At 73.2% G+C, this 55,784-nt stretch carries 53 protein-coding genes and 3 riboswitches (1 of these 56 running past the window's edge); of the genes, 20 read left to right on the plus strand and 33 right to left on the minus strand.

The annotated features are described in order from the left end of the window. Nucleotides 1–116: 116 nt before the first annotated feature. From ACFWPT_RS14325 to ACFWPT_RS14335, 3 genes are all read right to left on the minus strand, one after another. Nucleotides 117–506, minus strand: coding sequence for a DUF3040 domain-containing protein (locus tag ACFWPT_RS14325; protein ID WP_063347247.1), 390 nt, complete (start codon nt 504–506; stop codon nt 117–119). A gap of 410 nt (nt 507–916) precedes the next feature. Next, complete coding sequence (locus ACFWPT_RS14330) at nt 917–1,669, minus strand: methyltransferase domain-containing protein (protein ID WP_063347248.1); 753 nt, start codon at nt 1,667–1,669, stop codon at nt 917–919. 45 nt (nt 1,670–1,714) lie between these two features. Beyond that, the gene (locus tag ACFWPT_RS14335) at nt 1,715–2,281 is read right to left on the minus strand and encodes an SAV_6107 family HEPN domain-containing protein (RefSeq protein ID WP_380336650.1); all 567 of its coding nucleotides are present in this window, start codon (nt 2,279–2,281) and stop codon (nt 1,715–1,717) included. 583 nt (nt 2,282–2,864) lie between these two features. Between ACFWPT_RS14335 and ACFWPT_RS14340 the strand changes: the two genes are divergently transcribed. Both ACFWPT_RS14340 and ACFWPT_RS14345 read left to right on the plus strand, forming a co-directional pair. Beyond that, a complete protein-coding gene (locus ACFWPT_RS14340) occupies nt 2,865–3,506 on the plus strand; it encodes a DUF4126 domain-containing protein (protein WP_380481992.1) in 642 nt (213 codons plus the stop codon). Between the two features lie 232 nt (nt 3,507–3,738). Next, entirely contained in the window at nt 3,739–5,235 is a 1,497-nt protein-coding gene (locus tag ACFWPT_RS14345; RefSeq protein ID WP_380481994.1) for a phytoene desaturase family protein, read from the plus strand. A 39-nt stretch (nt 5,236–5,274) separates the two neighbouring features. Here ACFWPT_RS14345 and ACFWPT_RS14350 read toward each other — a convergent pair whose 3' ends face one another. Both ACFWPT_RS14350 and metF read right to left on the minus strand, forming a co-directional pair. Further along, entirely contained in the window at nt 5,275–6,171 is an 897-nt protein-coding gene (locus ACFWPT_RS14350) for a hypothetical protein (RefSeq protein ID WP_380481996.1), read from the minus strand. A 218-nt stretch (nt 6,172–6,389) separates the two neighbouring features. Then, nucleotides 6,390–7,310, minus strand: a complete 921-nt coding sequence (gene metF, locus ACFWPT_RS14355; RefSeq protein ID WP_063347252.1) for a methylenetetrahydrofolate reductase [NAD(P)H] — start codon at nt 7,308–7,310, stop codon at nt 6,390–6,392. Nucleotides 7,311–7,516: 206 nt separating this feature from the next. Between metF and ACFWPT_RS14360 the strand changes: the two genes are divergently transcribed. Continuing rightward, nucleotides 7,517–8,623: a polyprenyl synthetase family protein gene (locus ACFWPT_RS14360; RefSeq protein WP_063347253.1), complete on the plus strand. Its 1,107-nt coding sequence runs from the start codon at nt 7,517–7,519 to the stop codon at nt 8,621–8,623. A 56-nt stretch (nt 8,624–8,679) separates the two neighbouring features. Here the strand turns inward: ACFWPT_RS14360 and thiE are convergent, their stop codons facing one another. From thiE to ACFWPT_RS14375, 3 genes are read right to left on the minus strand one after another with little or no spacing between them, the layout of a single operon-like run. After that, nucleotides 8,680–9,330, minus strand: a complete 651-nt coding sequence (thiE, locus tag ACFWPT_RS14365) for a thiamine phosphate synthase (protein WP_363378583.1) — start codon at nt 9,328–9,330, stop codon at nt 8,680–8,682. After that, a complete protein-coding gene (locus ACFWPT_RS14370) occupies nt 9,330–9,695 on the minus strand; it encodes an Rv2175c family DNA-binding protein (protein WP_063347255.1) in 366 nt (121 codons plus the stop codon). Before ACFWPT_RS14370 ends, thiE begins: the two co-directional genes overlap by 1 nt. Before the next feature lie 42 nt (nt 9,696–9,737). Continuing rightward, nucleotides 9,738–10,946: an NAD(P)/FAD-dependent oxidoreductase gene (locus ACFWPT_RS14375; protein WP_380481998.1), complete on the minus strand. Its 1,209-nt coding sequence runs from the start codon at nt 10,944–10,946 to the stop codon at nt 9,738–9,740. 84 nt (nt 10,947–11,030) lie between these two features. Further along, a riboswitch (TPP riboswitch) is annotated at nt 11,031–11,143 on the plus strand. Between the two features lie 3 nt (nt 11,144–11,146). On the opposite strand from ACFWPT_RS14375, the gene thiO reads away from it, so the two are divergent. The 4 genes from thiO to pknB all read left to right on the plus strand — a co-directional run bounded on the left by thiO (nt 11,147) and on the right by pknB (nt 15,487). Then, nucleotides 11,147–12,322, plus strand: a complete 1,176-nt coding sequence (gene thiO / locus ACFWPT_RS14380) for a glycine oxidase ThiO (protein ID WP_380481999.1) — start codon at nt 11,147–11,149, stop codon at nt 12,320–12,322. Continuing rightward, a complete protein-coding gene (gene thiS / locus ACFWPT_RS14385) occupies nt 12,319–12,588 on the plus strand; it encodes a sulfur carrier protein ThiS (RefSeq protein ID WP_380482000.1) in 270 nt (89 codons plus the stop codon). The genes thiO and thiS overlap by 4 nt, the downstream gene beginning before the upstream one ends. Before the next feature lies 1 nt (nt 12,589). Further along, complete coding sequence (locus tag ACFWPT_RS14390; protein WP_063347257.1) at nt 12,590–13,387, plus strand: thiazole synthase; 798 nt, start codon at nt 12,590–12,592, stop codon at nt 13,385–13,387. Between the two features lie 321 nt (nt 13,388–13,708). After that, a complete protein-coding gene (gene pknB / locus ACFWPT_RS14395; RefSeq protein WP_380482059.1) occupies nt 13,709–15,487 on the plus strand; it encodes a Stk1 family PASTA domain-containing Ser/Thr kinase in 1,779 nt (592 codons plus the stop codon). Nucleotides 15,488–15,534: 47 nt separating this feature from the next. Here the strand turns inward: pknB and ACFWPT_RS14400 are convergent, their stop codons facing one another. After that, nucleotides 15,535–16,164: a molybdopterin-dependent oxidoreductase gene (locus tag ACFWPT_RS14400; RefSeq protein ID WP_380482002.1), complete on the minus strand. Its 630-nt coding sequence runs from the start codon at nt 16,162–16,164 to the stop codon at nt 15,535–15,537. A 221-nt stretch (nt 16,165–16,385) separates the two neighbouring features. On the opposite strand from ACFWPT_RS14400, the gene bfr reads away from it, so the two are divergent. Next, nucleotides 16,386–16,865: a bacterioferritin gene (gene bfr, locus ACFWPT_RS14405; protein WP_063347260.1), complete on the plus strand. Its 480-nt coding sequence runs from the start codon at nt 16,386–16,388 to the stop codon at nt 16,863–16,865. A gap of 31 nt (nt 16,866–16,896) precedes the next feature. On the opposite strand, the gene ACFWPT_RS14410 is transcribed toward bfr, so the two are convergent. Together ACFWPT_RS14410 and ACFWPT_RS14415 are read right to left on the minus strand one after the other, a co-directional pair. Next, a complete protein-coding gene (locus ACFWPT_RS14410) occupies nt 16,897–17,190 on the minus strand; it encodes a bacterioferritin-associated ferredoxin (RefSeq protein WP_063347261.1) in 294 nt (97 codons plus the stop codon). 197 nt (nt 17,191–17,387) lie between these two features. Further along, nucleotides 17,388–18,797 carry a class II 3-deoxy-7-phosphoheptulonate synthase gene (locus ACFWPT_RS14415; protein WP_380336515.1) on the minus strand — a complete coding sequence of 470 codons (1,410 nt, stop codon included), beginning with the start codon at nt 18,795–18,797 and terminating at the stop codon, nt 17,388–17,390. A gap of 241 nt (nt 18,798–19,038) precedes the next feature. On the opposite strand from ACFWPT_RS14415, the gene ACFWPT_RS14420 reads away from it, so the two are divergent. Further along, nucleotides 19,039–20,973 carry an anthranilate synthase family protein gene (locus tag ACFWPT_RS14420; protein ID WP_380375635.1) on the plus strand — a complete coding sequence of 645 codons (1,935 nt, stop codon included), beginning with the start codon at nt 19,039–19,041 and terminating at the stop codon, nt 20,971–20,973. 92 nt (nt 20,974–21,065) lie between these two features. Here the strand turns inward: ACFWPT_RS14420 and ACFWPT_RS14425 are convergent, their stop codons facing one another. From ACFWPT_RS14425 to ACFWPT_RS14435, 3 genes are read right to left on the minus strand one after another with little or no spacing between them, the layout of a single operon-like run. Further along, nucleotides 21,066–21,746, minus strand: a complete 681-nt coding sequence (locus tag ACFWPT_RS14425) for a response regulator (RefSeq protein WP_380482004.1) — start codon at nt 21,744–21,746, stop codon at nt 21,066–21,068. Then, a complete protein-coding gene (gene macS / locus ACFWPT_RS14430; protein WP_244293333.1) occupies nt 21,724–22,983 on the minus strand; it encodes a MacS family sensor histidine kinase in 1,260 nt (419 codons plus the stop codon). Before macS ends, ACFWPT_RS14425 begins: the two co-directional genes overlap by 23 nt. 35 nt (nt 22,984–23,018) lie before the next feature. Continuing rightward, nucleotides 23,019–23,852 (minus strand): lysophospholipid acyltransferase family protein, encoded by an 834-nt coding sequence (locus ACFWPT_RS14435; RefSeq protein WP_380482006.1) that lies wholly within the window; start codon nt 23,850–23,852, stop codon nt 23,019–23,021. Nucleotides 23,853–24,108: 256 nt separating this feature from the next. On the opposite strand from ACFWPT_RS14435, the gene ACFWPT_RS14440 reads away from it, so the two are divergent. Further along, on the plus strand, nt 24,109–24,903 hold the full coding sequence (locus ACFWPT_RS14440) for an alpha/beta hydrolase (RefSeq protein WP_380482008.1): 795 nt from the start codon (nt 24,109–24,111) through the stop codon (nt 24,901–24,903). Beyond that, complete coding sequence (locus ACFWPT_RS14445) at nt 24,896–25,687, plus strand: hypothetical protein (protein WP_380482010.1); 792 nt, start codon at nt 24,896–24,898, stop codon at nt 25,685–25,687. The genes ACFWPT_RS14440 and ACFWPT_RS14445 overlap by 8 nt, the downstream gene beginning before the upstream one ends. Before the next feature lie 9 nt (nt 25,688–25,696). Here ACFWPT_RS14445 and ACFWPT_RS14450 read toward each other — a convergent pair whose 3' ends face one another. The 5 genes from ACFWPT_RS14450 to ACFWPT_RS14470 all read right to left on the minus strand — a co-directional run bounded on the left by ACFWPT_RS14450 (nt 25,697) and on the right by ACFWPT_RS14470 (nt 29,832). Further along, nucleotides 25,697–26,443, minus strand: a complete 747-nt coding sequence (locus ACFWPT_RS14450; protein WP_380375643.1) for an endonuclease/exonuclease/phosphatase family protein — start codon at nt 26,441–26,443, stop codon at nt 25,697–25,699. Nucleotides 26,444–26,572: 129 nt separating this feature from the next. Then, nucleotides 26,573–27,517, minus strand: a complete 945-nt coding sequence (locus ACFWPT_RS14455; RefSeq protein ID WP_063347268.1) for an ROK family glucokinase — start codon at nt 27,515–27,517, stop codon at nt 26,573–26,575. A gap of 193 nt (nt 27,518–27,710) precedes the next feature. Next, nucleotides 27,711–28,088: a DUF5304 family protein gene (locus ACFWPT_RS14460; RefSeq protein WP_350884427.1), complete on the minus strand. Its 378-nt coding sequence runs from the start codon at nt 28,086–28,088 to the stop codon at nt 27,711–27,713. 85 nt (nt 28,089–28,173) lie between these two features. Continuing rightward, nucleotides 28,174–29,346: an ArsA-related P-loop ATPase gene (locus tag ACFWPT_RS14465; RefSeq protein ID WP_363377758.1), complete on the minus strand. Its 1,173-nt coding sequence runs from the start codon at nt 29,344–29,346 to the stop codon at nt 28,174–28,176. Nucleotides 29,347–29,370: 24 nt separating this feature from the next. Beyond that, nucleotides 29,371–29,832, minus strand: coding sequence for an SRPBCC family protein (locus ACFWPT_RS14470; protein WP_063347271.1), 462 nt, complete (start codon nt 29,830–29,832; stop codon nt 29,371–29,373). Nucleotides 29,833–30,157: 325 nt separating this feature from the next. Between ACFWPT_RS14470 and ACFWPT_RS14475 the strand changes: the two genes are divergently transcribed. Then, entirely contained in the window at nt 30,158–31,951 is a 1,794-nt protein-coding gene (locus tag ACFWPT_RS14475; RefSeq protein WP_063347272.1) for a long-chain fatty acid--CoA ligase, read from the plus strand. A 47-nt stretch (nt 31,952–31,998) separates the two neighbouring features. Here ACFWPT_RS14475 and ACFWPT_RS14480 read toward each other — a convergent pair whose 3' ends face one another. Then, nucleotides 31,999–33,135 carry a glycosyltransferase family 4 protein gene (locus tag ACFWPT_RS14480; RefSeq protein ID WP_380482012.1) on the minus strand — a complete coding sequence of 379 codons (1,137 nt, stop codon included), beginning with the start codon at nt 33,133–33,135 and terminating at the stop codon, nt 31,999–32,001. 244 nt (nt 33,136–33,379) lie between these two features. Here ACFWPT_RS14480 and ACFWPT_RS14485 point away from each other — a divergent pair, with 244 nt between their 5' ends. Continuing rightward, on the plus strand, nt 33,380–34,819 hold the full coding sequence (locus ACFWPT_RS14485; RefSeq protein WP_380482014.1) for a glycosyltransferase 87 family protein: 1,440 nt from the start codon (nt 33,380–33,382) through the stop codon (nt 34,817–34,819). Between the two features lie 13 nt (nt 34,820–34,832). Here ACFWPT_RS14485 and ACFWPT_RS14490 read toward each other — a convergent pair whose 3' ends face one another. From ACFWPT_RS14490 to ACFWPT_RS14515, 6 genes are all read right to left on the minus strand, one after another. After that, nucleotides 34,833–35,864 (minus strand): hypothetical protein, encoded by a 1,032-nt coding sequence (locus ACFWPT_RS14490; RefSeq protein ID WP_380482016.1) that lies wholly within the window; start codon nt 35,862–35,864, stop codon nt 34,833–34,835. A gap of 188 nt (nt 35,865–36,052) precedes the next feature. After that, nucleotides 36,053–37,099, minus strand: coding sequence for an NlpC/P60 family protein (locus tag ACFWPT_RS14495; protein ID WP_363377768.1), 1,047 nt, complete (start codon nt 37,097–37,099; stop codon nt 36,053–36,055). Between the two features lie 227 nt (nt 37,100–37,326). Continuing rightward, the gene (locus ACFWPT_RS14500) at nt 37,327–38,472 is read right to left on the minus strand and encodes an NlpC/P60 family protein (RefSeq protein ID WP_063347277.1); all 1,146 of its coding nucleotides are present in this window, start codon (nt 38,470–38,472) and stop codon (nt 37,327–37,329) included. Between the two features lie 10 nt (nt 38,473–38,482). Next, nucleotides 38,483–38,632: riboswitch (cyclic di-AMP (ydaO/yuaA leader) on the minus strand. Between the two features lie 338 nt (nt 38,633–38,970). After that, the gene (locus ACFWPT_RS14505; RefSeq protein ID WP_063347278.1) at nt 38,971–40,005 is read right to left on the minus strand and encodes an NlpC/P60 family protein; all 1,035 of its coding nucleotides are present in this window, start codon (nt 40,003–40,005) and stop codon (nt 38,971–38,973) included. Nucleotides 40,006–40,205: 200 nt separating this feature from the next. Continuing rightward, nucleotides 40,206–41,567 carry an NYN domain-containing protein gene (locus ACFWPT_RS14510; RefSeq protein ID WP_380482061.1) on the minus strand — a complete coding sequence of 454 codons (1,362 nt, stop codon included), beginning with the start codon at nt 41,565–41,567 and terminating at the stop codon, nt 40,206–40,208. A 270-nt stretch (nt 41,568–41,837) separates the two neighbouring features. Next, nucleotides 41,838–42,101, minus strand: coding sequence for a hypothetical protein (locus tag ACFWPT_RS14515; RefSeq protein WP_063347279.1), 264 nt, complete (start codon nt 42,099–42,101; stop codon nt 41,838–41,840). 201 nt (nt 42,102–42,302) lie between these two features. Between ACFWPT_RS14515 and ACFWPT_RS14520 the strand changes: the two genes are divergently transcribed. After that, nucleotides 42,303–43,085: a rhomboid family intramembrane serine protease gene (locus tag ACFWPT_RS14520; protein WP_063347280.1), complete on the plus strand. Its 783-nt coding sequence runs from the start codon at nt 42,303–42,305 to the stop codon at nt 43,083–43,085. A 41-nt stretch (nt 43,086–43,126) separates the two neighbouring features. Beyond that, nucleotides 43,127–43,408: an Lrp/AsnC ligand binding domain-containing protein gene (locus tag ACFWPT_RS14525; protein WP_063347281.1), complete on the plus strand. Its 282-nt coding sequence runs from the start codon at nt 43,127–43,129 to the stop codon at nt 43,406–43,408. Between the two features lie 27 nt (nt 43,409–43,435). Here the strand turns inward: ACFWPT_RS14525 and ACFWPT_RS14530 are convergent, their stop codons facing one another. The 3 genes from ACFWPT_RS14530 to ACFWPT_RS14540 form a co-directional block, all read right to left on the minus strand. Further along, nucleotides 43,436–44,815, minus strand: a complete 1,380-nt coding sequence (locus tag ACFWPT_RS14530) for an aminotransferase class V-fold PLP-dependent enzyme (RefSeq protein ID WP_063347282.1) — start codon at nt 44,813–44,815, stop codon at nt 43,436–43,438. Nucleotides 44,816–44,867: 52 nt separating this feature from the next. Beyond that, nucleotides 44,868–44,985: riboswitch (SAM riboswitch) on the minus strand. A 107-nt stretch (nt 44,986–45,092) separates the two neighbouring features. Then, the gene (trpD, locus tag ACFWPT_RS14535) at nt 45,093–46,169 is read right to left on the minus strand and encodes an anthranilate phosphoribosyltransferase (RefSeq protein WP_380482019.1); all 1,077 of its coding nucleotides are present in this window, start codon (nt 46,167–46,169) and stop codon (nt 45,093–45,095) included. A gap of 120 nt (nt 46,170–46,289) precedes the next feature. Then, nucleotides 46,290–46,715, minus strand: a complete 426-nt coding sequence (locus ACFWPT_RS14540) for a hypothetical protein (protein ID WP_063347283.1) — start codon at nt 46,713–46,715, stop codon at nt 46,290–46,292. A gap of 395 nt (nt 46,716–47,110) precedes the next feature. Between ACFWPT_RS14540 and ACFWPT_RS14545 the strand changes: the two genes are divergently transcribed. From ACFWPT_RS14545 to ACFWPT_RS14565, 5 genes are all read left to right on the plus strand, one after another. Then, nucleotides 47,111–47,731: a heme-copper oxidase subunit III gene (locus tag ACFWPT_RS14545; protein ID WP_063347284.1), complete on the plus strand. Its 621-nt coding sequence runs from the start codon at nt 47,111–47,113 to the stop codon at nt 47,729–47,731. 188 nt (nt 47,732–47,919) lie between these two features. Next, the gene (locus tag ACFWPT_RS14550; RefSeq protein ID WP_063347285.1) at nt 47,920–48,729 is read left to right on the plus strand and encodes a c-type cytochrome; all 810 of its coding nucleotides are present in this window, start codon (nt 47,920–47,922) and stop codon (nt 48,727–48,729) included. A gap of 8 nt (nt 48,730–48,737) precedes the next feature. Next, nucleotides 48,738–49,790: a ubiquinol-cytochrome c reductase iron-sulfur subunit gene (locus ACFWPT_RS14555; protein ID WP_063347286.1), complete on the plus strand. Its 1,053-nt coding sequence runs from the start codon at nt 48,738–48,740 to the stop codon at nt 49,788–49,790. Then, the gene (locus ACFWPT_RS14560) at nt 49,787–51,439 is read left to right on the plus strand and encodes a ubiquinol-cytochrome c reductase cytochrome b subunit (protein ID WP_063347287.1); all 1,653 of its coding nucleotides are present in this window, start codon (nt 49,787–49,789) and stop codon (nt 51,437–51,439) included. Before ACFWPT_RS14555 ends, ACFWPT_RS14560 begins: the two co-directional genes overlap by 4 nt. 106 nt (nt 51,440–51,545) lie before the next feature. After that, on the plus strand, nt 51,546–51,917 hold the full coding sequence (locus tag ACFWPT_RS14565) for a GntR family transcriptional regulator (protein ID WP_063347288.1): 372 nt from the start codon (nt 51,546–51,548) through the stop codon (nt 51,915–51,917). 19 nt (nt 51,918–51,936) lie between these two features. Here the strand turns inward: ACFWPT_RS14565 and ACFWPT_RS14570 are convergent, their stop codons facing one another. The 4 genes from ACFWPT_RS14570 to coxB form a co-directional block, all read right to left on the minus strand. Continuing rightward, nucleotides 51,937–53,199 (minus strand): Ig-like domain-containing protein, encoded by a 1,263-nt coding sequence (locus ACFWPT_RS14570; protein WP_380482021.1) that lies wholly within the window; start codon nt 53,197–53,199, stop codon nt 51,937–51,939. Nucleotides 53,200–53,378: 179 nt separating this feature from the next. Next, nucleotides 53,379–53,795: a cytochrome c oxidase subunit 4 gene (locus tag ACFWPT_RS14575; RefSeq protein ID WP_063347290.1), complete on the minus strand. Its 417-nt coding sequence runs from the start codon at nt 53,793–53,795 to the stop codon at nt 53,379–53,381. Next, on the minus strand, nt 53,795–55,570 hold the full coding sequence (gene ctaD / locus ACFWPT_RS14580) for a cytochrome c oxidase subunit I (protein WP_063347291.1): 1,776 nt from the start codon (nt 55,568–55,570) through the stop codon (nt 53,795–53,797). The genes ACFWPT_RS14575 and ctaD overlap by 1 nt, the downstream gene beginning before the upstream one ends. Continuing rightward, a protein-coding gene (coxB, locus tag ACFWPT_RS14585; protein WP_380482023.1) for a cytochrome c oxidase subunit II crosses the window boundary here: on the minus strand, nt 55,567–55,784 show its final stretch. 637 nt of this gene lie beyond the right edge of the window; only the last 218 of its 855 coding nucleotides appear in the window; the start codon falls outside the window, past its right edge; the stop codon is at nt 55,567–55,569. The genes ctaD and coxB overlap by 4 nt, the downstream gene beginning before the upstream one ends.

The following is a 55,784-nucleotide window of genomic DNA, read 5'->3' on the forward strand; positions in this document are numbered from 1 at the left end:
CCCGCCCGCCGGGGCCGCGGCGGGCATCCCCCCCCGCGGGGGGGGCCCGACCACCCCCGCCCCGCCCCGGCGTTCGTCCAGCGTGTGCGCGCCCCGGCGGGCGTGCGGTGCGCGGCTCAGAAGCCGCCGGTCTGCTCGTCCCGTCGACGCTGCCAGCGCTGTTCCACCCGGTCCATCATCCCGGCCTTGCGGCGGGGCGCGGCGGCCGGCCGGGGGCCGGAGCCCTGGCCGGCGGGGCCGCGGCGCCAGCCGGTCACGGCGAACACCGCGCACCCGAGCATCACCAGGAAGCCCACGACGCTGACCCAGATCTGGTCGGGGACGACCATGCCGCCCATCAGCAGGCCGATGCCCACCACGAAGCCGGCAACGGCCAGGTACACCCGCCGGCGGGTGTAGGTGCGCAGCCCGGTTCCCTCAAGCGCCGTCGCGAATTTGGGATCTTCGGCATACAGCGCTCGCTCCATCTGGTCGAGCAGTCGCTGCTCGTGCTCCGAGAGCGGCACGGAGTCCTCCTACTCGTCGGTCGCGGGTGCGACCGGTCCGCCACCCCGGTCGGGGAGGCAAAGTCCAATCAGCCTTCGGGGCACACGGTCGGACGCCTGTGCGGGGGGACCCGGCCCGTGTCGTCCATATGCCCCACGCATCCGGCTGTCATGCTTTCCGGCTTTACCCAGATCATACGGTCCGTGAGCCCGTTACGGAGTGGTCTGCGCCGCGTGGGACGGGCCACTTCGACCGGGCACGGCCGCACCCGGCTCAACGCCACGAGACGCGGACAAGTGCCCGAACGGGTGGAATCGGTCCGGACCTGGGCAGGTTCGGGACCACCCGGACGAGGCCGGGGGGCGTCCGGAAGGCGAACCGCCGCCGCACGGCGTGCGAACCGTACGGCGGTGGGCGGTCCCGCGGCCGCTCAGGCCAGGGTGGCCAGCAGGTGCAGCTGGGTCGCCACGGCGTGGAACGCGGGCTGCTCGGCGGCGGCCTCCTCCAGCTTCAGCAGCGCCTCCATCGCGCCCGGCTCGGCGTCCACCAGCACCCCGGGCACCAGGTCGGCGAAGACCCGGACGCCGTGCACCGACTCCACCCGCAGGCCCGCGCCCTCGGCCAGCCGGCCCAGCTCCTCGCCGGTGAAGCGGCGCGGCATCGGGTCCTGCTCGCCCCAGCGGCCGTCGGTCGCGGACAGCACCGTCCGGGCCTCGGTGAAGTGGCCGGCCAGCGCCCGGGCCAGCACGGCGCCGTTGCGGTTGGCGGCCAGCAGGCTGACCAGGCCGCCCCGGCGCAGGGTGCCGGCCAGGCTGCCGAGCGCCTCCGCCGGGTCGTCCACGACCTCCAGCACACCGTGGCAGAGCACCGCGTCCACGGAGCCGGGGGCGACCAGCTCGGGCAGCGTCTGGGTGTCGCCCTGGACGGCCCGGACCAGCTCCGTCACCCCGGCCTCGGCGGCCCGGCGCTCCAGCGCGAACAGCGCGTCCGGGCTGGGGTCGACCACGGTGACCCGGTGGCCGAGCTTGGCCACCGGCACGGCGAAGTTGCCGGTGCCGCCGCCGGTGTCGACCACGTCGAGCACCGGCTGGTCCAGCTCGGCCGCCCGCTTCTCCAGGGCGGCCCGCACCACCTCCCACACCACGGCGGTACGCAGGGCACTGCGGGGACGCGTCGGGTACAAGGCGGGGCTCCTCGGCACATGCAGATCGATCAGGATGCCTCCACCTTAGACCGGGCGGGTGGCCGGGCCCGTCACCCCCGGCGGGTCGTCGCCGTCCAGCGGAAGCCGCAGGGCCGGCGGGGCCGGGCGCAGGCCGAGCAGGCGCTCCACCAGGCGCAGGAACAGGGCGGAGTTGCGGACCAGGTCGTCGGCGTCACGGGCCGAGGCGGCGCCCCTGATCCCGGCCTCGGCGGCCGCCCGGCGGCGGGCGCCGGCGGCGTAGTAGAGCGCCCACTCGGCCAGCTCGGGGGCCATCTCGGGCAGCACCTCCCAGGCACTGCGGATGGCCTTGCGCCGGCGCGGGCTCTTCTCCGGCCGCCCGCGCACCGCGAGCACGGCCGCCACCGTGCGCAGCGCGGCCAGGTGCGCGGTGGCGTACCGCTCCAGCGGGTCCTCCAGGAGGCGGGCCCGGGCGAGCGTGCGGTGGGCGTCGGCAAGCAGGTCGAGGGCGGCCGGCGGCGCGGCGGCCCGGCGCAGCACGGGGTGGACGTCCCCGCCACCCGGGCGCCCGCCCGGGGAGGACGGCAGGGCGGTGGAGTGGAGGCGGGCGGTGACGGGCTCAGGACGGCTGATGGTCATGGTCTCCCCCGTTCCGAGGCAGCGCGCGGACCGGGCGGTCCGTGCCCCTCCATCGTGAACGGGACCACTGACAACGCGGCCCGGAACGGGTGAGCGGCGGCGGGCACGGGCCTGTCCCCCCAGGTCCTGTGCCGCCGCCGTACGCCGCCGCTCCGCCGTTCCCCACAGGCGGCGGTGGCCAGCTCCCCCTTCCGGTGGCCGGTCTCCCCCCGGCCCGCTCCGCCGCCCCGTGTCGGCGGTGCAGGGCCCGTGACCGGCTCCAGTGGCGGATCTCCGCCGCCGCCCCGCCGACCCCTCATCTGCCGGCTGGGCGGACGGATCCGCCGTCCGGGGCGGGGCGCCCGACGCGCCGCCGTCCCGGTGCCACCACTCTCCCGTCCCGGCAGGTCGGCGGGCCATCCGCTGACGTACTCAACCCCGGATCTGAGTACGCGTACTCAGATCCGTCGGCCCCGGGCCCTGGCGTGGCCGGAACCGGCGGGCCGACCCGGCACGTCCCGGTACGGTACGGCCGTGGCCCGGGCGGCCCGGCCACGGCCACGAGAAGGAGGGGGAAAGCGATGAGGAGGGGGAAGCCATGACGATCGTGCCGCTGATCTTCACCAGCGGACTCGCCAGCGGCATCAACGCCTACGCGGTGGTGCTGCTGCTCGGACTGCTGGGCCGCTTCGGCGGCGCGGACTCGGTGCCGCCCGCGCTGGAGCGCACCGACGTGCTGGCCGCGGCCGCCGTGCTGTTCCTGCTGGAGGCGGTGGCCGACAAGATCCCGTTCGTCGACAGCCTCTGGGACTCCGTGCACACCGTGATCCGGCCGATCGCGGGCGCCACCGTCGGCGCGCTGATCGCGAGCACCGACCCGGGCTCGCTCGGCGAGGTCGCGGCGGGCGCGATGGGCGGCACCACGGCGCTGGTCAGCCACCTGGTCAAGGCCTCGCTGCGGATGGCGGTCAACACCTCGCCCGAGCCGGCCAGCAACATCGCGGTCAGCATGGCGGAGGACGTGTCGGTGGCCGGGCTGGTCTCCCTGGCGATCTTCCACCCCTGGCTGGCCGCCTCGATCTCCGCCGTCCTGCTCGCCGTCGGCCTGCTGCTGGTCTGGTTCGCGGTCAACCGGATCCGCGCCTTCCGGGCCCGCCGCCGCGAACGCCGCGCCGCCCGCGACGCCCGGTCCGCCGCCCGCGAACAGGAGGCGGACCGGCCGTACGTCCCACGGCGCTGAGGACGGCGCCCGCCGGGCCCGGACCGGCCCAGGTCACGGCCCAGGTCACGGCCCAGGGCGTGTCTGACAATTCGCGTCGGATCAGCGCGCGGCGTTGGGCGCCCGGCTGGGCGTGCCGGCGAAGCGTCCTCGTACTGGGCCGTACTTGGACGTTTCGCCGGTGCGTCCAGGCGGGATGCCCGGCGTCGCGCGCCCGGCGGGAATTGTCAGACACGCCCTAGGATCAGGTGCCATGGCACGGATCGTCATCATCGGCGCAGGAATGAGCGGGCTCGCGGCGGCCTCCAGGCTGGCCACCCTCGGACACCGGGTGACGGTCTGCGAGGCCGGCGGCACGTACGGGGGCATGGTCGGCCGGTACGAGCGCGACGGCTTCGCCTTCGACACCGGCCCCGGCCTGCTGACCCTCCCGGCCGTCTACCGCGACCTCGCGCTGAAGACCGGCAAGGAGCCGCTGGAACAGCTCGTCGACCTCGCCCCGGTGGACCCGGAGAGCCGGCACCTGTTCCCGGACGGCACCGCCGTCAGCCTGCCCAACGCCTCCCGCGGCGGCGTCAGCCAGGCCCTGGACGCCGCCTTCGGCGCCGGCTCGGGCGCCCGCTGGAGCGCGGTCATGAACCACGGCCGGACGGTCTGGGAGGCCACCCGCCGCCCGCTCCTGGAGGAGCCGCTCCCGGCCGACCGGTCGCCGCTGCACAACGACCCCTACCCCGTCCCGCCCCGGCGCGGCCTGCTCGCCCGGCTCGGCCGACCCCGCCCGTGGACCCTCGCCGACGTCGCCGCCCGCGAACTCGGCGGCCACCCCGGCCTCACCGCGCTGCTGGCGGAGCACGCCCTGCGCTTCGGCCTGCCCCCCTGGTCCGCCCCCGCCGGGGCCACCGTGCTGCCGTACATGGAGCAGTCCTTCGGCGTCTGGTACGTCCGGGGCGGCCTGCGGGCCCTGGCGGACGCGGTGCACCGGCGCTGCGAGCTACGCAAGGTGGAGTTCCGCTTCGACACCCCGGTCACCGAGGTGCTGGTCGAGGACGGCCGGGCCTGCGGCGTCGACACCCCGGGCGGCCGGGTCGACGCGGACCTGGTGGTCTCCTCGATGGACACCAGGTCGCTCTTCCGTGACGGTCTCGCCCGGTGGCCGGAGCTCGGACCCGACCACGGGGAGCCGTCCGAGGTGCCCGGCCGGTTCAGCGTGCTGCTCGCGCTGCGCGGCGCCCGGCCGGCCGGCACCCCGCACCGGACGGTGGTGCACGCCGCCGACCCGGCGGCCGAGCGGGACGCCCTGACCCTCTCGGCCCCGCCCTGCGAACGCCCCACCCTCCAGGTGCTGCGCCCGGACGATCCCTCGCTGCGCCCCGACGAGGCGCACGAGAGCGTGGTGCTGACCGCGACCGTCCCCGCCCAGGGCGACGTCGACTGGACGGCGCCCGGGATCGCCGAGCGCTACGCGGACCAGCTGCTGGCGCACGCCGACGCCGCCGGCCTGGGCCTGCGCGAACGGGTGCTGTGGCGGGTCGTGCGCACCCCGGACGACACCCGCCGGGAGACCGGCGCCCTCGGCGGGTCGGTCCCCCGCCCTGCGCTCGCCGGAGACGGCGGCGGATGGCTCCAGCCCGCCAACGAGTCGCCCGTCCCCGGCCTCTACCTGATCGGCGGAGCGGCCCACCCCGGCGGCGGACTGGCCCGGACCGGCATGTCCGCCTGCATCGCCGCCAACCTGATCGGCCCGGCTTAGGTCCGGCCGGACAGGGCCTAGCGGCCCTGGCGCCGGAACTCAGCCCTGGGGCCAGGTGTTCTGCTGCTGGTAGCCGTACGTGTGGTCGTAGGACTGCTGCTGCGGGATGCCCTGGGGGTGCTGGCCCGGCTGCTGGCCGGGGTGCTGCTCCAGGTGTTGCTCAGGGTGCTGCTGCGGGGTCTGCCACTGCTGCTGGGGGTGCTGCTCCCAGCCGGGCTGCTGCTGCGGGTAGGACTGGTACTGGTCCTGCTGCGGGTAGCCGTTGTACGGGTCGGGCTGCTGGGGGTAGGCCCCGTAGCCCTGGTCGTAGGCGAAGGCGGGCTGCTGCTGGCTCTGCCACTGCTGCTGCTCGTAGGCCGGCTGCGGCTGGGCGGCGTTGTCGTAGCCGGACTGGTAGGCCTCGGCGTAGGGGTCGTGCGGCGCCTGCTGCTGCTCGTAGTAGGCGGGCGCGTAGACGCCGTCCTGGGTGAGTTCCTGCATCTCGAAGGCGGCGGTCTGCTCGACCTCGGGGACGTCCTCGGCAACCGGGACGGGGGCGGCGACCGGGGCCTCCTCGACGGCGCTGACCTCGCCGATCCGCTTCTCGGTGGCCTCGACCGCGGCCACGGCGGCCGCGCCGCCGGTGAGGGCGCCGAGCAGGGGCACCTTGGCGAGCGGGCCGGGCAGCGAGCCGTCGGCCTTGCGCAGCGACCAGCCGGCCCGGTAGCCGCGCTTGACGGAGAGGGTGACGAAGGTCTGGCCGGCCGCGAAGAGGGCGGCGCCGGCGCCGATCACCGGGACGGAGCCGAGCACCATGCCGGCGGCCACTCCGAGGAAGCCGACCAGGGCGAGGGCCCGCCAGTGCAGCGGGGCCCGGTTCTGCAGCAGGACCTCGGCGACCAGCCAGAGCGCCACCACCGCCAACGCGACGTACAGCAGCAGGTATCCGATGCCCATCCGCCCGCTACCTCCAGTCGCGTGCCCGCGCTCGCCGCGCGTGTGCGGCGACTGTACCGGTTCAACGGCCGGGGTACCGCATCGCGTTCCCGCCGGTCGCGGCCGGGGCGCACACGACCGAGCCCGTCACCGTCGGGGCGGTGACGGGCCGGTGAACGTCCGGGCTCGCGGGCCCCGGTCTGCCCGGGGCAGGGCCCCGACGGGGCGCCGGACGGGGCCTACGCGTGGCGCTGGTGCAGGCCGAGGTTCTGGTAGATCTCCAGCGTCGCCGTGGAGTGGTTGAGCGTGATGAAGTGCAGGCCCGGCGCGCCCTCGGCGAGGAGACGTTCGGCCATCGCGGTGGCGTGTTCCATGCCGATCGCGCGCAGCGCCGCCGGGTCGTCGACGGCGGCCCGCAGCCGGGCCTCCAGGTCGGCGGGGAAGGCGGAGCCGCTCAGCTGGGGGAAGCGTTCCAGCTGCTTGGCGTTGGTGACCGGCATGATCTCCGGGATGATCGGCGTCTCGCAGCCGGCGGCGGTGACCCGGTCGCGCAGCCGCAGGTAGTCGTCGACCTCGAAGAACATCTGGGTGATCGCGTAGTCGGCGCCCGCCCGGACCTTGCCGACGAAGTGCCGGATGTCCTCGTCCCAGTCGGTGGAGCGCGGGTGCATGTTCGGCGAGGCGGCGACGCCGACGCAGAAGTCGCCGATGCCCTTGATCAGCTCGACCAGCTCGTACGCGTACGTGACGCCGTCGGGGTGCTTGACCCATTCGCCCATCGGGTCGCCGGGCGGGTCCCCCCGGACGGCGAGGACGTTGCGCACGCCCTGGTCGGCGTACTGGCCGATGATGTTGCGCAGCTCGGCGATCGAGTGGTCGACGGCGGTCAGGTGGGCGACCGGGGTCAGCGTGGTCTCGGTGGCGATCCGGCCGACGATGTTGACGGTGCGCTCGCGCGAGGAGCCGCCCGCGCCGTACGTCATGCAGACGAAGTTGGGGTCCAGCGGTTCGAGCCGGCGGATGGCGTCCCAGAGTCTCTGCTCGCCGACCTCGGTGCGCGGGGGCATGAACTCGAAGGAGAAGGACCGCTTTCCGGCTGCCAGGAGTTCGCGGACCGTCAGTGCGCGGTCCGGTCTGGTGGAAGCGATGCCGAGTGCCATGCTGGCAGGTTATCGGGCGTTCGAAGGGGCCGGACAACTCGGTACCACGGATTGAGACAAGCGGTGGACGATACTCCGTCCGTGGTCCGACGAATTCCGACCGGCGCTCGAAGCCCGCGCCCGCCGGCCCGCACGCCGGCTCGCACATCCGTTCCCAGTCGCCCCGCTACGCTTGCTGCACCCCAGCGAACCAGCGGAGCCTCATCGTGACCTCGTCCAGCAACCGGCCGGCCAACCCCATAGACGTGGAGGACGTCCGCGCGCGCGTCAACGCCGCCCTCGCCGCGTTCATGGACGGCCAGTCCGCCCTGTTGGACAAGATCTCCCCGCAGCTCGTGCCCGCCGCAGATGCCCTGCGCGACTTCCTGCTGGACGGCGGCAAGCGGCTGCGCCCGGCCTTCTGCTACTGGGGCTGGCGCGGCGCCGGCGGCCCGGCCGGCGGCGAGGGTATCGCGAACGCGGCGGCCGCGCTGGAACTGCTCCAGGCGAGCGCCCTGGTGCACGACGACCTGATGGACCGCAGCGACACCCGCCGCGGCCTGCCCTCGATCCACCGCCGCTTCGAGGCGCTGCACCGGGCGAACGGCTGGCGCGGCGACCGCGAGCAGTACGGCGCCTCGGCGGCGGTGCTGCTCGGCGACCTGCTGCTGATCTGGTGCGACGAGCTGTTCCTGCGCTCGGGCCTGGAGCCGGCCGCCGTGCTGGCCGCCAAGCCGGTGTTCGACCTGATGCGCACCGAGGTCATGGTCGGCCAGTACCTGGACGTCCTGGAGCCGGTGGCCGGCGACTCCGCCGACGAGGGCGCGCTCGACCGGGCGCAGACGGTGCTGCACTACAAGTCGGCGAAGTACACGATCGAGCGCCCCCTCCAGGTCGGCGCGCTGCTGGCCGGGGCCGGCCCGGAGCTGGTGGCGGCGCTGGGGGCGTTCGGGCTGCCGCTGGGCGAGGCCTTCCAGCTGCGGGACGACCTGCTCGGCGTCTTCGGCGATCCGGCGGTCACCGGCAAGCCGGCCGGGGACGACCTGCGCGAGGGCAAGCGCACCCTGCTGGTGGCGCACGCGATGCGGGGCCTGCCGGCCGCCGACGCCCGGCACCTGGACGAGCGGCTCGGCGCGCCGGACCTGGTGCCCGAGGAGGTCGCCGGGCTGCGCGACCTGGTGGCCCGCAGCGGCGCGCCCGAGCGGGTGGAGCGCCGGATCGACGAGCTGATGCGGCAGTCCCTGGCCGCGCTGGAGGCGGCGCCGCTGGCCGACGAGCAGGCCCGCACGGTGCTGCTGGCCCTGGCCGAGGCCGCCACCGTCCGCAAGTACTGAGATCCGCACGCAAGAGGATCCGCAGGTACGGAGAACGGTGACGGCCCCCGGGGCCGTCAGGCCGAGCGCACCCGCCGGGCGAGCTCGGCGGCGGCGGCCTGCGGGTCGTCCGCGGCCGTGATGGCGCGGACCACGACGACCCGGCGGGCGCCGGCGGCCAGCACCTCGTCGAGGTTGCCGAGGTCGATGCCGCCGATGGCGAACCACGGCCGGTCGGTGCTCTGCTTCGCCGCGTACGAGACCAGGCCGAGGCCCGGCGCCGGGCGGCCCGGCTTGGTCGGGGTCGGCCAGACCGGGCCGGTGCAGAAGTAGTCCACGCCGGGCTCGGCGACCGCCGCGTCCACCTCGGACTCGGCGTGGCAGGACCGGCCGATCAGCACCTCGTCGCCGAGGATCGCCCGGGCGGCCGGCACCGGCAGGTCGTCCTGTCCGAGGTGCAGCACGTCCGGCCGGGCCGCGTGCGCGACGTCGGCGCGGTCGTTGACGGCCAGCAGCTTGCCGTGGCGGCGGCAGGCGTCCGCGAAGACCTCCAGGGCCTCCAGTTCCTGCTTGGCCTCCAGGCCCTTGTCCCGGAGCTGGACGATGTCCACCCCGCCCGCCAGCGCCGCGTCCAGGAACTGGGCGAGGTCGCCCTGCTCCCGGCGGGCGTCGGTGCACAGGTACAGCCGGGCGTCGGCCAGCCGCCGGCGCGGCGTGTCCGCCGCCATCAGATCAGCATCGCCTGGGCGCGCCGCTTGACCTCGGTGCCGCGGTTCTCCTGCAACGCCTGGATCGGGCTGCCGGGCAGCGACGGGTCCTCGGTGAAGAGCCACTCCAGGATCTCCACGTCGTTGTAACCGCAGTCGCGCAGCACGGTCAGGGTGCCGGACAGGTGCTTGACCAGCCCCTGGCCGTCGATGAACGCCGCAGGGACCTGCAGCGACTTGTTGGGGCCCCGCCGGACGGCGATCAGCCCGCCGGTGCGGACCAGGTCGCGCACCTCGGTGACGCGCACCCCCCACTGCTCCGAGATGTCGGGCAGGTACATCCACTCGGAAACCAGGGCTTCAATCTTGCTTTCAATCTCACTCACGCCACCAGACTGCCACCTCCACAGCCCCCCGCGCACCAGCCGCTACCCCGCGACCGCCGACTTCAGCGGCACCGAGGGGTCCGCCGCGCGGGCCCGGTCCAGCGCGGTGCCGCGCTCGATCAGCCTGCGGCCCTGGGTCAGGTCGCGCGGCCGGTCGACGGCCAGCAGCGCGCTCGGCACCCCGTCGCGCAGCCAGAGCACCGTCCAGGAGGCGTCCTGCGAGCCGCCGCGCCACAGCAGTTCGTCGCCCTCGGCGTGCCGCCCGGCGTACTGGACCATCCGGCCGAACTGCTCCGACCAGAAGTACGGCACCGGGTCGTACGGCGGCGCGTCCGCGCCGAGGACGGCGGCCGCCGCGGCCTCGCCGGACTGCAACGCGTGGTCCCAGTGCTGGACGGCCAGCCGGGCGCCGGAGCGGGCGGACGGGTAGCTGACGCAGTCCCCGGCCGCGAAGACGCCGGGCAGGCCGGTGCGCAGCCGCCCGTCCACCAGGACGGCGCCGGTGCCGTCCAGCTCGACGCCGGAACCGGCCAGCCAGCCCGTCGCGGGCCGGGCGCCGACGCCTACCACGACCTCGTCGGCGGGCAGGTGCGAGCCGTCCGCGAGCAGCACCGCGCCCTCCTCGACGGCGGCCACGCCGACCCCGCAGCGCAGGTCGACACCGGCCTCGGCGTACCAGGCGGCCATCGCCGAACCGACCTCGGCCGGCAGCGCGCCGGGGACGGGCGCCGGGCCCGCCTCGACCACCGTCACCTCGCAGCCGGCCGCGCGGGCGGCGGTGGACACCTCGGCGCCGATCCAGCCCGCGCCGACCAGCACCAGCCGCAGGCCGGGCCGCAGCAGGGCGCGCAGCGCCAGCGCGTCGTCCAGGGTGTGCAGCAGGTGCGCGCGCTCGGCGCCGGGCAGGGCGCGCGGGGTGGCGCCGGTGGCGATCACCAGGGCGTCGTACGGGAGGTCGCCGGCGTCGGTGTGCAGCACGCCGGGGGTGAGGCCGGTGGCGCGGCGGCCGGTGAGCAGCTCGATGCCCAGGTGCGGGTAGTCGATGTCCAGGGTGGTGGCGTCGGCCTTGCCGAGCAGCACGTCCTTGGAGAGCGGCGGCCGGTCGTACGGCGCGTGCGGCTCCTCCCCGACCAGCGTGATCCGCCCCCGCCAGCCGCCCTGCCGCAGCTTCAGGGCGCACTGCGCCCCGGCCAGCCCGGCCCCGACGACGACCACCCGATCCGTTGCGTTCAGCTCTGCCACGCCCGTCACTGTACTCAGCGCCCTGCCGGGGCCACCGGCCCGTCCACCCCGCGTACGGGCCTTCGGCCGGGCCCGCCCCCGGCGTTATGGTGGGGGCACCATCACGGGAGCCCGGCGTACCGGGCTGAGAGGCGGGCTGGCACGGCCCGCGACCGTCCGAACCTGATCCGGGTCATTCCGGCGAAGGGAGAAGAGCAGCCTTGTCACGCTTGCCCGAGGAAACCCACGCCGACGTGCTGGTGATCGGCGGGGGCATCATCGGCCTCGCCGTCGCCTGGCGCGCCGCGCAGCGCGGGTTGCGGAACATCGTCGTGGTCGACCCCTCCCCCGGCGGCGGGGCGGCCGGGGTCGCGGCCGGGATGCTCGCCCCGGTCACCGAGCTGCAGTACGGGGAGGAGCCGCTGCTGCGCCTCGGCATGGCCTCCAACCAGCGGTACGGGGACTTCGCCGCCGAGCTCACCGAGGCGAGCGGCGGCCTGGACACCGGGTACCGCCGGTGCGGCACGATCGCCGTCGCGCTGGACTCCGACGACCGCGAGGAACTGCGCGAGCTGCACGCCTTCCACCAGCGGCTCGGCCTGGACTCGGCCTGGCTGACCGGCCGGGAGGCCCGCAGGCTGGAGCCGATGCTCGCCCCCGGCGTGCGCGGCGGCCTGCACGTCGCGGACGACCACCAGGTGGATCCCCGCCGGCTGCTGACCGCCCTGGTGGCCGCCTGCGAGCTCGCCGGGGTCGTGGTCCACCGTGCCGAGGCCGTCGGGCTGCTGGTCGAGGGCGGCCGCGCGGTCGGCGCCCGGCTCGGCACAGGCGAGACCCGGAGGGCCGACCAGGTGGTGCTCGCGGCCGGCCCGCACAGCCACCGGCTGCCCGGACTGCCGGAGGGCGTGCTGCCGGCCGTCCGCCCGGTGAAGGGGCAGATCCTGCGGCTGCGGATCCCCGAGGCGTACCGGCCGTTCCTGTCCCGCAACGTCCGCGCGGTGGTGCGCGGACAGCACCTGTACCTGGTGCCCCGGGAGAACGGCGAGCTGGTGATCGGCGCGACCACCGAGGAGCAGGGCTACGACACCACCGTCACCGCCGGCGGGGTGTACGAACTGCTGCGCGACGCCCACGAGTTGGTGCCGGGCATCACCGAACTCCCGCTGCTGGAGACCTCGGCCGGGCTGCGGCCCGGCTCGCCGGACAACGCCCCGCTGCTGGGCCCGACCGCGCTGCCCGGGCTGGTCGCCGCCACCGGCCACTACCGCAACGGCGTGCTGCTCACCCCGGTGACCGCCGACCTGCTCGCCGAGTACCTGGCGACCGGCGAACTCCCCGAGCTCGCACAGCCGTTCACACCCACCCGGTTCTCCCCCGACCGCTCCACCACGAAGGCCTCCGCATGACCGAGATCGCACCACCCCAGACCACGCCGGCCCAGACCACGCCGGCCCGGACCGCACCGGCCGAGATCGCGCTGACCGTCAACGGCGAGCCCCGCCGGGTGTCCACCACGACCACCCTCGCAGAGGTCGTGGCCACCCTCAGCACCGCCCACAGCGGCGTCGCCGCCGCCCTCAACGAGGCCGTGGTGCCGCGCAGTTCGTGGCCGGCCACGGAACTGTCGACGGGCGACCGGATCGAGATCCTCACCGCCGTCCAGGGAGGCTGACATGGCCGACGACCTGCTGACCATCGCCGGGGCGTCCTTCGGCTCCCGGCTGATCATGGGCACCGGCGGCGCACCCAGCCTGGAGATCCTGGAACGGGCGCTACTGGCCTCCGGCACCGAGCTGACCACCGTGGCGATGCGCCGGGTCGACGCCGGCACCCAGGGCTCCGTCCTGGACGTGCTGACCCGCAACGGCATCCGGGTACTGCCCAACACGGCGGGCTGCTTCACCGCCGGGGAGGCCGTGCTGACCGCCCGGCTGGCCCGCGAGGCGCTCGGCACCGACTGGGTGAAGCTGGAGGTGATCGCCGACGAGCGGACCCTCCTGCCGGACCCGATCGAGCTGCTGGACGCCGCCGAGACCCTGGTCGACGACGGCTTCACGGTGCTGCCGTACACCAACGACGACCCGGTGCTGGCGCGCAAGCTGGAGGACGTCGGCTGCGCGGCGATCATGCCGCTGGGCTCGCCGATCGGCTCCGGCCTGGGCATCCGCAACCCGCACAACTTCCAGCTGATCGTGGAGGGCGCGGGCGTCCCGGTGATCCTGGACGCGGGCGCTGGCACCGCCTCGGACGTCGCGCTGGCGATGGAGCTGGGCTGCGCGGCGGTGATGCTCGCCTCCGCGGTGACCAGGGCGCAGGACCCGGTGCTGATGGCCGAGGCGATGCGGCACGCCGCCGAGGCGGGCCGGTTCGCCCACCGGGCCGGCCGCATCCCGCGCCGGTTCCACGCCGAGGCCTCCTCGGCGATGGCCGGCCGGGCGGAGCTGGACACCCGCGAGCACCCGGCGTTCTGACACCGGGACGCCCGGCACCCGCCCGCGTGTGCCGTGTCACAAACCGGGCACAGCCGGGCCCGGAGGCGATGTCCTCCGGGCCCCGCTGCCGCCGGAGCCCGAGGGCGTGCCTTCAAACCCCCGCCTGCGCGCCGACGCCGGGGCACGCACCTCGCCGCGTTGTCGTCGGTCGCCGATGGCCCCCAGCCTTCGGCCGGGAGGTGCCCCCACCGCATGGACTCCCTCCTCCGCCTTGCGATGCACGCACCCCAACGCCGCCACGCCCGCCCTCCGGGCGGACGACGGGGGTTTGAAGGCACGCCCTAGACTCTCCGGGTGGACATGGCACTGCACGACCCCTTGATCGGTACCCTGCTCGACGGCCGGTACCGGGTCGAGCAGCGCATCGCGACCGGCGGGATGTCCACCGTCTACAAGGGCACCGACACCCGGCTCGACCGGGTCGTCGCCCTCAAGGTGATGCACCCCGCGCTGGCCGGGGACGACGGCTTCACCGCCCGGTTCATCCGCGAGGCCAAGGCCGTCGCCCGGCTCTCCCACCCGAACGTGGTGAACGTCTTCGACCAGGGCGCGGACGGCGCGAACGTCTTCCTCGCCATGGAGTACGTGCCCGGCCGCACCCTGCGGGACCTGCTGCGCGACCGCGGCGCACTGTCCGTACGGGCCGCGCTGGACGTGCTGGAGCCGGTGCTGGCCGCCCTCGGCGCCGCCCACCGGGCCGGGCTGGTGCACCGGGACGTCAAGCCCGAGAACGTGCTGATCACCGAGGACGGGCTGGTCAAGGTCGCCGACTTCGGCCTGGTCCGGGTCCTCGGCACCGCCGACGGCGCGCCCACCTCGACCAGCACCGCGACCGGCGGCACGGTCCTCGGCACCGTCTCCTACCTGGCCCCCGAGCAGATCCTCCCGGACGCCCCCACCGACCAGCGGGTCGACGTCTACGCGGCCGGCATCCTGCTCTACGAGATGCTCACCGGCCGCCGCCCGCACACCGGCGACAACCCCGTCCAGGTCATGTACAAGCACCTGCACGAGGACGTCCCCGCCCCCTCGCTGATCGCCCCGGCCGTCGGCCCCGGGCTGGACGCCATAGTGGCCGGCGCCTGCGCCCGGACGGCCGAGGCCCGCCCGTACGACGCGGTCGAACTGCTCGCCGCCCTCCAGCGGCTCCGCCGCACGCTCACCCCCGCCGAGCTGGACGCCGAGCCGCCGGCCTCCACCCGGCCCAGCCCGCGCTACCCGACCAGCGAGCCGACCTCGGTGATCCAGCCGCCGACGGGGCCCGTCGACGCCGCGGCGCCGGAGCCCACCAGCGTGCTGGACGTGCCGGCGGAGCTGCTGGACCAGCTGCTGGTCGAGCCGCGCCCGTACGACGAGCCGACCCCGGTGCGCGGGCGCCGGCCCGGCCTGCTGCGCCGCCTCCCCCGCAAGTCGCTGATCTGGGCGGCCGCGCTGACCGCCCTGGTGCTGGCGGTCGGCGGCGCGACGTACGGGCTGTCCGAGGGGCTGTACGGGCCGGTGCCCGGCGTGCTCGGCAAGGACCGGGCCGAGGCCCAGCGGATCCTGGACAAGGACGGCATGCACGGCCGCTTCGTCGAGGTGTTCAGCGAGAGCGTCCCGGCCGGGCAGGTGATCGCCACCGACCCCGGGGTGGGTGCGCGGACCCGCAAGAGCGACACCGTGACGGTGACCGTCTCCAGGGGCCCCAAGCGGATCGCGGTGCCGGACCTGACCGGGAAGACCGCCGACCAGGCCGCCGACGCGCTGACCGCGGCCCAGCTGACCAGGGGCGGCGTGACCGGGACGTACGACGACACCGTGCCGGAGGGCGTGGTGATCAGCAGTTCGCCCGCGGCCGGGCAGCTGCTCCAGGAGAACACCGCGGTCTCGCTGGTGGTCAGCAAGGGCATGGTGCCCGTCCCGGACGTCACCGGGATGAGCAAGGACGACGCGGCGAAGGCGCTCCAGGCGGCCGGCTTCACGATGCAGACCAGCGGGGTCAACCTGTTCGGCACCGGCAAGGTGTCCGGCCAGTCCCCGGCGGCCGGCGAGCGGCGCCCGCAGCACACCACGGTGACGGTCAACTTCCCCTTCTTCTAAGGGGATCCCTCGCTTCTGAGGGGATTCCTCCGAACGCCGGTCCGCCCTCAGCGCAGCGGGCCGTCGCCCGGCTCCTCCTGGTGGGAGTAGCGCTGCTCGCGCCACGGGTCGGCGAGGTTGTGGTAGCCGCGCTCCTCCCAGAAGCCCCGGCGGTCGGCCCGCATGTACTCCACCGCGCGGACCCACTTGGGGCCCTTCCAGGCGTACAGCCCGGGGACGATCAGCCGGACGGGGAAGCCGTGCTCGGCGGTCAGCGGCTCGCCGTTGCGGTGGGTGGCGAAGATCGTCCGCGGGTCGGCGAAGTCGGCCAGCCGCAGGTTGGCGCTGTAGCCGTACTCGGCCCAGACCATCACGTGGGTGACGCCGGGCGCGGGGGGCTCCAGGTCGAGGAGGGCGGCGGCCGGCACGCCCGACCACTCGTTGCCGAGCAGCGTGAACTTGGTGACGCAGTGCAGGTCGGCGACGACGGTGGTGCGCGGCAGGGCGTGGAAGGCCTCGAAGCCCCAGCTGCGCTTCTCCGCCGAGGCGGTCGCGCCGAACACCTGGAGGTCCCAGGTCAGCGGCTTGAAGCGGGGTACGGGCCCATAGTGCAGGGCGGGCCAGCCGCGCTGCACGCGCTGCCCCGGGGGGAGCCTCGGGTCAGACGGCGGAAGCGGTTCTTGTTCGGACTGACCCATGACTCCATGGTGACAGACGGCGGTCGACGCGCCGTGCGCGCCCCTTGGCGCGGCCACGCGCCCCATCCCCAAGAACCGGTGGTCGAGCCCGTATCAGCTCAAATCGGATATTCCGAAACATGTCCTAGTGAGTGTGAACTTACTGGAACTTTCTCCCATTTCGATGCCAGGATGCGCAGCGCAGGAGTCACAACAGGCCGTAGCGCAGGGAGGCACCAGCCATGCAGGGCGACCCAGAGGTCATCGAGTTCCTCAACGAGCAGCTCACCGCGGAGCTCACCGCGATCAACCAGTACTTCCTGCACGCCAAGATGCAGGAGAACTTCGGCTGGACGAAGCTCGCCAAGTACACCCGGCACGAGTCCTTCGACGAGATGAAGCACGCCGAGACCCTCACCGACCGGATCCTCTTCCTGGACGGGCTGCCGAACTACCAGCGGCTGTTCCACGTCCGGATCGGCCAGACGGTCAAGGAGATGTTCGAGGCGGACCGCCAGATCGAGGTCGAGGCGATCGACCGGCTGAAGCGCGGGATCGTCGTGATGCGCGCCAAGAACGACGTCACCTCGGCGAACATCTTCGAGGACATCCTGGCCGACGAGGAGCACCACATCGACTACCTCGACACCCAGCTGGAGCTCCTGGAGAAGCTCGGCGAGGCGCTCTACCTCGCCCAGGTGATCGAGCAGCCGGAGTCCTGAGCCCTCAAGGCCGAGCCCTCAGGCCGAGTCCTCAGGCCGCGCGCAGCGGGGCGACCAGGGCCGGGGCGGCGGGAGCCGCGGCGGCCACCGGCGCGGGCGCGGCCTGGGCCTGCGGGTCGGCCAGGCCGAGCTTCGCGGCGAGGCGGGCGGTCGGGCAGGGCCGGGCGCCGTGCTCGCCGAGCAGGGCCTGGATCCGTCGGACGCAGGACCCGCAGTCGGTGCCGGCCTTGCAGCCCCGGGCGATCTGGCGCGGGGTCTCGGCACCGGCGTCGATCGCCTTCTTCACCTGGTCCTCGGTGACCGCATGGCACATGCACACGTACATCGCGGACTCTCCAGGGTGGTGCGGCGCCGACCGGCGGAACGATCTTGACTAAGGCTTGCCTTACTTCACTAAGCCTCACCTTACCCGGCGATCCGGGTACGAAAAAGCCCCTCCGGGCTCGGGGACCCCGAATCCGGAGGGGCTTTCGTCACATTCGTTCACCGGTGACCCGCCGGCGGCGGCTCACCCGTGTCAGCTCACTGGCCGCGGTACATCTCCGCCACCAGGAACGCCAGGTCCAGCGACTGGCTGCGGTTGAGCCGCGGGTCGCAGGCCGTCTCGTAGCGCTGGTGCAGGTCGTCGACCAGCACCTCGTCGCCACCGCCGACGCACTCGGTCACGTCGTCGCCGGTCAGCTCCACGTGGATGCCGCCCGGGTGGGTGCCCAGCGCGCGGTGCACCTCGAAGAAGCCCTTGACCTCGTCGAGCACGTCGTCGAAGCTGCGGGTCTTGTGGCCGCTGGAGGCCTCGAAGGTGTTGCCGTGCATCGGGTCGCAGATCCACACCGGCTGGGCGCCGGACGCGGTGACCTTCTCCACCAGGGTGGGCAGGTGGTCGCGGACCTTGCCCGCGCCCATCCGGGTGATGAAGGTGAGGCGGCCCGGCTCGCGCTCCGGGTCCAGCTTCTCGATCAGGGTCAGTGCCTCGTCGACCGAGGTGGTCGGGCCGAGCTTGACGCCGATCGGGTTGCGGACCTTCGAGGCGAACTCGATGTGCGCGTGGTCCAGCTGGCGGGTGCGCTCACCGATCCACACCATGTGGCCGGAGACGTCGTACAGCTCGCCGGTGCGCGAGTCCACGCGGGTCAGCGCGGTCTCGTAGTCGAGGATCAGCGCCTCGTGCGAGGAGAAGAACTCGACGGTCTTGAACTCCTCCGGCGCCACACCGCAGGCGTTCATGAACGCCAGGGCGTTGTCGATCTCCCGGGCGAGCTGCTCGTAGCGCTGGCCGGCCGGCGAGTTGCGCACGAAGTCCTGGTTCCAGGCGTGCACCTGGCGCAGGTCCGCGTAACCACCGGTGGTGAACGCGCGCACCAGGTTCAGCGTCGCGGCGGACGCGTTGTACATCCGCTTGAGACGCTCCGGGTCCGGGATGCGGGACTCGGGGGTGAAGTCGAAGCCGTTCACCGAGTCACCGCGGTAGACCGGCAGCGTCACGCCGTCGCGGGTCTCGGTCGACTTGGAGCGCGGCTTGGAGTACTGGCCGGCGATCCGGCCCACCTTCACGACCGGCACCGAGGCCGCGTACGTCAGCACGGCGGCCATCTGCAGCAGGGTCTTCAGCTTGTTGCGGATGTGCTCCGCCGAAACGCCGTCGAAGGCCTCGGCACAGTCACCGCCCTGCAGCAGGAAGGCCTCCCCGCGCGCCACGGCTCCGAGCCGGGCGCGCAGCTGGTCGCACTCGCCGGCGAACACGAGCGGCGGATACGAGGCGAGCTCGGCAAGGGTCTTGCGCAGAGCCTCTTGGTCCGGCCATTCAGGCTGCTGCGCCGCGGGCAGGGACTGCCAGGAGTGGCCAGTCCTCGATGTCTCAGTCGTCACGGTCACACCACCAAGGCTACGGGGTGACCCGAGCGATTCGTGACCATTGCCCGAGGGGTGAGACATAACTCGGACAAACACGTGACCGGGCTCACCCTCCCCGCACGATCCGCTACGCTCGAACCATGCACGCGCCCCACACCCACTCCTGGTGGTGGGCCTCCCCCAAGGGTGGCCCACCGATCGCGCGTTCCTAGACGAACACGACGGCCGCCCCTCGGGGCGGCCGTCGGCGTATGCGCAGACGGCCCTCCGGGAGCGGATCCCAGCACCGCACCTCACCAGTCCCCCGGAAGGAAGCCGCTCCGTGACCGCCACCGCCGACCTGCTCGCCCGCCTCACCGCTCCCGACGCGCCCGCGTTCGCCCTGCTGCACCGCCGCACCCCCCGGCTCGCCCCGGACACCGTCGAGGTGCTGGTGGGCACCGTCGACAGCTACCGCAACCTCGCCGACCTGCCGGTCCGCACCGGCGTCCCGGCCGACGGCCCGGTGCACGACCTGCTCGCGCTCGTCCCGTACCGGCAGATCCGCGAGCGCGGCTTCGAGGCGCACGACGACGGGACCCCGCTGCAGGCCCTCTCGGTGACCGAACAGCACACCCTGCCGCTGGCCGAACTCACCGCCGCCCTGCCGCAGTCGCCGGTCTCGCTCACCGGCGGCTCGTTCGACATCGACGACGAGGCGTACGCCGCGATCGTCCGCCGGGTGATCGAGGAGGAGATCGGCAACGGTGAGGGCGCCAACTTCGTGATCCGGCGCGACTTCGGCGCCACCCTGGAGAACTTCTCGCCCGCACTCGCGCTCACCCTGTTCCGGCGGCTGCTGGAGCAGGAGCGCGGCGCCTACTGGACCTTCCTGGTGCACACCGGCGAACGCGTCCTGGTCGGCGCCTCCCCCGAGGTGCACGTCCGGCAGAGCGGCGGCACCGTCGTGATGAACCCGATCTCCGGCACCTACCGCTATCCGGCCGGCGGCTCGGACATCGACTCGCTGCTCCGGTTCCTCCACGACCCCAAGGAGCTGGAGGAACTGACGATGGTCGTCGACGAGGAGCTCAAGATGATGTGCACGGTCGGCGACCTCGGCGGCCAGGTGCTCGGGCCCCGGCTCAAGGAGATGTCCCACCTCGCCCACACCGAGTACGAGCTGCGCGGACGCACCTCGCTGGACGTCCGCGAGGTGCTCCGCGAGACGATGTTCGCCGCCACCGTCACCGGCAGCCCGGTGCAGAACGCCACCCGGGTCATCAAGCGGTACGAGCCCGGCGGGCGCGGCTACTACTCCGGCGCGCTCGCCCTGATCGGCCGCTCCGCCAGCGGCGGGCAGCTGCTGGACTCGCCGATCTGCATCCGCACCGCCGACATCGACCCGGCCACCGGCCGCCTGGTCGTCCGGGTCGGCGCCACGCTCGTCCGCCACTCCGTCCCCGAGTCCGAGGTCGCCGAGACCCACGCCAAGGCCGCCGGGGTGCTCACCGCGATCGGCGCCCGGCCCGCGCCCGCCCGGCTGCCCGGCCCCACCGGCCCCCGGCTGGCCGACGACCACCGTGTCCAGGCCGCCCTGGACGCCCGGCGGGCCGACCTCGCCCCGTTCTGGCTGCGGATGCAGACGCCGACCGTGGTCACCGAGCCCGCGCCGACCCTGGTGGTCGACGGCGAGGACACCTTCACCTCGATGCTCGCCCACCTGCTCACCTCGATCGGCCACCAGGTCAGCGTCGTCCGCTACGACGCGCCCGGGCTGCCCGCCCTGCTGGCGGCGCACCGCGGGCCGCTGGTGCTGGGCCCCGGGCCCGGCGACCCGGCGCTCGCCGACGACCCCAAGATGGCCCTGCTGCGGCCGGTCGTCGCGGACGCCCTGGCCGCGGTCCGGTCCGGGGCCCGCACCGCGCCGCTGCTCGCGGTCTGTCTCAGCCACCAGCTGCTCTGCGGCGAGCTCGGGCTGGCGCTGGGCCGCAAGGACGTCCCGTACCAGGGGGCGCAGGAGAGCGTCGACCTGTTCGGCACCAAGCACACCGTCGGCTTCTACAACACGTTCACCGCGCGCTGCTCGGACGCCGACGCGGCCCGGCTCGCCGCGCAGGGCGTCGAGGTCGCCCGGGACGCCGCCACCGGGGACGTCCACGCGCTGCGCGGGCCCGGCTTCGCCGGCCTCCAGTTCCACCCCGAGTCGGTGCTGACCCGCGACGGCGTCGGCATCGTGGCGGGCCTGCTGCGCGAGGCGGCGGCCGTCCGCGGCTGAGGAACCGGCTGAGCAGCCGGTGGGGGGCCGGTCCGGGACCGGCCCCCCACCGCACGCGGGATCGCCGAGGCGGCCGGATCCCGCCGGAGCCGTCAGATGTCGTCGTCCAGCCCCTGCTCGATCGCGTACCGGACCAGTTCCACCCGGTTGTGCAGTTGCAGCTTGCCGAGCGTGTTCTGGACGTGGTTCTGCACCGTCCGGTGCGACAGCACCAGCCGGTCGGCGATCTGCCGGTACGACAGGCCCTTGGCCACCAGGCGCAGGACCTCGGTCTCCCGCGCGGTCAGCTGCGGGACGGCCGGCGCGGAGGCCGGGGCCGGTTCGGCGGCCAGCCGGCGGAACTCGCCCAGCACCAGGCCGGCCAGGCCCGGGGTGAACACGGCGTCGCCCACGGCCGTGCGCCGCACCGCGTCCAGCAGTTCCTCCCGCCCGGCCGACTTGACCAGGTACCCGGTCGCGCCGGACTTCACCGCCTCCAGCACGTCCTGGTGCTCGCCGCTGGCCGAGAGCACCAGCACCCGCACCGCCGGATCCTGCGCGGCCACCTGGCGGCACACCTCGGCGCCGGGCAGACCGGGCAGGTTGAGGTCCAGTACGACGACCTGCGGCGAGCAGGCGCGGGCCCGGCGGACGGCCTCGTCGCCGTCGCCCGCGGTGGCCACCACGTCGAGCCCCGCCTCGGCGAGGTCCCGCGAGACGGCGTCGCGCCACATCGGGTGGTCGTCCACGACCATCACCCGTATCGGCCGGTCAGTCGTCGGCTGATCGGTCATCAGAGCCCTTCCTCGGGACACGGAGTTCGACCTCGACACCCTCCCCGGGCGCCGAGTACAGCTCGGCCGTGCCGCCGAGGTCCAGCAGCCGGCCGCGGATGGACTGGGAGACGCCCAGCCGCCCGGCCCTCTCCGCCTCGCCGAGGCGGCCGGGGGCGAAGCCGGGGCCGTCGTCGCGGATGCTGACCGTGACGGCCTGCGGCTCGTCCTCCACCAGGATCCAGGCCCGGGCCCGCTCCCCGGCGTGCCGGCGGACGTTGTCGACGGCGGCGCCGACCGCCGCGGCCAGTTCGCCGGCCGCCCCGGCGGGCAGCAGCACCGGCCCGCCGGGGGCGGACAGCGTGATCCGCTCGTCGGCGTACGGGCGCAGCAGCGCGGTGAGGTCCTGCGGCTCCCCGGCCCCGCACTCCTGCGGGCGCTGCCCCGGGATCGGGCCGCCGGTCATCAGCGCCCGCAGGGCGCGCTCCTGCTCACCGGCCAGTCGGCCGAGTTCGGCGAAGTCGGCGTCGCCGCCCGGGCGTCCACCGGCCGCAGCCGCGGCGCCCTCGGCCGGCCGCGCGGTGAGTTCGGCGCCGTGGCGCTGGACGAGGGCGAGCACCTGGAGCACGCCGTCGTGGATGTCCCGGGAGAGCCGCTCGCGCTCCCGGGTGGCCGCCTCGACCTGGAGTGCCCGGGTGAGCGTCGCCTCGCTGGCGCGGGCCAGTTCGATGACGTAGCCGATGGCGCAGCCGGCCACCATCAGCAGCATGATGTTGTGGATGTTGTCGCCGGTCGGGCCGCCGTGGCCGAGGATGTTGGCGACGCCGATCACCGTGCCCGCGGCGGCCGCCCAGCGCCAGCCGCCCTTGCCGGCGAAGCCGAGCACCGTACCGGCGGCCCAGATGGTCGGCAGGGTGGGCGCGCCGTGGCTGATCCGTACCGGGTCGTCGGTCAGGCCGCTCATCACGATGCCGGTGACGGCGAGGGTGAGGTCGGTGCCGAGCACGTACCAGGTGCAGCGCTGCGGGCCGGCGAAGGCCCGGGTGCTGGCGAGTGTCCAGAGGGTGAGCGTGCCGAGGAAGATCCAGCCGGCGACGGGGTGCAGGAAGTCCAGGTAGGAGTTGAGGTAGCGCAGCAGGGCGTAGCAGAGCGCCAGCACCCGGAAGTAGGAGATGGCCTTCCACAACGGCAGTTCGACGGACATGCCCCCGGCCGCGACCGCGCCGCCGACTGCCCCGGTTCTCTCGCCGTCCGTCATCCTTGCGCCCCTCCCCTGGGCCGTGCCCGCGGTCGTCAGGCCGACCCGGTCTCCTTCGGCTCCTGCCCGGACTGCTCGGCCTGCTCCGTCGCGGCGGCCTTGTCGGCGGCGGCCTTCTCGGCCTCCGCCTCCGCCTTCTCCACCTTGGCGGCGGCCTTGCGCTCGGCGTCGGCCTTCTTCTTGTCGTCGGCGATCTGCCGCTTGGCGGCGGTCGCGTAGATGTCCACGTACTCCTGGCCGGAGAGCCGCATGATCTCGTACATCACCTCGTCCGTCACCGAACGGAGGATGAAGCGGTCGTTCTCCATGCCGTGGTAGCGGGAGAAGTCCAGCGGGCGGCCGATCCGAATGCCGGGGCGGGTGCCGAAGTTGGGGATCACCTGACCGGGCGGCTGGACCTTTTCGGTGTCGATCATGGCGACCGGGATGACCGGCGCGCCGGTGGCCAGCGCGACGCGGGCCAGGCCGCCGACCTTGCCGCGGTACAGCTTGCCGTCGGGCGAGCGGGTGCCCTCGGGGTAGACGCCGAACAGCTCGCCGCCGTCCAGCACCGCGATGGCGCTGCGGATCGCGGCCTCGCCCGCGCCGCGCACGCCCGAGCGGTCCACCGGCAGCTGGCCGACGCCCTTGAAGAACGCGGCGGTCAGCCGGCCCTTGATGCCCGGGGTGTTGAAGTACTCGGCCTTCGCGATGAAGGTCACCCGGCGTTTGATCAGCGCGGGGAAGAAGAAGGAGTCCGAGAAGGACAGGTGGTTGCTCGCGATGATGGCCGCGCCCTCGGTGGGGATGTTCTCCTCACCCTCGATCCACGGCCGGAAGAAGATCCGAAGCAGTGGCGCGACGATCATCTTCATCAGTCGGTAGAACAACCCGGGCCTCCTGTTATGCGGACCGGTCGATCCTAATGCCCCGTGGGCTCGGCCCGCGCCCCGCCCCGCCCCGGCGGGCCGCCGTCGGACTCCCGCAGGCACTCGCACGGGGGCCGCCGAGAGGGGTGTGCGGCCCGCGCGGAGGCCGCCATGAGGGGTGTACGTCCCGGGCGGGGCCGTGGGACGATGCGGATTCCCGCAGCCTCCCCCTCCAGCGTTCCTCCCCCAGCGCCACCCGCCCGCGAAGGAGTCCGCCATGCCGTTGCTGCCCGGTGCCGAACCGTACCGCCACCACGGCGGACCGGTGGGGGTGCTGCTGTGCCACGGCTTCACCGGATCGCCGCAGTCGCTGCGGCCCTGGGCGGAGGAACTGGCGGCGGCCGGGTTCAGCGTGTCGCTGCCGCTGCTGCCCGGGCACGGCACCCGGTGGCGGGACATGCAGGTCACCCGCTGGGAGGACTGGTACGCCGAGGTCGAGCACGAACTGCTGACGCTCTCCGCCGAGTGCGAGCAGGTCTTCGTCTGCGCGCTGTCGATGGGCGGCGCGCTGGCGCTGCGGCTGGCCGCGCTGCACGGTCCGGCGGTGTCCGGGCTGGTGCTGGTCAACCCGTCGGTGCGCTCGGACAACCCCGCGAGTGTGCTGCTGCCGGTGCTGCGGCACCTCGTGCCGAGCGTGCCCGGGATCGCCGACGACATCGCCAAGCCCGGCACGGTCGAGCTGGGCTACGACCGGACGCCGCTGAACGCCGCCTGGTCGCTGGGCCGGCTGTGGCGGGACGTCCAACGGCGGCTGCCGCAGGTGACCCAGCCGGTGCTGCTCTTCCGCAGTCCGCAGGACCACGTCGTCTCGCCGGCCAACTCGGAACTGGTGCTGGCCCGGATATCCTCGACCGACGTGACGGAGCGGCTGTGCCAGCGCAGCTTCCACGTCGCGACGCTGGACCACGACGCGGCGGAAATATTCGCGGCCAGCCAGGACTTCATCCGACGGCTGGCCCCCGCGCACGCGGTGGGCGTCACCGGGGTCGAATCCGACGATCACCATGGCTGAAGGGCCGGAAGTGCACGAGAGCAGCACGGCGGGCGGCGGGGACGAGGCACCCCGCGAGGACGGCACAGCGAAGGACGGCACGGCGAAGGACGGCACGGCGAAGGACGGCACCGCGCACAGCGGCGCCCCGGCGGACCGTCCGGGGGCGGACGGCGTCACCGCCCCGGCCGCGGAGGCCGCCGAAGCACCGGCCGCCGACCGGCGCCCGGCCGAACCGGACGCCACCGCGCCCGCGGAGCCCCGCACCCGGCGCGCCCCCGAGCGCAGCCAGGCCGAGCAGGACGAGATCTTCGCCGCCCTGGTCGCCCAGTTCGACGACCCCGTGGACCTCACCAACCCCAACTGGCCGGAGGTCGAGAACCTCCGGGCCCAGAGCGAGCTGAAGGGCGGCTTCAAGGACGCCCCCGGCTCCCGGACCGACCCGGACGACCTCGCCGACCTCGCCCCGCAGCCCCGCCCCCGCTCCGGTCGGCCGGTGATGCCGGCGGCGGGCTCGGGCCCGCGCGACTTCGAGCTGGCCGAGGAGACCGACGAGGACCACTACGTCCCGCCGGAGCCCCCGCCGCTGCCGACCGCCGACGTCACCGCGAAGTTCGCCTGGCTCGCGGTGCTCGGCGGCCCCGCCCTGCTGCTGTTCGACGCGGTGGTGTGGCGGGAGATCGCCGGCTGGCCGGCCTGGGTCGGGATCACCGCCTTCCTCGGCGGCTTCGTCACCCTGGTGACCCGGATGAAGGACCGCGACGAAGACGAGCCCGAGGACCCGGACAACGGCGCCGTCGTCTGAGCCGAGCTCCTAAGCCTCCGGCAGCTCCAGCACCGCGAGCACCGGCAGGTGGTCGGTCGCGGCGCGCAGGTCGGCCTCGGTGACGCCGGGCAGCCCGTGCGGCACCCCGCAGCCGAGGACGGTGATCCCGGGCGTGGCGAACACGGCGTCGATCCGCTGGTAGGGGCGCTCGGGGACGGACGTGAACTCGCCGCCCCAGGGCGCGGTCGGGTACCCGTCCTGCAGCCGCGCGGCCAGCAGCCGCCAGCCCCTGCCGTCCGGGTGCTCGTTGAAGTCCCCTGCCACGATGCCGTGTTCGGCGATCCCGAGCTGGTCGAGCAGCAGCTCGAACTGGCCGTACCGCTCGTCGGCGTCCAGGCTGAGGTGGCAGCTGGTGAGGGTGAACGGCGCCGTTCCGGGCAGTCGCAGCAGTGCGGTGGCGAAGCCGCGGGCGTGCAGGCCGCGGGTCTTGGGCAGCAGCCGGTCGTGCACGCCCAGCAGTTGCGCCGCGCCGGGCCGGCCGAGCAGCAGCGGCCCGGCGGCGGTCCGGCCGCCGCCGGCCAGGACGACCGTCCCGGTGCTCCGGGCCAGCCGGGCGGCCTGGCCCTCGGGCCGCCAGTAGCGCGGTGACTCCTGGATGCAGACCAGGTCGGGCGCGCAGGCCCGGATCACCCGGGCCAGCGCCCGCCTGTCGTCCCGCAGCGAGCGGATGTTGTAGCTGAGCAGGCGCAGCCGGCGCGGGCCGGGCGGCGGCGGTTCGGCGGGTGCCGTGGTCATGGTCCTGGTCCTCCCCGTACGTGGTGCGTGGGACGACCGTACGGCAGGGCCGGGGGCGTGCGTCGGCGGCGGCGCGTCCGGGGTTGGTCGGGGTCCGGTCGCACCGCCGCCGGCGGGTTCAGGGGGTGGCTACGCGGTGCGGGCCAGGTCGGCGGCGCCGACGATGCCGGCGGCGGAGCCCATCGAGGCCAGCACGACCTCGGCGCGCGGGCGGTGGATGCCGCCGGTGAGGTAGTGCTCGAAGGCCTTGGCGACCGGGTCGAGCAGCAGGCGGCCGGAGTCGGAGACGCCGCCGCCGAGGACGAAGACGCCCGGGTCGAAGAGCGCGGCGAGGTCGGCCATGCCGCGGCCGAGCCAGTCGGCCAGTTCGGCGTAGCACTCCAGGGCGAGCGGGTCGCCCTCCTCGGCCGCCTCGGTGATGTGGATGCCGCGGATGGTCTCGGCGACGCCGTCGTTGAGCTCCAGCATCCGCCGGCCGCGCACCTGGTCGGCGGCGGCCTTCTCCCGGCCGTAGCGGCGCAGCGCCCGCCCGGAGCCGTACTGCTCCCAGCAGCCCTTGCCGCCGCAGCCGCAGGTCAGACCGTCGGGGACCATGTTGAGGTGGCCGATCTCGCCGGCCACGCCGAACCGGCCGCGGTGCAGCCGGCCGTCGAGGACGATGCCGCCGCCGATGCCGGTGCCGACGGTGATCAGCACCATGTCCTGGTGGTCGGCGGCGGCGCCGAAGCGGAACTCGGCCCAGGCGGCGCAGTTGGCGTCGTTCTCGACGACGGTGTCCAGGCCGGCGAGCTCCTCGATGCGGCCGCGCAGCGGCTCGTTCTCCCAGTCGATGTTGGGAGCGAAGATCACCGTGGAACGGTTGCTGTCCACGAAGCCGGGGGCGCCGACGCCGACGGCGGTGACGTCGGGGTGCTGCTCCTTGAGCTCGCGCACGGCCTGCGCGATGGCATCGACCGCCCACTGCGGGTCGGCCGGGGTGGGCACCCTGGTCCGGGCCAGGATCGCGCCCGCCTCGTCGACCACGCCTGCCGCGATCTTGGTCCCGCCGACATCGACGCCGATGGTCAGAGCCATGTGTCCCTCAGCTATTCACTCGTTCCCGCTGGGCGGAACGGTACCGCCCAACCCTGCCCCCCGTACACAGCCTCGCATACATTAACCGAAGACAATCATGGACCAACCGGGCCGTGACGCTTCAAAAGTCGTATCTAATCGCCCGCTTCGTCACGCACCAGAGCAACGCGATCACGGTTCGAAGGTTACGGATTCACTGCTTGGCGGACGCCTCGTCAGGCGTGTCGAGGTCGATCCGCTCGGTGGCGGCGCCCTCGCCGGCCGTCCAGCGGTGCTCGTGGCCGGCCACCGCGGCCCGGTAGGCGGCCAGCAGTTCGGTGCCCGCGGCGGCCAGTCCGGAGCCGGCGGCGGCGAGGTGGGAGTAGACCTCGGGCTGCTGGGTGCGCAGCCGGTCGGCCAGCCCGGAGAGGGTGATCAGGGTGTCGGCGCTCGCCTCCTGCGCCTTCTGGCCGACGGCGGAGGCGAGCTTGCGCACCTCGTCCACCAGCGGGCCCAGCTCCGGCCCGAACGGGTGGGCCTGCGGACCGCCCGGCTCGGCGGTGGGCTCGGTCCGGTCGTCGGTGCTGGTCATCGCGGGCGCCTCCTCGGCCGTGGCCGCACCCCGCGGCCCTCGGGCCCGACGCTACCGGACAGCCCGTAGGGACCCCGAAAGGGCTTCAGCCCCGGGGCCAGAGCGCCGGGTCGGGCGCGAACCGCACCGAGAGCGCCCCGTCGTGCAGGCTCGCGCCGGCCACCGTGCAGCGGCGCAGCGCGGACGGCAGGGTGAGCACCCGGCGGTGGGCACCGAGGCCGACGACCAGTTCGTCGCCGCGCCGGACGAGGTCCAGCTCGGCCCGGTCGGCGCCGGGCAGCGCGAGGTGCCAGACCAGCAGGCCCTCCTCGGCAAGGCGGTCCTCGACCGGCCAGGGCTCGGGGGCCAGCCGCTCCGGGCCGGGCCCGTCCCCGTACAGCCGGTCGGCGACGGCCTCCAGGGTGGCCTCGGCCAGGCCGGTGGCCAGCACCGGGGCGTCGGTCTCGGCCGCGAGCTCGGCCAGCTCCTCCCGGCGGCGGCGGGCCAGCGCGGCCAGCCACGGGTCCGGCGAGTCGGCCGCGCCCTCGGGCAGCACGCCGTGCACCACGACGGCGTCCGGCCGGTGGCCGTGCAGGGCCAACCCGGCCCGGATCCGGCCCAGTTCCTGGTACGGGTGGCCGTCGGCCGGCACGACCAGGCGCACGCTGGTGCCGGGCGCGGCGATCGCGGCGCGGGACTCGGCGAGCACCGCGGCGGCCTTGGTCCGCCCCTCGTACAGCCACTCGGCGGGCATCGGCACGCCGGCCAGGCCGGCCAGCAGCGGGCGCAGCGCCCGGGCCGCCTGCCGCTGCTCGGGGACGAGCCGGTCCAGGTAGCGCTCCAACTGCTCGGGCAGGGCGAGGGTGGCGATCAGCTCGGCGGGCGGCGGGGCGAGCACGACCAGGACGTCCTGGTCGGCGGCGGGCAGGGCGCGCAGCAGGGCGATCCGGGCGATGCCGGGGAGGGCGGTCAGCTCCTCGGGGTCGAGCTGCTCGGCGCCGAGCAGGTCGAGGGCGGGCTTGAGCCGGCTGGTGAGCTCGCCGGCGGCGTACCGGAAGGCGGCCTGCTCGTCGATCCGGGAGACGGTCAGGCCGGGTGCGTAGCGGGCCGGTTCGGGCTCCAGGCGGGTGCCGAGGACGCCGTCCAGGGCGCGGTGCGGGTCGTCGGCGGCCAGCAGCCAGGTGCGGTGGCCGCGCCGGGCCGCGTGCAGAGCGGTGGCGGCGGCCACCACGGGCGCGCCCGCGTCGCCGCTGACCAGGATGGTGCGTGTCGCCGTCATGCCGTCGGCCCCCGTTCCGCCGCGTCAGCCCTGGACGGGCTTCTTGCCGTCGGCGTCCTCGACGCGCTTCTTCAGACCGGCCAGGGCGCGGTCGATGATGACCTTCTCGGCCTTGCGCTTGATCATGCCGAGCATCGGGATCTTGACGTCCACGGCGAGCTGGTACGTCACCTCGGTGCGGCTGCCGGAGAGCGGGGCGAGGGTGTAGGAGCCGTCCAGCGAGCGGAGCATCTGGCTGCGCACGAGGGTCCAGCCGACCTCGCGGTCGCCGTCCCAGGTGTAGGCGAGGACGTGCTCGTCACGGATGGCGCCGGCGTCGAGCAGCAGGCGGACCTGGGCGGCGCGGCCGTTCTCGCCGGCTTCCAGGACCTCGACCTCCTTGACCTCGCCGGTCCAGGCCGGGTAGGCGGCGAAGTCGGCGATCACGGCCATGACCGTGGCCGGGGTCGCGTCGATGGTGATGCTCGACCTGGTGTGCTCCGCCATGGAATGGCCCTCCGCGTCGTCCCTCTGCCTGCCGGTCCGGTCGAGCGTGCTCGGCCTTGTCCGCCCGGAGCAGGCTACCGCGACCGGCGATCGGCTCGGCCGCGCGGGCCGCGGCTCGGCGGGGGCCCGGCGCCGGCCGGCGGGGCATGCTACCGGCCGGTCACCTCGGGGCTGTCGTAGGGTGCCATTCGAACGACCCGGTCACGGCCTGGTCGGACCCGGCCGGGTGTGACACTTCGAACACCGGAGCCGACCCCCCTGGTCGAAGCTGCCTACCGGGCAGTAACGTCCTGCCGTCCCGCAGCGTCGCGAACGAGGAGCAGTCTTGCTCGACTTCAGCCTTCCGGCTCTCTACCAGGTACCCAGCGGCGGTAATCTCTCCGACCCTGTGCACCGGAACGCAGCGGAGCACCCGGATGTCGCGGTGCTCAGCCGTAAGGTGGACGGCCGCTGGCAGGAGTTGACCGCGGTGCAGTTCCTGGCCGAGGTGCACGCCGCCGCCAAGGGCCTGATCGCCGCGGGCATCGAGCCGGGCGACCGGGTGGGCGTCATGTCCCGCACCCGGTACGAGTGGACGCTGCTGGACTTCGCGATCTGGACGGCCGGCGCGATCACCGTCCCGGTGTACGAGACCTCCTCCGCCGAGCAGGTCGAGTGGATCCTCGGCGACTCCGGCGCGGTCGCCGTCGTCACCGAGACCGACCAGCACGTCAAGGTCGTCGACGAGGTCCGCGGCCGGCTGACCGGGCTGAAGCACACCTGGCAGATCGAGGGCGGCGCGATCGCCGCGCTGGCCGAGGCCGGGAAGGACGTCCCGGACGAGACGGTGCAGGAGCGCCGCTCGACCGCGACCGCCGACTCGATCGCCACCATCGTCTACACCTCGGGCACCACCGGCCGCCCGAAGGGCTGTCAGCTGACGCACGCCAACTTCCTCGCCGAGTGCGGCAACGTGGTGGAACGCCTGGCCCCGCTGTTCCGCACCGGCGACAGCTCCGTCCTGCTGTTCCTCCCGCTGGCCCACGTGCTCGGCCGGATCGCCGAGATCGCCACCGCGATGGCGCCGATCAAGCTGGGCCACGTCTCCGACATCAGGGACGTCACCGCCGAGCTGGCCGCCTTCAAGCCGAGCCTGATCCTGGGCGTGCCGAGAGTCTTCGAGAAGGTCTACAACACCGCCCGCGCCAAGGCCCAGGCCGACGGCAAGGGCAAGATCTTCGACAAGGCCGCCGACACCGCGATCGCCTACAGCCGGGCGCTGGACGCCGGCGGCGCGGGCCTGGTCCTGCGGATCAAGCACGCGGTCTTCGACAAGCTGGTCTACAGCAAGCTGCGCGCCGCCCTCGGCGGCCGGGCCACCCACGCCATCTCCGGCGGCGCCCCGCTCGGCGAGCGGCTGGGCCACTTCTACCGGGGCATCGGCTTCACCGTCCTGGAGGGCTACGGCCTGACCGAGACCTGCGCGGCCACCGCCTTCAACCCGTGGGACAAACCGAAGATCGGCACGGTCGGCCAGCCGGTCCCCGGCGCCTCGGTGCGGATCGCCGAGGACGGCGAGGTCTTCTTCAAGGGCCCGCACGTCTTCACCGGCTACTGGAACAACCCGCAGGCCACCGCCGACACCCTCAAGGACGGCTGGATCGCCACCGGCGACCTCGGCTCGCTGGACTCCGAGGGCTACCTGACCATCACCGGCCGCAAGAAGGAGATCATCGTCACCGCGGGCGGCAAGAACGTCGCCCCGGCCGTGATCGAGGACCGCATCCGGGCGCACGCGCTGGTCGGCGAGGTCATGGTGGTCGGCGACCGCAAGCCCTTCGTGGCCTGCCTGGTCACCGTCGACCCGGACTTCTTCCCCAAGTGGAAGGAGCTCAACGGCAAGCCCGCCACCGCCACGGTGGCCGAGCTGAGCCAGGACCCGGACCTGCTGGCCGCCCTCCAGGCCGCGGTGGACGACGGCAACGCGGCCGTCTCGCACGCCGAGGCGGTCAAGAAGTTCCGCCTGCTGGACACCGAGTTCTCCGAGGAGAGCGGCCACCTGACGCCCTCCCTCAAGCTCAAGCGCAACCTCGTGCTGAAGGACTTCGCCGCCGACATCGAGGCGATCTACCAGAAGTAGCCGCAGGGCCCCGCCTCCGCGGAAGGAGACGGGGCCCGCTCACGTACCTAGGCCTCCAGCAGCGAGGTCAGCCGCCCGGCCAGCAGGTCCCAGCGCCAGGAGCGCTCCACCCAGCGCCGCCCGGCCTCGCCCATCCGCCGCCGCAGCTCCTCGTCGCCCAGCAGCCGGACGATCCGCTCGGCGGCCGCGGCGGCCGAGCCGCCCGGCACCACGTACCCGGTCTCGCCCTCCAGCACCGCGTCCGGCGCGCCGCCGGAGTCGCCCGCGACCACCGGCAGACCGGTCGCCGAGGCCTCCAGGTAGACGATGCCCAGGCCCTCGACGTCCAGCCCCCCGCGCCTGGTCCGGCAGGGCATCGCGAAGACGTCCCCGGCCCCGTAGTGGGCGGGCAGCTCCTCCCACGGCACCGAGCCGGTGAAGCGCACCGAGGCCCGGACTCCCCTGGCGTCGGCCAGCTTCTCCAGGTCCGCCCGGTACGGGCCGCCGCCGACGATCAGCAGCACGGCGTCCGGCACGTCGGCGAGGATCTGCGGCATCGCCTCGATCAGCGTGTCCTGCCCCTTGCGCGGCACCAGCCGGGAGACGCAGACCACCACCGGCCGGTCCGCCAGCCCGAGCCGTCGACGCACCTCGGCGCCCCCCGAGCCCGGGTGGAAGGTCGTCTCGTCCACGCCCGGCGGCAGCTGCACCATCCGGGCCGCGGCCTGCGGCCCGACCGCGCCCGCGATCCGGGACCGGGTGTACTCCCCCAGGTAGGTCAGCACGTCGGTGCCCGCGCCGATCCGCCGCAGCAGCTGCCGGGCGGCCGGCAGCTGGGCCCAGGCGGCCTCGTGCCCGTGGGTCATGCCGAGCAGCCGCGCCGCACCGGCCCGACGCAGCGCGGGCGCCATCAGCCCGAGCGGGGCGGCGGCGCCGAACCAGACCGAGTCGCACTTCTCCGCCCGCAGGATCTCGGCGGCCCGCCGGGTGACCCGCGGTGTGGGAACCATCACCTTCGTCCGGTCCCGGATCACCGGGAACGGCTGCTCGGCGTCGAAGCGGGCCACCTCGGTGCCGTCCCGCCAGGTCGAGGCGTACACCACGATGCTCCCGGCGGGCTGACGTACAGCCATGTTGTGCACGAAGGCCTGGATGCCGCCGGGGCGGGGCGGGAAGTCGTTGGTGACGATCAAGGTTCGGTGCATTCAGGCCACGGCTCGCTTGTCGGGGGGTGCGCGGTGTACCGCTGGGTGATCCGTACGATAGGTCAACACCATGACCCGCCGGGAACGGATCCGCGCACGGCAACCGTTTCACCCCCGGGTCAGTCCTAGAACCTAGGCGGCCGGTGGCGGCCCGGCCCAGCGTGCCGTGCCCGCCCCTCCGACCGCCCGGGCGTCCGTCGCGCGGCGCCTCCGGTGGGACGTCCGAGACGAACGAGGGAGCGCAGTGGAGTTGGCCCCGGCCACCGAGTCCGGTACACCCAGCGGCGCCGCCGGCCCCGGCCCGACGCCGGCCGCCCGGCAGGAGCCGGCCCGTGCCCCCGGCCGCCCGTTCGGGGCGCTCGCCGCACTCGGCGCCACCTGGCTGGCCACCCGGACGGTGCTGGTGCTGCTGATGACCGGCGTGGTCAAGGGGCTCGGCGGGGACATCACCGCCGACGTCTGGATGATCTACCACGCCTGGTACGGCGTCCTGCAGACCGGCACCTTCCCGTTCGACGACGTGACCTGGCAGTACCCGCCCGGCGCGGCCCTGGTGATCCTGCTGCCGGGCCTGCTGCCCTGGTCGTACCTGGTCTCCTTCTGGGTGATCTGCGGGATCGCCGACATCGCCGCCACCGCCCTGCTGGTCCGCACCGGGCTGCGCCGGGGCCGGGCACTGACCGGCGCCTGGATGTGGGTGGTGGCCGTGCCGCTGCTCGGCCCGATGGTCTACAACCGGCTGGACATCATCGTCACCGCGATCGCCCTGGCCGGCCTGCTGGCGCTGATCCGCCGCCCGGCGATCGGCGGGATGCTGCTCGGCCTGGGCGGGATCATCAAGATCTGGCCGCTGCTCGCCCTGATCGGCACCCCCTCCGGCCGCCGCACCCGCCGCGCCTGGACGCTGGCCGCGGCCACCGCCGTCTCGGTGGGCTTCCTGCTCGCGGCCGGGATGAACGGCGCCTTCGGCTTCCTCGCCTTCCAGAAGGAGCGCGGCATCGAGGTGGAGTCGCTCGGCGCGCTGCCGCTGCACTTCGCCCGGCTCGCGGACGCCTGGGACGGCAAGGTCACCATGAACTACGGCTCCCCGGAGATGCTCGGGCCGTGGGTCCCCGTGATCAGCAAGGTGATGATGGCCGGCACCGTGCTGGGCTTCGCCTGGCTGCTGCTCTGGCGCTTCACCGCCAAGCGCCGCAACGCGGCCACCATGTACGACGCGGCGCTCAGCGCGCTGCTCATCTTCACCGTCACCAGCCGGGTGATCAGCCCGCAGTACCTGGTCTGGCTGATCGGCGTCGCCGCGGTCTGCCTGACCGTGCGCGGCAGCAGCCAGCGGCCGGTGGCCCTGCTGATCCTGCTCGCCTGCCCGCTGACGCTGGCCGAGTTCCCGCTGATGTTCAGCCGGATCCTCGCCAGCGAGCCCTGGGGCGTCACCGTGCTCAGCCTGCGCAACCTGCTGCTGCTGGCCGCCACCGTGCTCTCCTGCATCCGGCTCTGGCGCGCCACCCGCGGCCCGGCACAGCTCCCGGCGACGGTGGTGCTGGCCAAGCCCGAGGCGGTGCCCGCCGGCGTCTACCCGGTGCGCCCCGGCATCGCCTACGAGCAGGACCTGCTGGACGGCATCGACCGGCCCGGCACTCCGGCCAGGCAGCGGCCCGGCACCCCGGCCAGGCAGCGGCGCTGAACGACGCGCGCCTTCAACTGCGCAGCGCGGCCACCTCGGCCAGCCAGAACCGGGTGAACTCGGCCAGGCCGACGCCCGGTCCGGCCCGGAGCAGCCGGTCGAGCCGGCGGTCCCGGTCCTCCCCCTGCCCGTCGGCCGCGCCGACCGCCCGGTAGAACGCCACGAGCCGCTCGGGCCCGTAGCGCCGGGCGATCAGCTCGCAGGCGAGCCAGGCCTGCTCGTAGGCCTGGGCGATGCCGTCGGCGCCCGCGGTGAAGTCCCGGTCGGCGGGCAGCGCGGCGGGCAGCCGGCCGGCGGCGACGTCCCGGGCCAGCTCGGGGGCGATCTGCTGCGGGCGCCGGCCGGAGCCCCGGTAGGCGGTCCAGTCGGCGACGCCCTCGGAGAGCCAGAGCGGTGTCCAGGCCCGGGTGTCGGCCCTGGTCGCGACGTGGGTGGCCTCGTGGGTGACGACCACCTGCCGGCCGAAGTCGCTGAGCCGCCCGAACGTCCCGGGGTTGACCAGCACCCGGTCGGCGGGGGTGTGCCAGGGCGCGCCGGCGGCGGCCGAGGTGACCGCCGCCATGCCCGTCCAGCCCGCCGGGTCGACCTCCAGCAGCCGGGCGAACTGCTCTGCGGTGGCGGGCACTTCGAGCAGCAGGCGGCCCGCCCAGCCGGTGCCCCAGACCTCGCTCACGGCGGGCACGGCCCGGTCCGCCACCGCGACCAGGCCGGCCGGGTCGGGCCCGCCGGCCAAGCCGAGCACCAGGCAGTGCGCGCCCGCCGCGGAGCGGGCGGAGCCGAGGTCCCAGAGCGCCGGGGGCCCGCTCGCGCTCTCCTCCCGGTCGACCCGCCAGCTGCCGCCGGCCCGGACCAGGTCGATCCGACGCGGGTACACCACCGGGTAGTCGTCGTACCCGGTGATCCGGACCGCCAGGTCGGCGGCGGCCGTGAGCCGCTCCGGCCCGGCGTCCGCGCCGAGCACCAGGTTGCGGTAGCCGGCCTCGATCGCCGCCGGTCCGGACCAGGAGGGCAGCGCCCGGGCCCGCGTGCCCAGCAGTGCGGCCACCTCGGCCCGCCGGTCCGCCGCCCACCGGCCCGACGCCCGCCCGGCCGCCGAGGGGGCCGCCGGGGCGGCCGGCGGCAGCGACAGCTGGGCCAGCCCGCCGGCCGCGAGCAGCAGCGCACCGCGCCGGGACAGCGTCCGGCGGGCGCCGTCTATCGGGTGGGGGGCGTCGGGGTCGGACGGTGCCGGGCTCAGAGCCGGACCACCCCCGCGACCGGCATCGCGTTGACGCTCTCGTAGCGGACCCTGGCGCCCGGGTAGGGGGCGTGCACGATCACCCCGCCGCCGGCGTACATCCCGACGTGGTGCATGTCCCGGTAGAAGATCACCAGGTCTCCCGGCCGCGCTTCGGAGAGGCTGACCCGCTGCCCGGCGTACGCCTGGGCCTGCGAGGTGCGCGGCAGGGTCACTCCGGCCTGCCGCCAGCTGTAGTACATCAGACCGGAGCAGTCGAAGGCGCGGGGCCCGGTGGATCCGTAGAGGTAGGGCGAGCCGATCATCCGCACCGCGGCGGCCAGCGCGGCCGCCCCGCGTTCGGAGGCGGGCGGGGCCGTGCCGAGGTCCAGCCGGTCGGTGCCCCGGGTGGCGCGCTGCTCGGCCTCCTGGGCGTCCTGGGCGGCCATCCGGGCCCGCTCGGCGACGCCCAGGCTGTTCAGCAGCCGCTGGGCCTTGGTGAGCCGCTGCTGGATCTGCTGCTTGCTGTCGGCGAGCGAGCGGCGGGCCTGGTCGAGTTCGGCGAGCTTGCCGGCGGTCTCGGTGCGGCGCTGGTCGAGTCGGCGCTGGCGGGTGGCCAGTTCGTGCAGGGTCTCCTGCTGCCGCTCGGCGGCCTGGTCGAGGGTGCGGGCCCGGGACAGGTAGCCCTCCGGGTCGGTGGAGAGCATCAGCTGGACGGTCTGGGCCATGCCGCCGCCGCGGTACTCGGCGCCGGCCACGGTGGCGAGGTCGCCGCGCAACTGGTTGAGCTGGTCCTGGGCGACGGCGATCTCGCCCTGGAGGACGGTCGTCTCGCCCTGGAGGCGCTGCTGCGTCTCCAGGGCGGCGTTGTACTTCTCGGACGCCTGCTCGGCCTCGCCGTAGAGCTGTTCCACCTGCGCCTTGACGTCCTTGCGGGTGGGCGTGTCCGGCGCGGCGGGGGCGGCCTGGGCGCTGCCGCCCGCCGTCACGCCCAGGGCGGTGGTGGCGGCCGCGGTCAGCACCAGCGCACGGGCGAGCAGTTGGGGACGACGGTGCACGGGCATGGCGGCAGCGGCTCCGATCCGGCGGTGGGGCCCCGCCGCCGCACCAACGCGGGCGGCCCTGGAAGCGGAGTCCGGTGGCAGACGTTAGCGAGTCCGGGCAACCGAGTCCAAACCCCTGCCAACCCGAATATTTGACCCGTAATCGGACATCAGTCCGAGGCGCCGGAAAAGCCGCAGGCCCGGCCTTCCGTGGTGGAAGGCCGGGCCTGGGAGGGCCTGCGCGGGGATCAGACCCGCACGATGGAGGTCAGCGGCATGTTGCCGACCGCCTCGTAGCGGACCGACGCACCGGGCTTGGGCGCGTGCAGCACCTGGCCGTTGCCGGCGTAGATGCCGACGTGGTGGGCGTCCCCGTAGAAGATCAGCAGGTCGCCGGGCTGGGCCTGGGAGAGGTCGGTGCCGATCCGGGTACCGGCGTGGGCCTGCTCCTGCGAGGTGCGCGGCAGCGCCACGTCGACCTGGTTGAACGCCCAGACCATCAGGCCCGAGCAGTCGAAGGAGCCGGGGCCGGAGGCGCCGTAGACGTACGGGCTGCCGATCTTGGAGGCGGCGATGGACAGCGCCGCGGCGCCGCGCGAGCTGCCGGCGCTCGGCTTGGTGACCGGCGCGGCGGGGGCCTGCGACGCGCTCAGGTCGGTGCGGCTGTTGTCGCGGGAGGAGCGGTCGGCGGCCTGCTGGGCCGCCGCCTGCTGCTGGGCGGCCTTCGCGGCGGCGTCGGCCTTCGCCTTGGCCTCGGCGGCGGCCTTCTCCTCGGCCGCGCGGATCGCCTGGCGCTCCTGCTCGGACAGGGTGTTGAAGAGGTCCTGCGCGGCCTTGAGCTTGCCCTGGACCTCGTCCTTGGCGCTCTTCAGCTGCTGGGTGGTGGTCTCCATCTCGGCGAGCTTGCCCTGGGCCTCGGAGCGCACCTGGTCGAGCTTGCGCTGCTCGTCCTGGAGCTGCTTGAGCTGGCCCTTCTGGGTGCCGCCGGCCTGGTTCAGCGTGTCGGCCTGGCTCAGGAAGGTGTCCGGGCTGGCGGAGAACATCAGCTGGACGGTCTGCGATATGCCGCCGTTGCGGTACTGCTCGCCGGCGATCTCGGCCAGGCCGCCCTGAAGGTCGGTCACCTGTCCCTGCTGCCGCGCCACCTGGTCCTGGAGGTCGGTGACCTGCTTCTGCAGCTGCTGCTGCTTCTCCTGGGCGGCGTTGAGCTTCTCGGTCGCGACCTCGGCCTGCTCGTTGAGCTGGTCGACCTGCTCCTTGACCTGGTCCTTGGTCGGCTGCGGGTCGGCGTGGGCGCCGGACTGCGCGGACAGCGCGACGGCCGCGGCGGCGAAGCCGGTCATGATCGAGACCCGGGTGCGACTAGCGGGCTTGGGACGACGATGGGACGCCACGAAGGCGGACTCCTTCTTCCTACGCCGTCTACCGGGTGAGCTGACGGGTTCGGGCCGGAAGCGTGCCCTACGACGCCTCACGGCCGTTCCACCGGCCGACCTGGCGCCGATTCACCCCGGAGGAACGTGGTTCCCCGGCTCCGTTCGACAGCACCCCCGACTGCTGGGCTCCCCGTCGGGCAGGCACTGGGCCCGCCCCGCTGCGTCACGAACTCGACGGAAACCACCGCCGTCACCCTGGCTGGGCGATCGGGAGTGCGGTGGTTCGGGGCACGACCCTAGTAACTGAACCGTGATCCGTTCAAATCCTTGTCAGAAAAAAGACGGAAGAAGACCAAAGTTCTTTTGTGAATATGACACATAGTGATCACCGCCGTACGCAAAGCTGATCAGTCTTCACCGGGGACTCGCGCGGCGGACAAAACCCGAACGCCACCCCCGGCCGGAGGGTGGCGTGGATCACAGGCCCGGACGGGGCCCTTCGGGCGTGTCGGACCGTCAGACCCGGCGGATCGTGTTGATCGGCATCGCGTCGACCTTCATCACCTTCACCACGTCGCCGGTGTGCGGCGCGTGCACCACCATGCCGTTGCCGATGTACATCCCGACGTGGTGCCGGTCGGGGCCGTAGATGACCAGGTCGCCCGGCTGGGCCTGGTCCAGCGTGACCTTGGTGCCGACGTTGCCCTGCTCCTGCGAGGTACGCGGCAGCGAGACGCCGGCCTGGCCGTACGCCCAGACCATCAGGCCCGAGCAGTCGAAGGTGGTCGAGCCGGTGGCGCCCCACACGTACGGCGAGCCCTGCTTGCTCATCGCCTTGGCGACGGCCACGCCCGCGTAGCCGCCGGCCTGCGGGAGGCTGCCGAGGTCGGCCCGGTCGCTGCCGCGCGAGGCGCGGTCGTCCTGCTGCTGCTGGGCCCGCAGCGCGGCGCGGTCGGAGGCGCTGAGCGAGTTCAGCAGGTCCTGCGCGGCCTTGAGCTTCTGGTTGACGTCCGTCTTGGCCTGGTTCAGGTCCTTGGTGGTGGAGTCGAGCGAGGCCAGGACGGCGGCGGCCTCGGACTTCTCCTGGTCCAGCCGGCGCTGCTGGTCCAGCAGCCCCTTGAGCGCCTCGGACTCGCTGGCGCTGGCCTGCTGGGCGCTGGACGCCTTCTCCAGGTAGCCGGACGGGTCCGAGGAGAGCATCAGCTGGACGGACGGGTCGATGCCGCCGGTGCGGTACTGCTCGCCCGCCACGCCGGCCAGGCCGGTCTGGAGCTGGGTCATCTCGTCCTGGCTGCGGGCCACCTTGTCCTGCAGCTGGTCGGACTGCTTGCGGAGCTGGTCGGCCCGCTCCTTGGCGCCGTTGTACTTCTCCGCCGCCTGCTCCTGGTCCTGCTGGAGCTGGTCGATCTGCGCCTTGACGTCGCTCTTGCTGGGCTGGGGCGCGGCGTGCGCGGCGACCTGCGCGGAGAGGGCGACCGCGGTCGCCGCGGCAGCGGTGAGCACGGAGACCCGGGCGCGGCTCGGCTGCTTGGGACGGCGGTGGGAGGCCAAGGGAATTGCTCCTTCTTCCATCGGCCTCACCCGATCAGGTGAGAATCCGGAAAATAGGTTTGACGCCACACCCTAGGGAAGATCCACGGGTTTTGCCACTCCCCCGAAGGCGTGAACTCCACTTCCCCCGCAGGCTTCACCGGATGTGCACACCGCCGCAAACCGGGCGCTGACCAGGCGTCATTCCGTCGAGGCAGCCGTCAGGGCCGCGCCAGCCGGTTCAGCAGCAGAACGGAGGCCACGGGGCGCGCGCCCGCCTTCCGCACGCCCTCCGCGACCTCCCGGTCGGTGGACACCACCACCACCGGACGCCCCTGCGGCTCGGCCCGCACCAGACGGCGGATCAGCTCGTCCGCGGTCTCGCCGGTCCGGCTGAACCGCACCCGCACCCCCCGCGGTGGCGCCATGATCACCGGAACGTCCAGGTCCTGCCCGTCGAACACGCAGGTGACCTCCGCCTGCGTGCGCTGGGCCAGCATCGCCAGCCCGCCCAGCAGCCGGATCCGCTGCTGCTCCAGCGGCAGCGTCGGATAGCCCGTCTTGGTCACGTTGTAGCCGTCCACCACCAGGTGCACCTGCGGGATCGCCAGCAGCTGGTCCAGCAGCGCCGGATCGTCGTCGGCCAGACCGCGCCGGGCCACGTCGTGCGGCGAGGCCGCCCCCGGCACCACCGCCTCCACCAGGTCCCCCGGCCGGATCTGGGAGACCGGCAGCGCCAGCTCCCGCTGGAGCCCCTGCGCCGACTGCAGCACCGTGTCCAGCAGCAGCCGCAGCCGCATGTCCTCGACGCTGCGTCCCTCGCGGGCCGACCGGCGGCCCTGCTCGGCCGCCGTCTCCAGCTCGCCGACCCGGTGCCGCAGCCGCCGCGCCTCGGACTCCGCGGCGCCGCGCTCGGCGGCCGCCTGCGCCCTCGCGGCCTCCAGCTCGGCGGTCAGCCGCCTGGTCTCGGCCTGCGCCCGGCGGGTGTCGCTCTCCAGCGAGCGCACCTTCTTCCGCAGCGACTCGGCCTCCCGGCGGACGTCCTCGGACTCCGCACGCTGCCGCTCCAGGTCCGCCCGGGCGGCGGACCGCAGCTCGGCGAGCTCCGCCTGCAGCTTCTCCACCAGCCGGGTGGCCTCGGCGGCCGCGCCCTCGGCGCCGGCCCGCTCGGCCTCCTCCCCGGCCTCGGCCACCAGCCGGCTCCAGCCGGCCGACCGCACCAGGTAGGCGGCGGCCGCGACGTCCATCGGATCGGCGGCGCCCGGGACGCTGCCCGACTCCAACGCCTTCACCAGGTCCGGCTGGCCCAGCCTCAGCCGCTCCGCTATCCGCACCCGGAACGCCGGCTCCGACTCCAGCGCCGCGGCCAGCGCCGTGGCCGCGTACTTGGCCCGCCGGGCCGGGGTGAACTTGACGTACTGGCGCAGGCTCTGCGGGAGCTCGCCGGGCGGCAGCCCGCCGAGCGCGTCCGAGGCCAGGCCGACCACGCGCCGGCGCACGCCTTCGGGCAGCGGCCGGTCCAGCTTCTCGGCAGCACGCTCCGCCACCGCCTCGCCGGAACCCACCGCCTCGCCGGAGCCCACCGCCTCATCGGAACCCGCCGCCTCGCCGACGGCCGCGGGCCCGGACGGGGCCGCGTCGGCGGCCTGCGCCTGCGCGGCGGCAGCAGGCTGAAGCCCCTGCGCTTCGGCGGGCTCCCTCGCTGCGTCCACCACGTCCTCGGCTCCGATCCTGGTCCTACGGGGTCACGGCCCGCGGCCGCCGCCCTGTCGTCACGCTCCGTGCGTCCTGTCTGTATTGTCCCAGCGCGGCGGGCAGGCGCGCCGCGCACCCGCCCCCCGCGCCGTCGGGCGTCAACCCTGCTCGGCGGAGGCCTCCGCGCTCTCGGCGCCCGGACGGGCCACCAGCTCGACCTGGTCCACGGCGTTGCACCAGCGGCAGCGCACCGACTCGATCGTCTCGCTCAGCACCTCGGTCTCCTCGACCTTGGACTCGCCGGCCAGGTCGAAGTGCAGGAACTCGGTGACCCGCGCGGTGCGGGTCACGTCGAAGCGGGTGAGGTTTCCGCACAGGGTGCAGCGCCAGCGCGTCTCGGCGGTCAGGGCGGGGACGGTCATCGGGGGTCCTCTCGGGTGGTCCCTGGGTGGGCTAGGCGCTCCCCCCGGGGCCCCGGCGTCGGCGGCGGGAGGCGGGATTGCCCGCCCCAAGCCTATTGCCTGAGGCAACCATCCCGGCCACCAGTCAGGAGAACGAGCGGGCTAGTCCACCTGCCGTACAAGGCCGTGTCACACGCCCGACACGGAGGGATGCTTGGCCGCATGGCACTGACGGCCCCCGGGCACACCGACGCGCGGGGCGAACGCCCGTCCGTGCCCGCCCCGGCGGTCACCTACGCCCTGATCGCGGTCAACACCCTGGTGTTCCTGCTGGGCCCGGCCGCCGGGCTCAATCCGCTGTACGGCACCGGCCAGTCCCGGCTCTGCGCGGAGCAGCGGTACGAGCAGCGCTGGGGCGTCATCCCCGCCGAGGTGCTGGCCGGCCGCCCGCTGACCGCCGAGCAGCTGGCCCAGGCCCCCGACCCGGCCCCGGGCTGCCCGGCCGCGCCCACCCCGGCCAAGCACCCGGCGCTGTCCGTCCTCACCGGGCTCTTCGTGCACGCGGGCTGGCTGCACCTGCTGGGCAACCTGCTCTTCCTCCACGTCTTCGGCCCCACCGTCGAACAGCGGCTGGGCCGGGCCCGGTTCGCCCTCTTCTACCTGGCCGCCGGCAGTCTGGCCACGTACGGCTTCGCCCTCGCCGAGGCGCACTCCCCGGGCTCCACCCGGGTGCTGATCGGAGCCTCCGGCGCGATCTCCGCCGTCCTCGGCGCCTACCTGCGCTTCCATCCGCGCGCCCGGGTGACGACGCTCGTCCCGCTGCTGCTGTTCCTGCCGCTGCGCTTCCCGGCCTGGCTGGTGCTCGGCCTCTGGTTCGCCCTGCAGTGGTGGTCGGTCCACTCGGCCGGGCCCGGGGTGGCCTATCTGGTCCACGTGATCGGCTTCGCGGCGGGCTTCCTCTACGCCTGCACGGCGGTCAGCCACCCCCCGAGACGACCCGGCTGACGCCCGATACGCTGGCGGCACCCCACAAAGGAGCCCGAACAGTGATCACCGCCATCGTCCTGATCAAGACCAGTGTCGACCGCATCCCGGAGATCGCCGAGGCCATCGCGGCCATCGAGGGCGTCAGCGAGGTGTACTCGGTGACCGGTGGCTACGACCTGGTGGCGATGGTCCGGGTGCGCCGGCACGACGATCTGGCCGCGGTCATCCCGGGCCGGCTGAACAAGGTCCCGGGCGTGGCCCACACCGAGACCCAGATCGCCTTCCGCACCTACTCCCAGCACGACCTCGAGGCCGCCTTCGCCCTCGGTCTGGACGAGTAGGCCCCTCAGCCCTGCCGACCGGGCCCCTCAGCCCTGCCGACGCCCCCGGTCGACCTCCACGGTGGCGACGCAGCGTCCGCCCTCGTTGCGGTAGTTCCACGCGGCACCGTCCGTGACCAGCTCGCGGACGGCGGTCAGGAAGCGGTCGACGTGCTCGTCCGGGGTCCCGGCCCCGAAGCTCACCCGGATCGCGTTCAGGCTGCGCTCGCCGGGCAGCGACGGCTCGGGCGCCCCGCACTCGGAGGGGGAGACCTCTTCGTCCCCGAGCAGGGTGCGCAGCAGCGGGTGCGCACAGAACAGGCCGTCGCGGACCCCGATGCCGTACTCGGCGGACAGCGCGGCCGAGAAGTGCGAGCTGTTCCAGCCCTGGACGACGAAGGACAGCACGCCCACCCGGGCCGCCTCGGCACCGAACAGGTTCAGCACCTTGACCTGCGGGATCTCCGCCAGCCCGGCGGTCAGCCGGGCGATCAGCTGCCGCTCCCGGGCCTCCAGCGCGTCGAAGCCCGCCTCGCTCAGCGCCCGGCAGGCCGAGGCGATCGCATAGGCGCCGATGACGTTCGGCGAGCCGGCCTCGTGCCGGGCCGGGCCGGAGTGCCACTGGACGGCCACCGAGCCGTCGGTCTCCCGGGCCACCGTCCGGGTCGCCCCGCCGCCGGCCAGGTACGGGTCGGCCGCGTCCAGCCAGTCCGCCCGGCCGGCCAGCACACCGGCGCCGAAGGGCGCGTAGATCTTGTGGCCGGAGAAGGCGATCCAGTCGACGTCCAGCTCGCGCACCGAGACCCGGTGGTGCGGGGCCAGCTGGGCGGCGTCCAGCACCACCCGGGCGCCGTGCCGGTGCGCGGTCCCGGTCAGCTCGGCGACCGGCCACAGCTCGCCGGTCACGTTGGAGGCTCCGGTGACGCAGAGCAGCTTGGGGCCCTCGGGCGCCTCGGCGAGCGCGGCGTCCAGGGCGGCGACCGCCTCGGCGTGCGAGCGCGGCGCGCGCAGGTAGTGGACGTCGAGCCCGGCGTGCGCCCAGGGCAGCAGCGAGGCGTGGTGCTCGGTCTCGAAGGCGAACACCCGGGTCCCGGCCGGGACGGCCGAGGCGAGCAGGTTCAGCGAGTCGGTGGTGGCCCGTGTGAAGACCACCTGGTCGCCCTCACGCAGGTCGAGGAACTCGGCGACGGTGCGGCGGCTCTGCTCGAACAGGTCGGTGGACAGCTGGGAGAGGTACCCGGCGCCGCGGTGCACGCTGCCGTAGTAGGGGGCGTAGGCGGAGACGTCGTCCCAGACCCGCTGGAGCGCCGGGGAGCTGGCCGCGTAGTCGAGGGCCGCGTACCCGACCTTCTCGCCGCTGGCGAGCGGGACCTGGACGTCGTGGCCGAGGACGGCGAGGGGGGCGCAGATTTCGGTGGCGACGGACATGAGGATGCACTCCTTCTGGGGGTGTGGGACCCCGGGAGTACTGGTCGTCGGGCGTCCGCGCTTGCCGCACGGACGATTCGCCGAGCGACCCGGTCCTCACCCAGGGCACCCCGCCACGGACGGAGGGTTGCCGGACAGCAAGCTGGGGCTTGACGCTGTCACTCATGACCTGGCCAAGACTCTAGGTCGCGCCCAGCGAGTGGTCAAACAGGCATCCACCATCCGGACAGCCGAGGAGCCCGCGCCGACGTTGCGGCGCGGGCTCCCAAGTACCGCCTCACATCCGGCTGGTGGCCTCCGACCAACGCCGCAGCAGCTCCTGCGCCGCGCCCGAATCGATGGCCTGCTCCGCCCGCGCCATGCCGGCCGCGAGCTGTTCGGTGAGCGGCGCCTCGCCCAGGTCGAGCGCGACCAGCGCCGCCGCCGTGTTCATCAGGACGGCGTCCCGTACGGCCCCGCGCTCGCCCGCCAGCAGCCGACGCGCGACCTCGGCGTTGTACGAGGGGTCCGCCCCGCGCAGCGCCTCGATGCCGACCAGCTCGACGCCGACGTCCCGCGGGTCGAAGGTGGTCTCGGTGACGGTCCCGTCCCGCACGATCCACACCTGCGAGGTGGTGGTGATGGTCAGCTCGTCCAGGCCGTCGTCGCCCCGGAAGACCAGGCCGGTCGAGCCGCGCCGGGCGAGCACGCCGGCGATCAGTGCGGCGAGCCGGGTGTCGAAGCAGCCGATCGCGTGCGAGGTGACCTTGGCCGGGTTGGTCAGCGGGCCGAGGATGTTGAACGCGGTCGGCACCCCGAGGTCGCGCCGGGCGGTGGCGGCGTGCCGCATCGACGGGTGGAACTTGGCCGCGAAGCAGAAGGTCAGCCCGACCTCCTCGGCGATCTCGGCGACCCGCCGGGCCGACAGGTCGAGGCGGACGCCGAGCTTCTCCAGCACGTCCGAGGAGCCGCTGGCCGAGGAGGAGGCCCGGTTCCCGTGCTTGACCACCTTGGCGCCGGCCGCGGCCGCGACGATCGCCGACATGGTGGAGATGTTGACGGTCTTGGCCCGGTCCCCGCCGGTGCCGACGATGTCCACGGCCGGGCCGGGGATGTCCAGCGGCTCGGCGTGCGCGTACATCGCGTCCACCAGGCCGGTGATCTCGTCGACCGTCTCTCCCTTGGCCCGCAGCGCCACCATGAACCCGGCCACCTGGACGGGGGACGCCTCGCCGCTCATGATCCGGTCCATCGCCCACGCGGTGGCCGAGCGGTCGAGGTCCTCCCCCTTCAACAGCGCCGCCAGGACGTCCGGCCAGGTGCGGACCACCTGCGCGGGTGCGGTACCACCGTTCGCAGGGTTCACGTTCACCATGGCTGACTCCAGCTGTTGTCGGGTTCCCCGCGTCGGGGGGACGTCCGTACGGATGGAGTCAGCCTATCGACCAGTCGGGTTCCCGCGGCGGCGTCTTCTCTAGTCGTGAGACGGCACCGCTCAGCGGCTGACGGGCGCCCGCTTGGCCAGCCGTGCCCGCAGCAGGGTGGCGACCGCGCCGGCCAGCGCCACCGGGTCCACCGGGCGGGAGATCGCGGCGTCGGCCCGGCTCCAGGCGGCCAGCCAGGAGTCCTGCGGCCGGCCGATCAGCACCAGCACCGGCGGGCAGCCGTAGATCTCGTCCTTGAGCTGGCGGCCGAGCCCGAGCCCGCCGGCCGGCACCGCCTCGCCGTCCAGGATGCAGAGGTCCACGCCGCCCTTCTCCAGTGCCTTCAGCACCGCCGGGGTGGTCGCGCACTCCAGGTAGGACAGTTCCGGAAGGTCCTCGACGGGCCGGCGGCCGAGTGCCGTCAGCACCTGCTCGCGGGTGTTGCGGTCATCGCTGTAGACGAGGACGGTGAGCGTCTCGTCGGTCGTGTACGCCATGGGCCCTGCTCCCTCAAGTGTGATCCGGACCACGTTCGCCTGATCCGGATGCTACTCCCGATCACCCGTCGCCGAGTCCCCCTCGCGGACCTTCCTCCTCAAGCCGCCGCGCCCGCGACTCACCCGCCCGGAGGACGGCCCGTCACCCGGACCCGTCCAGACCACCCGTACGGCCGATAAGGGGCCCGCGCATTACCCCCGGAGGCTCCGCCAAGCGTGCAACGACGCGCTGGGCAACGGGGTCGCGGGCCCCTTCGAGGAACCGTCAGAAAAGGGACACGCCGCTGCTCAGCCGCCATTGGGGTCCCCCACCGCCCCTCAGGGGGGCATACCGCACGCACCGGACACTCCGAGGGACACCCCCCGGCGTGAAGACGGAATAAGGGACCGACATAATGTCCGTCGTGGCGACAGCAACAGCAGTAGAAACCGGGCACGCGCACGGATCGGTCAACCGGCCGAACATGGTCAGCGTCGGAACGATCGTCTGGCTCAGTTCCGAGTTGATGTTCTTCGCGGCCCTCTTCGCGATGTACTTCACGCTCCGCTCCGTCAAGGGAGCCGAGTTCTGGACCGAGAAGGCGCACGCCCTCAACGTGCCCTTCTCCTCGGTCAACACCACGATCCTGGTGCTCTCCTCGCTGACCTGCCAGCTCGGCGTGTTCGCTGCCGAGCGCGGGGACGTGAAGAAGCTCCGCTCGTGGTTCGTCATCACCTTCGTGATGGGCGCGATCTTCATCGGCGGCCAGATCTTCGAGTACACCGAGCTGGTCAAGAAGGACGGCCTCTCGCTGTCCTCCGACCCGTACGGCACGGTGTTCTACCTGACCACCGGCTTCCACGGTCTGCACGTGACGGGTGGTCTGATCGCCTTCCTGCTGGTCCTGGGACGGACGTACGCAGCCAAGCGCTTCACGCACGAGCAGGCCACCGCCGCGATCGTCGTGTCGTACTACTGGCACTTCGTCGACGTCGTGTGGATCGGCCTGTTCGCGACCATCTACCTGATCAAGTAACCAGCTGATCAGGTCGCTGGCCACCGGCTTCGGTCCCCGCCCTCACCGGCGTCGGGCCGATTCTGCCGGTGGGCGACGCTCCCACCGACCGACCGCGCGCGCAGCCCTAGACAGGCAGCCTCGTGCCGGCCAGACCGGCCGCCGGGTGCACCCACCAGTCGACCAGATCCTGACACCGGGGTTATTCCGTGAAAAAGCTCTCCGCACGACGGCGCCACCCATTGGCGGCGCTGGTCGTCCTACTTCTCGCCCTGGCGGCAACCGGGGGGCTGTACGCCGCGTTCGCGCCCGCCGACAAGGCGCAGGCCGACGTCGCCGCGCAGTCGCTCGCGATCGATGAGGGCAAGAAGCTCTTCGCCGTGGGCTGCTCCTCGTGCCACGGCCTGAACGGCCAGGGCAGCAGCGACGGTCCGAGCCTGGTCGGCGTCGGCTCCGCCTCTGTCGACTTCCAGGTCGGTACCGGCCGCATGCCGGCCCAGCAGCCCGGCGCCCAGGTGCCGCGCAAGAAGAACATCTACTCGCAGGCGGAGATCGACCAGCTCGCCGCCTTCGTCGCTTCGCTCGGCCCCGGCCCGGTGACGCCGACCCCGGAGCAGTACACCTCGACCAACCCGGACGACATCTCCAAGGGTGGCGAGCTGTTCCGCACCAACTGCGCCCAGTGCCACAACTTCGCCGGCCAGGGCGGTGCCCTGACCAAGGGCAAGTACGCCCCGTCGCTGGAGGGCGTGGACGCCAAGCACATCTACGAGGCCATGCAGACCGGCCCGCAGAACATGCCGTCGTTCCCGGACACCACCATGCCCGAGGAGCAGAAGAAGCAGATCGTGGCCTTCGTCCGCCACACCACCTCCGATGAGCCCAACCCCGGTGGTCTCACGCTCGGCAGCCTCGGTCCGGTGACCGAGGGTCTGTTCGGCTGGATCTTCGGTCTCGGCACGCTCATCGCGGTCGCGATCTGGGTCGCCGCCCACACCACCAAGGCCAAGAAGTCATGAGCCACGACATGTCAGAAGAGAAGCTGCCGGAGTCACACGGCTCCGCCGGTGACGTCGCCGCACACGGCGACCCGTTCGCCGACCCGGGCCTTCCGGCCCACGAGCCCCGCCGCACCGACATCGACGAGCGGGCCGCCCAGCGGGCCGAGCGCCAGGTCTCGCTGATGTTCGTGGTCTCGATGCTCGCCACCATCGGCTTCATCGCCTCGTACGTGGCCATCGACCCGGACAAGATCGTCTACATCTTCCCGCTCGGTCACGTCAGCGCGCTGAACTTCGCGCTCGGCATGACCCTGGGCGTCGCGCTGTTCATGATCGGCGCGGGTGCGGTCCACTGGGCCCGCACGCTGATGTCGGACGTCGAGCTGCCGGCCGAGCGCCACCCGATCGAGGCTGACGACGAGGTCCGCGCGGACGTCATCGAGCAGTTCAAGACCGGTGCCGCCGAGTCCGGCTTCGGCCGCCGCAAGATGATCCGCAACACCCTCATCGGCTCCATGGCGCTGGTCCCGCTCTCCGGCGTGGTCCTGCTCCGCGACCTCGGGCCGCTGCCCGAGAAGAAGCTGAAGGAGACGGGCTGGAACGAGGCGACCCCGGCCCAGCCCCTGCAGCTCATCAACATGAACACCAACCTGCCGATGAAGGCCGAGGACATCGTCATCGGCTCGCTGACCTTCGCCATGCCCGAGGGTCTGCACGTCCACGACGAGGACTTCCAGCAGGCGATCGCCAAGGACGCCCTGATGCTGGTGCGCATCGCACCGGACGACATCAAGGACGACCGGTCGCGGGAGAAGGGCTTCGAGGGCATCCTCGCCTACTCCAAGATCTGCACCCACGTCGGCTGCCCGATCAGCCTGTACGAGCAGCAGACCCACCACGCGCTCTGCCCCTGCCACCAGTCGACCTTCGACCTGGCGGACGGCGCGCGCGTGATCTTCGGCCCGGCCGGCCACCCGCTGCCGCAGCTGAAGATCATCACTGACGAGAAGGGCTACCTGGTCGCCACCGGCGACTTCGACGAGCCCGTCGGCCCGAGCTACTGGGAGCGTGCTCGATGAGTACGAGCAGCACCACCGGTGCCGCCAAGCCCGCCAGCACGCGCGCCAAGCCCGCCAACAAGTGGGAGGCCGCTGCTGACTGGACGGACGGCCGGGTGGGGATCTACTCCCTCGCCAAGGCCAACCTGCGCAAGATCTTCCCGGACCACTGGTCCTTCATGCTGGGCGAGATCTGCCTCTACACGTTCGTCATCATCATCCTGACCGGTGTCTATCTGACGCTGTTCTTCAAGCCGTCGATGGCCGAGGTCGTCTACAACGGCTCGTACGTACCGCTCAAGGGCATCGGGATGTCCGAGGCGTACGCCTCGACGGTGGACATCAGCTTCGAGGTCCGCGGCGGTCTGCTGATCCGGCAGATCCACCACTGGGCCGCCCTGGTCTTCGTGGCCGCGATGCTCGTGCACATGATGCGCGTGTTCTTCACCGGCGCGTTCCGCAAGCCGCGTGAGATCAACTGGGTCTTCGGCTTCCTGCTGCTGATCCTGGGCATGTTCGACGGCTTCTTCGGCTACTCGCTGCCGGACGACCTGCTGTCGGGTACCGGTATCCGGTTCATGGAAGGCGCGATCCTCGCCGTCCCGCTGGTCGGCACCTACATCCAGATGTTCCTGTTCGGGGGCGAGTTCCCCGGCCACGACATCGTGCCGCGCTTCTTCACGATCCACGTGCTGCTGATCCCGGGCATCATGCTCGGCCTGCTGGTGGCCCACCTGATCCTGGTCTTCTACCACAAGCACACCCAGTGGGCGGGCCCGGGCAAGACCGAGAAGAACGTCGTCGGCATGCCGCTGATGCCGGTCTACATGGCCAAGGCCGGTGGCTTCTTCTTCCTGGTGTTCGGTCTGATCGCCGCCATCTCGGCGATCGCCACGATCAACCCGATCTGGGCGTATGGCCCGTACCGCCCGGACCAGGTGTCCACGGACGCCCAGCCCGACTGGTACATGGGCTTCTCCGAAGGCCTGATCCGCGTCATGCCGGGCTGGGAGGTCGGCCTGTGGGGCCACACCCTGAACCTGGGTGTCTTCATCCCGCTGATGATCTTCCCGCTGGTCCTGGTCTCGATCGCGGTCTACCCGTTCATCGAGGGCTGGATCACCGGCGACAAGCGCGAGCACCACATCCTGGACCGCCCGCGCAACGCGCCCGTCCGCACCGCGCTCGGCGCCGCCTGGATCAGCCTGTACCTGGTGCTGCTGGTCGGTGGTGGCAACGACCTGTTCGCCACCCACCTGCACCTGTCGATCAACTCGATCACCTACTTCGTCCGCGTCGGCTTCTTCGCGGTCCCGGTCATCACCTTCATCATCACCAAGCGCTGGTGCCTCGGCCTCCAGCGCCGGGACAAGGAGAAGGTGCTGCACGGCCGCGAGACGGGCGTCATCAAGCGCCTGCCGCACGGCGAGTTCGTCGAGGTGCACGCCCAGCTGCCGCAGAAGGACCTGTACAAGCTCACCGCGCACGAGCAGGTCCAGCCGGTCGAGCTGCCGGCCCAGACGGACGAGAACGGCGTGGCCGGCAAGGCCGGCCTGATCGGCCGCACCCGGGCCAAGCTGTCCCGCGGCTTCTACGGCGGCGGCGCCCAGATCCCCAAGCCGACCTCCGAGGAGCACCACGAGATCACCAGCGGCCACGGCCACCACTGATCCCGTACGCCCCGCAGCGTCACACCCGAGGGCCGCTGACCAGAGTTCTTCTGGTCGGCGGCCCTCGGGCTTTCCCGTCCCCCGTCCGCACCCTCCAGGAGCTCCCGTGCAGCTGTCCGTCGACCCCGCCGCCGCCACTCCCCCGTACGAGCAGATCCGGGCCCAGATCGCCGAGCGGGCCCGTTCCGGCGAACTGCCGACCGGGCTGCGGCTGCCCACCGTCCGGGCCCTGGCCGAGGAGCTGGGGCTGGCCGCCGGGACGGTCGCCCGAGCGTACCGGGAACTGGAGGCGGACGGCGTGGTGGAGACCCACGGCCGGCGCGGCACGCTGATCGCGGCCACCGGCGACACCGCGCACCGGCTGGCCGCCGCGGCCGCCGCCGAGTACGCCGAGCGGGCGACCCGGCTCGGGCTCCCGCGGGCGGACGCGCTGGCCGCCGTGGACGCCGCCCTGCGGCTGGCCTACCAGGAGGCCTGAGAAGGCGCTCCAGGGGCCCTCAGGCCTCCGGGCGGATCATCCCCGAGGCGTGGGCCTGGGAGGGCGGCACGGTGGTGCTGACGGGCTGCCCGAGGGCGCTGTGCTTGATCCAGTCCGTCCAGGAGATGTTCCAGTCCCCGAAGCCGTTGCCGAAGGGCTCCATGGTGGCGCCGCGGCTGTTCACCACCGTCACCAGGTCCCCCACCCTGGTGTTCTGGAAGTACCACTTGGCGTTCTCGGTGCTCATGCCGGTACAGCCGTGGCTGACGTTCTCCAGGCCCTGCGAGCGGACCGACCAGGGCGCCGCGTGGACGTACTCGCCGCTCCAGGTGACCCGGGTGGCCCACTCCACGTTGAGGTCGTAGAACTCAGAGCTCCCGGCCTTTATCCCGATCGTCTCGCCGTTCATCCGGACGGACCGCTCCTGGCCGAGCACCACCTTGACGCCGTTGCGGGTGTCGAAGCCGGGCTTGCCGGTGGTCACCGGGATGCTCCGGAGCAGCTCGCCGTCACGGCTGAGGGTGAGCAGGTGGGCGGCCGCGTCGACCACCGTCTCGACCCGTGCCCCGATCCGCAGGCCCAGCGTGCTGCGGTCGCCGCCGTAGAGGCCGTCCGCGATCCGGACGCCGGTGCCGTCGAAGGCCAGCGAGACGGTGGTGCCGGCCGGCCAGTACTCCTGCGGGCGGAAGTGCAGTTCCTTGTCGCCCACCCAGTACCAGGCGCCGGTGACGGCGGGCTGGGAGCTGACGGTCAGGACGCGCTCGACCTCCTGGCGGGCCTGCGGGTCCTGCACCGCCTCGGAGAGCTGCACGGTGAGCGGCTGGCCGACGCCGTAGATGCCGCTGCCGGAGGAGTCCGGGCCCAGCTTGGCGGTGAGCAGGCGCTGGGCGGCGAGGGTGCTGAAGTCCGCCGTGGTGTCGCCGCGGCCGCCCTTGCCGTCGTCGGCGGCGATCCGCACCGAGTAGTCGGTGTCGGCCTTCAGCCGGCCGGTGGTCTGCCAGCTGCGCTGGTCCTCGGCGAGCTGACCGGCCACCACCCGGCCGTCCGGGCCGGTCACGGTGACGTCGGTGAGCCGGCTGCCGGGCACGGACGTCACCGTGACCGGTTTGGAGGGGTCGACCTTGCCCTCGCCCTCGGCCGAGAGATGGACGAGCACGGCCGCGTCGATCCGGTGGGGGCCGACCGCCTCGCCGCCGCCGGACGAGCAGGCGGCCAGCGGGGCCAGTACTGCGAGGGTCAGCGAGATGCCGCCGATACCTGCGATTCCGCGCCTGTCGGCCATGAAACGCCTCCGAGGGTCCGCACGATTGCTCAGATCGTAGGAACGAGGCCCGCCGAAGCGACATCGGAGCGCCCCCGCGTTCACCCGGGTGAGTGAGTTCGTCACCCTGGAGACGCAACGGGGCCGGTCCTCCCCGTGCGGGAGGACCGGCCCTGTCGTCGTCGGCGGAACCCGGGAACCTACTGGTTCTGGTTCTCGCCCCGGTAGAACTCGAAGACCCAGCCGAAGAGGCCGATCAGGATGATCGGGATCGACCAGAACAGCAGCCACCAGCCGAAGATCACTCCGAGGAACGCCAGCGAGCCGCCGATCGCCAGGGAGAGCGGCTGCCAGCTGTGCGGGGCGAAGAAGCCCAGCTCGCCGGCGTCGTCCGCCACCTCGGCCTCGGGGTTGTCACCCGCGCCGCTGTCCACCCGGCGGGCGGTGAAGGCGAGGTAGTACCCGATGAAGGCGCAGAGCGCGAAGGCGAGGAACAGCGCCGTGGTGCCGGCCGCCTCGATCCCGTGCTCCGAGTGGTTGGTCCACAGGCCGTAGGTGACGGCCATCGCGAGGACGAAGACCGCCAGCCCGAGGAAGATCTTTCCCTGTTCCTTCATCAGACGTCGCCCTCCTTCTTGCCCTTGTCCAGCTTCGGGGCGTCGTACTTCGCCGGGGTCACGCCGGCGAGGTGCTTGGCCGGCTCACCGTGGTTCTCCAGGTAGTCCAGCGCGGCGATCTCCGGGTGGTGGAGGTCGAAGGCCGGGGATTCGGAGCGGATCCGGGGCAGGGTGAGGAAGTTGTGCCGCGGCGGCGGGCAGGAGGTCGCCCACTCCAGCGAGCGGCCGTAGCCCCACGGGTCGTCGACCTCGACCTTCTCGCCGTACTTGGCCGTCTTCCACACGTTGTAGAGGAACGGCAGCATCGAGGCGCCGAGCACGAACGAGCCGATGGTCGAGACGGTGTTCAGCGTGGTGAAGCCGTCCGAGGCCAGGTAGTCGGCGTAGCGGCGGGGCATGCCCTCCGCGCCGAGCCAGTGCTGGACCAGGAAGGTGGTGTGGAAGCCGAAGAACAGCGTCCAGAAGGTGATCTTGCCGAGGCGCTCGTCCAGCATCTTGCCGGTCATCTTCGGCCACCAGAAGTGGAAGCCGGCGAACATCGCGAAGACGACGGTGCCGAAGACCACGTAGTGGAAGTGGGCGACGACGAAGTACGAGTCCGAGACGTGGAAGTCGATCGGCGGGGAGGCCAGCAGCACACCGGTCAGACCACCGAAGAGGAAGGTGACCAGGAAGCCGACCGTCCAGAGCATCGGCGTCTCGAAGCTCAGCGAGCCCTTCCACATGGTGCCGACCCAGTTGAAGAACTTCACACCGGTCGGGACCGCGATCAGGAAGGTCATGAAGGAGAAGAACGGCAGCAGCACCTGCCCGGTGACGTACATGTGGTGCGCCCACACCGTCACCGACAGACCGGCGATCGCGATGGTGGCCGCGATCAGGCCGGAGTAGCCGAACATCGGCTTGCGGCTGAAGACCGGGATGATCTCCGACACGATGCCGAAGAACGGCAGCGCGATGATGTACACCTCGGGGTGGCCGAAGAACCAGAACAGGTGTTGCCACAGCATCGCCCCGCCGTTGGCGGGATCGAATACGTGGGCCCCGAATTTACGGTCCGCCTCCAGGGCGAACAGCGCGGCGGCCAGGACCGGGAAGGCCAGCAGGACCAGCACGGCGGTCAGCAGGACGTTCCAGACGAAGATCGACATCCGGAACATCGTCATGCCGGGGGCGCGCATGCAGATGATCGTGGTGATGAAGTTGACCGCACCGAGGATCGTGCCGAAGCCGGAGAAGGCCAGGCCCATGATCCACATGTCGGCGCCGACGCCCGGCGAACGGACCGCGTCCGACAGCGGGGAGTAGGCGAACCAGCCGAAGTTGGCCGCGCCGTTCGGGGTCAGGAAGCCCGCCACCGCGATGGTCGAGCCGAAGAGGTACAGCCAGTACGCGAACATGTTCAGACGCGGGAACGCCACGTCCGGGGCGCCGATCTGGAGCGGCATGATCCAGTTCGCGAAGCCGGCGAACAGCGGCGTCGCGAACATCAGCAGCATGATCGTGCCGTGCATCGTGAACGCCTGGTTGAACTGCTCGTTCGACAGGATCTGGGTCCCGGGACGAGCCAGCTCGGCGCGCATGACCAGCGCGAGGATGCCGCCGATCAGGAAGAAGGCGAACGACGTGCCCAGGTACAGGGTGCCGATCGTCTTGTGGTCGGTGGTGGTCAGCCACTTGATGATGGTCGAACCCGGCTTGCGGGTCCGCTGCGCCCCGACCGTGACGGCCCCGGCGCCCCCGCCGGCCGCGGCGGGCTCGTTGAGGATGGTCACTTCTCTTCACTTCCCATGGTCGTGATGCCGGAGGGCAACGCGCCGGTCTGGCCCTTGGCCCGGAGGTCCGCCAGGTGCTTGTCGTAGTCGGCGCGGTCGACGACCTTGACGTTGAACAGCATGCGCGAGTGGTCGACGCCACAGAGCTCCGCGCACTTGCCCATGTACTCGCCCTTGACGGTGGGGGTGACCTCGAACCTGTTCACCACGCCCG

Origin of the sequence: Kitasatospora sp. NPDC058478 (assembly GCF_042720345.1) — a bacterium.
Classification (GTDB): Bacteria; Actinomycetota; Actinomycetes; order Streptomycetales; family Streptomycetaceae; genus Kitasatospora.

Coding starts and splice junctions, on each gene's coding strand:
- bfr (WP_063347260.1), top strand. CDS start 16,386: ATGCAGGGCGACCCAGAGGTCATCGAGTTCCTCAACGAGCAGCTCACC.
- ACFWPT_RS14545 (WP_063347284.1), top strand. CDS start 47,111: ATGTCCGTCGTGGCGACAGCAACAGCAGTAGAAACCGGGCACGCGCAC.
- ACFWPT_RS14470 (WP_063347271.1), bottom strand. CDS start 29,832: ATGGCGGAGCACACCAGGTCGAGCATCACCATCGACGCGACCCCGGCC.
- ACFWPT_RS14520 (WP_063347280.1), top strand. CDS start 42,303: ATGGCACTGACGGCCCCCGGGCACACCGACGCGCGGGGCGAACGCCCG.
- ACFWPT_RS14540 (WP_063347283.1), bottom strand. CDS start 46,715: ATGGCGTACACGACCGACGAGACGCTCACCGTCCTCGTCTACAGCGAT.
- ACFWPT_RS14560 (WP_063347287.1), top strand. CDS start 49,787: ATGAGTACGAGCAGCACCACCGGTGCCGCCAAGCCCGCCAGCACGCGC.
- ACFWPT_RS14465 (WP_363377758.1), bottom strand. CDS start 29,346: ATGACGGCGACACGCACCATCCTGGTCAGCGGCGACGCGGGCGCGCCC.
- ACFWPT_RS14440 (WP_380482008.1), top strand. CDS start 24,109: ATGCCGTTGCTGCCCGGTGCCGAACCGTACCGCCACCACGGCGGACCG.
- ACFWPT_RS14400 (WP_380482002.1), bottom strand. CDS start 16,164: ATGGGTCAGTCCGAACAAGAACCGCTTCCGCCGTCTGACCCGAGGCTC.
- ACFWPT_RS14390 (WP_063347257.1), top strand. CDS start 12,590: ATGGCCGACGACCTGCTGACCATCGCCGGGGCGTCCTTCGGCTCCCGG.
- thiE (WP_363378583.1), bottom strand. CDS start 9,330: ATGGCGGCGGACACGCCGCGCCGGCGGCTGGCCGACGCCCGGCTGTAC.
- ACFWPT_RS14530 (WP_063347282.1), bottom strand. CDS start 44,815: ATGTCCGTCGCCACCGAAATCTGCGCCCCCCTCGCCGTCCTCGGCCAC.
- ACFWPT_RS14460 (WP_350884427.1), bottom strand. CDS start 28,088: ATGACCAGCACCGACGACCGGACCGAGCCCACCGCCGAGCCGGGCGGT.
- ACFWPT_RS14515 (WP_063347279.1), bottom strand. CDS start 42,101: ATGACCGTCCCCGCCCTGACCGCCGAGACGCGCTGGCGCTGCACCCTG.
- ACFWPT_RS14570 (WP_380482021.1), bottom strand. CDS start 53,199: ATGGCCGACAGGCGCGGAATCGCAGGTATCGGCGGCATCTCGCTGACC.
- ACFWPT_RS14555 (WP_063347286.1), top strand. CDS start 48,738: ATGTCAGAAGAGAAGCTGCCGGAGTCACACGGCTCCGCCGGTGACGTC.
- ACFWPT_RS14425 (WP_380482004.1), bottom strand. CDS start 21,746: ATGACCGATCAGCCGACGACTGACCGGCCGATACGGGTGATGGTCGTG.
- ACFWPT_RS14340 (WP_380481992.1), top strand. CDS start 2,865: ATGACGATCGTGCCGCTGATCTTCACCAGCGGACTCGCCAGCGGCATC.
- ACFWPT_RS14450 (WP_380375643.1), bottom strand. CDS start 26,443: ATGACCACGGCACCCGCCGAACCGCCGCCGCCCGGCCCGCGCCGGCTG.
- macS (WP_244293333.1), bottom strand. CDS start 22,983: ATGACGGACGGCGAGAGAACCGGGGCAGTCGGCGGCGCGGTCGCGGCC.
- ACFWPT_RS14415 (WP_380336515.1), bottom strand. CDS start 18,797: ATGTCTCACCCCTCGGGCAATGGTCACGAATCGCTCGGGTCACCCCGT.
- ACFWPT_RS14575 (WP_063347290.1), bottom strand. CDS start 53,795: ATGAAGGAACAGGGAAAGATCTTCCTCGGGCTGGCGGTCTTCGTCCTC.
- ACFWPT_RS14455 (WP_063347268.1), bottom strand. CDS start 27,517: ATGGCTCTGACCATCGGCGTCGATGTCGGCGGGACCAAGATCGCGGCA.
- ACFWPT_RS14495 (WP_363377768.1), bottom strand. CDS start 37,099: ATGCCCGTGCACCGTCGTCCCCAACTGCTCGCCCGTGCGCTGGTGCTG.
- thiS (WP_380482000.1), top strand. CDS start 12,319: ATGACCGAGATCGCACCACCCCAGACCACGCCGGCCCAGACCACGCCG.
- ACFWPT_RS14480 (WP_380482012.1), bottom strand. CDS start 33,135: ATGCACCGAACCTTGATCGTCACCAACGACTTCCCGCCCCGCCCCGGC.
- ACFWPT_RS14410 (WP_063347261.1), bottom strand. CDS start 17,190: ATGTACGTGTGCATGTGCCATGCGGTCACCGAGGACCAGGTGAAGAAG.
- metF (WP_063347252.1), bottom strand. CDS start 7,310: ATGGCACTCGGCATCGCTTCCACCAGACCGGACCGCGCACTGACGGTC.
- trpD (WP_380482019.1), bottom strand. CDS start 46,169: ATGGTGAACGTGAACCCTGCGAACGGTGGTACCGCACCCGCGCAGGTG.
- ACFWPT_RS14445 (WP_380482010.1), top strand. CDS start 24,896: ATGGCTGAAGGGCCGGAAGTGCACGAGAGCAGCACGGCGGGCGGCGGG.
- ACFWPT_RS14345 (WP_380481994.1), top strand. CDS start 3,739: ATGGCACGGATCGTCATCATCGGCGCAGGAATGAGCGGGCTCGCGGCG.
- ACFWPT_RS14350 (WP_380481996.1), bottom strand. CDS start 6,171: ATGGGCATCGGATACCTGCTGCTGTACGTCGCGTTGGCGGTGGTGGCG.
- pknB (WP_380482059.1), top strand. CDS start 13,709: ATGGCACTGCACGACCCCTTGATCGGTACCCTGCTCGACGGCCGGTAC.